Source organism: Terasakiella sediminum (assembly GCF_033100395.1).
In the GTDB taxonomy this organism is placed as follows: Bacteria; Pseudomonadota; Alphaproteobacteria; order Rhodospirillales; family Terasakiellaceae; genus Terasakiella.
Genome location: NZ_JAWLVJ010000004.1, coordinates 173015 through 228244 on the forward strand (window position 1 = coordinate 173015; position 55230 = coordinate 228244).

55 protein-coding genes (1 of these 55 running past the window's edge) are annotated in these 55230 nt (G+C 48.4%); 37 read left to right on the forward strand and 18 right to left on the reverse strand.

Going from position 1 to position 55230, the window contains the following annotated elements:
- From RYZ26_RS04540 to RYZ26_RS04550, 3 genes are all read left to right on the forward strand, one after another.
- On the forward strand, positions 1-1141 hold the 3' portion of the coding sequence (locus RYZ26_RS04540; RefSeq protein WP_317681969.1) for a ribonuclease J. The gene continues 527 nt to the left of window position 1, outside the view; 1141 of the gene's 1668 nt are visible here — the last part of the coding sequence; its start codon lies off the left edge, out of view; it ends in the stop codon at positions 1139-1141.
- A gap of 12 nt (positions 1142-1153) precedes the next feature.
- A complete protein-coding gene (gene mce / locus RYZ26_RS04545; RefSeq protein ID WP_317681970.1) occupies positions 1154-1558 on the forward strand; it encodes a methylmalonyl-CoA epimerase in 405 nt (134 codons plus the stop codon).
- A 77-nt stretch (positions 1559-1635) separates the two neighbouring features.
- Positions 1636-1875 carry a hypothetical protein gene (locus tag RYZ26_RS04550; protein ID WP_317681971.1) on the forward strand — a complete coding sequence of 80 codons (240 nt, stop codon included), beginning with the start codon at positions 1636-1638 and terminating at the stop codon, positions 1873-1875.
- Here the strand turns inward: RYZ26_RS04550 and RYZ26_RS04555 are convergent.
- On the reverse strand, positions 1866-2105 hold the full coding sequence (locus RYZ26_RS04555) for a hypothetical protein (RefSeq protein ID WP_317681972.1): 240 nt from the start codon (positions 2103-2105) through the stop codon (positions 1866-1868). The genes RYZ26_RS04550 and RYZ26_RS04555 overlap by 10 nt on opposite strands.
- Positions 2106-2192: 87 nt before the next feature.
- On the opposite strand from RYZ26_RS04555, the gene RYZ26_RS04560 reads away from it, so the two are divergent.
- The 4 genes from RYZ26_RS04560 (at position 2193) to RYZ26_RS04575 (ending at position 5979) form a co-directional block, all read left to right on the forward strand.
- Positions 2193-2597 (forward strand): hypothetical protein, encoded by a 405-nt coding sequence (locus tag RYZ26_RS04560; RefSeq protein WP_317681973.1) that lies wholly within the window; start codon positions 2193-2195, stop codon positions 2595-2597.
- 75 nt (positions 2598-2672) lie between these two features.
- Positions 2673-3983: a proline--tRNA ligase gene (gene proS / locus RYZ26_RS04565; protein ID WP_317681974.1), complete on the forward strand. Its 1311-nt coding sequence runs from the start codon at positions 2673-2675 to the stop codon at positions 3981-3983.
- A 99-nt stretch (positions 3984-4082) separates the two neighbouring features.
- Positions 4083-5306 (forward strand): lipoprotein-releasing ABC transporter permease subunit, encoded by a 1224-nt coding sequence (locus tag RYZ26_RS04570; protein WP_317682025.1) that lies wholly within the window; start codon positions 4083-4085, stop codon positions 5304-5306.
- On the forward strand, positions 5299-5979 hold the full coding sequence (locus RYZ26_RS04575; RefSeq protein ID WP_317681975.1) for an ABC transporter ATP-binding protein: 681 nt from the start codon (positions 5299-5301) through the stop codon (positions 5977-5979). The genes RYZ26_RS04570 and RYZ26_RS04575 overlap by 8 nt, the downstream gene beginning before the upstream one ends.
- A gap of 60 nt (positions 5980-6039) precedes the next feature.
- Here the strand turns inward: RYZ26_RS04575 and RYZ26_RS04580 are convergent, their stop codons facing one another.
- The 5 genes from RYZ26_RS04580 to RYZ26_RS04600 form a co-directional block, all read right to left on the reverse strand.
- Positions 6040-6441, reverse strand: a complete 402-nt coding sequence (locus RYZ26_RS04580) for a CBS domain-containing protein (protein WP_317681976.1) — start codon at positions 6439-6441, stop codon at positions 6040-6042.
- Complete coding sequence (locus RYZ26_RS04585; protein WP_317681977.1) at positions 6438-6788, reverse strand: P-II family nitrogen regulator; 351 nt, start codon at positions 6786-6788, stop codon at positions 6438-6440. Before RYZ26_RS04585 ends, RYZ26_RS04580 begins: the two co-directional genes overlap by 4 nt.
- Positions 6785-7585 carry a DUF1538 domain-containing protein gene (locus RYZ26_RS04590; protein WP_317681978.1) on the reverse strand — a complete coding sequence of 267 codons (801 nt, stop codon included), beginning with the start codon at positions 7583-7585 and terminating at the stop codon, positions 6785-6787. Before RYZ26_RS04590 ends, RYZ26_RS04585 begins: the two co-directional genes overlap by 4 nt.
- Positions 7582-8325: a DUF1538 family protein gene (locus tag RYZ26_RS04595; RefSeq protein ID WP_317681979.1), complete on the reverse strand. Its 744-nt coding sequence runs from the start codon at positions 8323-8325 to the stop codon at positions 7582-7584. The genes RYZ26_RS04590 and RYZ26_RS04595 overlap by 4 nt, the downstream gene beginning before the upstream one ends.
- Before the next feature lie 66 nt (positions 8326-8391).
- Entirely contained in the window at positions 8392-10230 is a 1839-nt protein-coding gene (locus RYZ26_RS04600) for an adenylate/guanylate cyclase domain-containing protein (RefSeq protein WP_317681980.1), read from the reverse strand.
- Between the two features lie 118 nt (positions 10231-10348).
- Between RYZ26_RS04600 and dnaE the strand changes: the two genes are divergently transcribed.
- The 18 genes from dnaE (at position 10349) to gloA (ending at position 29312) form a co-directional block, all read left to right on the forward strand.
- Positions 10349-13858, forward strand: a complete 3510-nt coding sequence (dnaE, locus tag RYZ26_RS04605) for a DNA polymerase III subunit alpha (RefSeq protein WP_317681981.1) — start codon at positions 10349-10351, stop codon at positions 13856-13858.
- Position 13859: 1 nt separating this feature from the next.
- Positions 13860-14438, forward strand: a complete 579-nt coding sequence (locus RYZ26_RS04610; RefSeq protein WP_317681982.1) for a hypothetical protein — start codon at positions 13860-13862, stop codon at positions 14436-14438.
- A 161-nt stretch (positions 14439-14599) separates the two neighbouring features.
- Positions 14600-15406 carry a 30S ribosomal protein S2 gene (gene rpsB / locus RYZ26_RS04615; RefSeq protein WP_317681983.1) on the forward strand — a complete coding sequence of 269 codons (807 nt, stop codon included), beginning with the start codon at positions 14600-14602 and terminating at the stop codon, positions 15404-15406.
- Between the two features lie 103 nt (positions 15407-15509).
- Positions 15510-16433 carry a translation elongation factor Ts gene (gene tsf / locus RYZ26_RS04620; RefSeq protein WP_317681984.1) on the forward strand — a complete coding sequence of 308 codons (924 nt, stop codon included), beginning with the start codon at positions 15510-15512 and terminating at the stop codon, positions 16431-16433.
- 165 nt (positions 16434-16598) lie between these two features.
- A complete protein-coding gene (gene pyrH, locus RYZ26_RS04625; RefSeq protein ID WP_317681985.1) occupies positions 16599-17318 on the forward strand; it encodes a UMP kinase in 720 nt (239 codons plus the stop codon).
- A gap of 63 nt (positions 17319-17381) precedes the next feature.
- Positions 17382-17903: a ribosome recycling factor gene (frr, locus tag RYZ26_RS04630; RefSeq protein ID WP_411576850.1), complete on the forward strand. Its 522-nt coding sequence runs from the start codon at positions 17382-17384 to the stop codon at positions 17901-17903.
- 5 nt (positions 17904-17908) lie between these two features.
- On the forward strand, positions 17909-18643 hold the full coding sequence (locus tag RYZ26_RS04635; RefSeq protein WP_317681987.1) for an isoprenyl transferase: 735 nt from the start codon (positions 17909-17911) through the stop codon (positions 18641-18643).
- Positions 18636-19448 carry a phosphatidate cytidylyltransferase gene (locus RYZ26_RS04640; protein ID WP_317681988.1) on the forward strand — a complete coding sequence of 271 codons (813 nt, stop codon included), beginning with the start codon at positions 18636-18638 and terminating at the stop codon, positions 19446-19448. The genes RYZ26_RS04635 and RYZ26_RS04640 overlap by 8 nt, the downstream gene beginning before the upstream one ends.
- Entirely contained in the window at positions 19439-20632 is a 1194-nt protein-coding gene (locus RYZ26_RS04645; RefSeq protein ID WP_317681989.1) for a 1-deoxy-D-xylulose-5-phosphate reductoisomerase, read from the forward strand. Before RYZ26_RS04640 ends, RYZ26_RS04645 begins: the two co-directional genes overlap by 10 nt.
- A gap of 41 nt (positions 20633-20673) precedes the next feature.
- Positions 20674-21801 carry an RIP metalloprotease RseP gene (gene rseP / locus RYZ26_RS04650; RefSeq protein ID WP_317681990.1) on the forward strand — a complete coding sequence of 376 codons (1128 nt, stop codon included), beginning with the start codon at positions 20674-20676 and terminating at the stop codon, positions 21799-21801.
- 27 nt (positions 21802-21828) lie between these two features.
- Positions 21829-24108: an outer membrane protein assembly factor BamA gene (bamA, locus tag RYZ26_RS04655; RefSeq protein ID WP_317681991.1), complete on the forward strand. Its 2280-nt coding sequence runs from the start codon at positions 21829-21831 to the stop codon at positions 24106-24108.
- A gap of 8 nt (positions 24109-24116) precedes the next feature.
- On the forward strand, positions 24117-24665 hold the full coding sequence (locus tag RYZ26_RS04660; RefSeq protein ID WP_317681992.1) for an OmpH/Skp family outer membrane protein: 549 nt from the start codon (positions 24117-24119) through the stop codon (positions 24663-24665).
- A 5-nt stretch (positions 24666-24670) separates the two neighbouring features.
- A complete protein-coding gene (gene lpxD / locus RYZ26_RS04665; RefSeq protein ID WP_317681993.1) occupies positions 24671-25684 on the forward strand; it encodes a UDP-3-O-(3-hydroxymyristoyl)glucosamine N-acyltransferase in 1014 nt (337 codons plus the stop codon).
- Between the two features lie 12 nt (positions 25685-25696).
- Entirely contained in the window at positions 25697-26155 is a 459-nt protein-coding gene (gene fabZ / locus RYZ26_RS04670; protein WP_317681994.1) for a 3-hydroxyacyl-ACP dehydratase FabZ, read from the forward strand.
- Positions 26152-26937, forward strand: a complete 786-nt coding sequence (gene lpxA / locus RYZ26_RS04675) for an acyl-ACP--UDP-N-acetylglucosamine O-acyltransferase (RefSeq protein WP_317681995.1) — start codon at positions 26152-26154, stop codon at positions 26935-26937. The genes fabZ and lpxA overlap by 4 nt, the downstream gene beginning before the upstream one ends.
- A 3-nt stretch (positions 26938-26940) precedes the next feature.
- On the forward strand, positions 26941-27756 hold the full coding sequence (locus RYZ26_RS04680) for an LpxI family protein (RefSeq protein ID WP_317681996.1): 816 nt from the start codon (positions 26941-26943) through the stop codon (positions 27754-27756).
- Positions 27753-28913 carry a lipid-A-disaccharide synthase gene (lpxB, locus tag RYZ26_RS04685; RefSeq protein WP_317681997.1) on the forward strand — a complete coding sequence of 387 codons (1161 nt, stop codon included), beginning with the start codon at positions 27753-27755 and terminating at the stop codon, positions 28911-28913. Before RYZ26_RS04680 ends, lpxB begins: the two co-directional genes overlap by 4 nt.
- 3 nt (positions 28914-28916) lie before the next feature.
- On the forward strand, positions 28917-29312 hold the full coding sequence (gloA, locus tag RYZ26_RS04690) for a lactoylglutathione lyase (RefSeq protein ID WP_317681998.1): 396 nt from the start codon (positions 28917-28919) through the stop codon (positions 29310-29312).
- 1 nt (position 29313) lies between these two features.
- Here the strand turns inward: gloA and RYZ26_RS04695 are convergent, their stop codons facing one another.
- Positions 29314-30207, reverse strand: a complete 894-nt coding sequence (locus RYZ26_RS04695) for a LysR family transcriptional regulator ArgP (protein WP_317681999.1) — start codon at positions 30205-30207, stop codon at positions 29314-29316.
- A 107-nt stretch (positions 30208-30314) separates the two neighbouring features.
- Here RYZ26_RS04695 and RYZ26_RS04700 point away from each other — a divergent pair, with 107 nt between their 5' ends.
- A complete protein-coding gene (locus tag RYZ26_RS04700) occupies positions 30315-30911 on the forward strand; it encodes a LysE/ArgO family amino acid transporter (protein ID WP_317682000.1) in 597 nt (198 codons plus the stop codon).
- Positions 30912-30940: 29 nt separating this feature from the next.
- Here RYZ26_RS04700 and tmpT read toward each other — a convergent pair whose 3' ends face one another.
- On the reverse strand, positions 30941-31576 hold the full coding sequence (tmpT, locus tag RYZ26_RS04705; RefSeq protein WP_317682001.1) for a thiopurine S-methyltransferase: 636 nt from the start codon (positions 31574-31576) through the stop codon (positions 30941-30943).
- Positions 31577-31656: 80 nt separating this feature from the next.
- On the opposite strand from tmpT, the gene RYZ26_RS04710 reads away from it, so the two are divergent.
- Positions 31657-32076, forward strand: coding sequence for a helix-turn-helix domain-containing protein (locus RYZ26_RS04710; protein ID WP_317682002.1), 420 nt, complete (start codon positions 31657-31659; stop codon positions 32074-32076).
- Between the two features lie 54 nt (positions 32077-32130).
- On the opposite strand, the gene gltA is transcribed toward RYZ26_RS04710, so the two are convergent.
- Both gltA and gltX read right to left on the reverse strand, forming a co-directional pair.
- On the reverse strand, positions 32131-33429 hold the full coding sequence (gene gltA / locus RYZ26_RS04715; RefSeq protein WP_317682003.1) for a citrate synthase: 1299 nt from the start codon (positions 33427-33429) through the stop codon (positions 32131-32133).
- Positions 33430-33540: 111 nt separating this feature from the next.
- Positions 33541-34953, reverse strand: a complete 1413-nt coding sequence (gene gltX, locus RYZ26_RS04720; protein ID WP_317682004.1) for a glutamate--tRNA ligase — start codon at positions 34951-34953, stop codon at positions 33541-33543.
- Positions 34954-35035: 82 nt separating this feature from the next.
- Here gltX and RYZ26_RS04725 point away from each other — a divergent pair, with 82 nt between their 5' ends.
- Entirely contained in the window at positions 35036-37111 is a 2076-nt protein-coding gene (locus RYZ26_RS04725) for a ComEC/Rec2 family competence protein (RefSeq protein ID WP_317682005.1), read from the forward strand.
- Positions 37112-37113: 2 nt separating this feature from the next.
- Here the strand turns inward: RYZ26_RS04725 and lexA are convergent, their stop codons facing one another.
- The 6 genes from lexA to RYZ26_RS04755 form a co-directional block, all read right to left on the reverse strand.
- Positions 37114-37839 carry a transcriptional repressor LexA gene (gene lexA, locus RYZ26_RS04730; protein ID WP_317682006.1) on the reverse strand — a complete coding sequence of 242 codons (726 nt, stop codon included), beginning with the start codon at positions 37837-37839 and terminating at the stop codon, positions 37114-37116.
- A gap of 88 nt (positions 37840-37927) precedes the next feature.
- On the reverse strand, positions 37928-39148 hold the full coding sequence (locus tag RYZ26_RS04735) for a molybdopterin molybdotransferase MoeA (RefSeq protein ID WP_317682007.1): 1221 nt from the start codon (positions 39146-39148) through the stop codon (positions 37928-37930).
- The gene (gene moaC, locus RYZ26_RS04740; RefSeq protein WP_317682008.1) at positions 39145-39624 is read right to left on the reverse strand and encodes a cyclic pyranopterin monophosphate synthase MoaC; all 480 of its coding nucleotides are present in this window, start codon (positions 39622-39624) and stop codon (positions 39145-39147) included. The genes RYZ26_RS04735 and moaC overlap by 4 nt, the downstream gene beginning before the upstream one ends.
- Positions 39625-39641: 17 nt before the next feature.
- The gene (gene trpC / locus RYZ26_RS04745; RefSeq protein ID WP_317682009.1) at positions 39642-40433 is read right to left on the reverse strand and encodes an indole-3-glycerol phosphate synthase TrpC; all 792 of its coding nucleotides are present in this window, start codon (positions 40431-40433) and stop codon (positions 39642-39644) included.
- 4 nt (positions 40434-40437) lie between these two features.
- Entirely contained in the window at positions 40438-41457 is a 1020-nt protein-coding gene (trpD, locus tag RYZ26_RS04750; protein ID WP_317682010.1) for an anthranilate phosphoribosyltransferase, read from the reverse strand.
- A 5-nt stretch (positions 41458-41462) separates the two neighbouring features.
- Positions 41463-42041 (reverse strand): anthranilate synthase component II, encoded by a 579-nt coding sequence (locus RYZ26_RS04755; protein WP_317682011.1) that lies wholly within the window; start codon positions 42039-42041, stop codon positions 41463-41465.
- A gap of 177 nt (positions 42042-42218) precedes the next feature.
- Between RYZ26_RS04755 and RYZ26_RS04760 the strand changes: the two genes are divergently transcribed.
- From RYZ26_RS04760 to RYZ26_RS04775, 4 genes are read left to right on the forward strand one after another with little or no spacing between them, the layout of a single operon-like run.
- Entirely contained in the window at positions 42219-44333 is a 2115-nt protein-coding gene (locus RYZ26_RS04760; RefSeq protein ID WP_317682012.1) for a heavy metal translocating P-type ATPase, read from the forward strand.
- Positions 44330-44740, forward strand: a complete 411-nt coding sequence (cueR, locus tag RYZ26_RS04765; protein ID WP_317682013.1) for a Cu(I)-responsive transcriptional regulator — start codon at positions 44330-44332, stop codon at positions 44738-44740. Before RYZ26_RS04760 ends, cueR begins: the two co-directional genes overlap by 4 nt.
- On the forward strand, positions 44727-45938 hold the full coding sequence (locus RYZ26_RS04770) for a divergent polysaccharide deacetylase family protein (RefSeq protein WP_317682014.1): 1212 nt from the start codon (positions 44727-44729) through the stop codon (positions 45936-45938). Before cueR ends, RYZ26_RS04770 begins: the two co-directional genes overlap by 14 nt.
- A gap of 10 nt (positions 45939-45948) precedes the next feature.
- Positions 45949-46152 (forward strand): heavy-metal-associated domain-containing protein, encoded by a 204-nt coding sequence (locus tag RYZ26_RS04775; RefSeq protein WP_317682015.1) that lies wholly within the window; start codon positions 45949-45951, stop codon positions 46150-46152.
- Positions 46153-46187: 35 nt separating this feature from the next.
- Here the strand turns inward: RYZ26_RS04775 and trpE are convergent, their stop codons facing one another.
- Positions 46188-47708, reverse strand: coding sequence for an anthranilate synthase component I (trpE, locus tag RYZ26_RS04780; RefSeq protein ID WP_317682016.1), 1521 nt, complete (start codon positions 47706-47708; stop codon positions 46188-46190).
- Between the two features lie 3 nt (positions 47709-47711).
- Positions 47712-49586, reverse strand: coding sequence for a SurA N-terminal domain-containing protein (locus RYZ26_RS04785; RefSeq protein ID WP_317682017.1), 1875 nt, complete (start codon positions 49584-49586; stop codon positions 47712-47714).
- Positions 49587-49777: 191 nt separating this feature from the next.
- Here RYZ26_RS04785 and tpiA point away from each other — a divergent pair, with 191 nt between their 5' ends.
- The 5 genes from tpiA to eno all read left to right on the forward strand — a co-directional run bounded on the left by tpiA (position 49778) and on the right by eno (position 55082).
- On the forward strand, positions 49778-50542 hold the full coding sequence (tpiA, locus tag RYZ26_RS04790) for a triose-phosphate isomerase (protein ID WP_317682018.1): 765 nt from the start codon (positions 49778-49780) through the stop codon (positions 50540-50542).
- Positions 50543-50608: 66 nt separating this feature from the next.
- Positions 50609-50953 (forward strand): preprotein translocase subunit SecG, encoded by a 345-nt coding sequence (gene secG, locus RYZ26_RS04795; RefSeq protein ID WP_317682019.1) that lies wholly within the window; start codon positions 50609-50611, stop codon positions 50951-50953.
- Between the two features lie 108 nt (positions 50954-51061).
- Positions 51062-52693 (forward strand): CTP synthase, encoded by a 1632-nt coding sequence (locus tag RYZ26_RS04800; RefSeq protein ID WP_317682020.1) that lies wholly within the window; start codon positions 51062-51064, stop codon positions 52691-52693.
- Positions 52694-52695: 2 nt separating this feature from the next.
- Entirely contained in the window at positions 52696-53559 is an 864-nt protein-coding gene (kdsA, locus tag RYZ26_RS04805) for a 3-deoxy-8-phosphooctulonate synthase (RefSeq protein ID WP_317682021.1), read from the forward strand.
- A gap of 248 nt (positions 53560-53807) precedes the next feature.
- A complete protein-coding gene (gene eno / locus RYZ26_RS04810; RefSeq protein WP_317682022.1) occupies positions 53808-55082 on the forward strand; it encodes a phosphopyruvate hydratase in 1275 nt (424 codons plus the stop codon).
- The last annotated feature ends 148 nt before the right edge of the window (positions 55083-55230 follow it).

Below are 55230 nucleotides of genomic sequence, written 5' to 3' on the forward strand. Positions count from 1 at the left end.
ACGTACTACTGATGTGGACCGTTTGAGCCAGATCGGCAAAGATGGCGTCCTGGCCCTTATCTGTGATTCCACCAACGTCTTTTCCGAAGGTAAGACCGGGTCGGAAGAAGACCTGGAAGCCAGCCTGATCGACCTGATTGGGGAACATAAAGAAGGCAAGGTGGTTGTGACCTGCTTTGCTTCCAACCTTGCACGCCTCCATACCATTGCCGTTGCAGCCAAAGCCAATGGCCGTCAGATCGTTGTGTCCGGTCGATCATTCGCAAAAATGATGGATGCGGCACAATCCAATGGCTATATGCTGGATACACCTGAATTCCTGCCAGAAGATCGCGCCCCACACATCCCCAATGATGAATTGCTTGTCATCTGTACAGGGTCTCAAGGGGAACCGCGCGCGGCACTGGCCCGTATTGCCAGCGGTAATCACAAGAATATCTCACTTGGTGATGGCGATACCGTGATCTTTTCGTCACGGACCATCCCGGGCAATGAACGTTCCATCTATCGCATCCAGAATGAACTGGCGCGAAAAGGCTGTAAGATCATCACCTCCCAAGACCATTTCGTCCATGTCTCCGGTCATCCGGCACGTGATGAATTGCGCGAACTTTTCCGCCGTGTACGCCCTGAAATCGCTGTCCCCGTCCATGGGGAATTTCGCCATCTGCAGGAACATGCAGCCCTGGCTGAAGAATGCGGTGTACAGAAAACATTCGTTATTGAAAACGGCAATGTCGTCAAACTTGAAAGCGACATGCCATGTATCATTGATGAAGTTGAAACAGGTCGCCTCGCCTGGGAAGGCCGCCGTGCAGTCCCGATGAAATCAGAAGTCGTTCAAAGCCGCAAACGTGCGCTATTTAACGGTTCTGCCGTCGCATCCATTGTTGTAGATAAAGACGGCCAGATGCTGTCTGATCCGATTGTGACCACCGAAGGTCTGTTGGACCCGGAAGGCGACGACGACTTGTGGGACGATCTGTTTGATATTATCTATAACACGGTTGAAACAATGCCCAAGCGGGATCGTAAAGACGATGCTGTTTTGGAAGAAACCCTGCGACTGAATGTGCGTCGCTGGTTTAGAAGTTCGTTTGGCAAACGTGCCATTACCCATATCCACCTGATCCGCGTATAGGAGTTCTTAGACATGATCGGACGTTTAAATCACATCGCCATTGCTGTGCCAGACCTGGAAGCAGCCTCTAAAACTTATGCTCAAACACTGGGTGCAAAAGTAAACCCACCGCAGGATGAGCCTGATCACGGTGTGACCGTTGTTTTTGTTGAACTGCCAAACACCAAGGTTGAGCTGCTCTACCCGCTGGGCGAAAACTCCCCGATCCAAGGCTTCCTGGACAAAAACCCGGCTGGCGGCATCCACCACATCTGTTACGAAGTTGATGACATCATCGAAGCACGTGACAAACTGAAAGCTGAAGGTGCGCGCGTTCTGGGTTCTGGTGAACCTAAGATCGGTGCCCACGGCAATCCTGTTCTCTTCCTGCACCCAAAAGATTTCAACGGTGCCTTGGTTGAACTGGAACAAGCTTAATCATCAAGCAATGTGTCCCGGCAAAGGCCGGGACCTTTCGGTCAGGAGATTTGCGGCCTTCGCCGGAAAACAGACATATGAGTTTTGGTCAGACAGAGAGCATTCTGCTTGTTGCGTTCGCCGCATTATGGTGGCTGTTTTACTTCGCCGTCAAAATGCGGGCTGACCAAAAATATATGAAAAGCGACCAGAATGAAGACATGCGCCCCTGTATGGGGTGCATGGTCACTCAATCGGCTATGATGGCCGCCGCCACATTGGCAATCCTGTTTGGCATCTATGCCATGGAACTGGTTAGCTTTAACCGTCAGCCCTGAGTTTTGCCATAAATCCGTTTCATCACTTCTGATGAACTTTCTGCATGGGATATAATTTGTTCCATCAGCCCCAGAATATACATGTTGTTGGTAATGACTTCCTGCACTTCCGGGCGAGGGTCAGAATGCATTTCATTGACGCGGGTGATGATATCGCCGCGGATCATGCGAAACACATCTTCAAGTGTATGACCGTCCGGGTTTTCTTTTGAAACAAGTAGTTTTGTCATCTTTTTCTCCCTGATTATGTTGGTTTTATTGTATATTTAATATCGACAATGTACATCCAAATTCCAACAACCCGATATGGGGGCCACATGCGCGTTCTTCTATTTGGTCTTTTTACTTTTCTCATTGCCCCGGCTCAGGCAGATGAAATTGAAAATGCTGTTTCCATCACTGAAAAAGAATGCCGCAAGCTCATTCGGCTAAATAGCATCAATGGGGCGGAATATGTCCCCGGCGTAGACGCCTATGGGCGCAAGGTTGTTGGGGCTGATTTACATGGCGGGCATAAAATCAAAATCCCAAAAGAGATTACCTTCGACCTTGGAATCGATCTGGCTGAAAAATATAATCTGGGCGACGGCTTTTATGGCAAAGCCAACTTGGGCAACGTCACCGTTAAGGGCAGAAATGTCTATTGGAACGGCAAAAAACTGGGCCAGAATGAAAATGACGCCGCCCTTGAAGCCTGTCTTGCACAATATGGTCAAAAATAACAACGATTTCGTTGCGTTTAGCCATGGCTTTAACTAAAGTCTGGATCAACTAATTTCATTGATCTGAGTATTGTCATGCGTCTTTCAAAATATTTCCTTCCGACCCTCAAAGAAAACCCTTCAGAAGCCCAAATCGTCTCGCATCGCCTGATGCTGCGCGCCGGTATGATCCGCCAATCTTCGGCTGGTATCTATTCCTGGCTTCCCATGGGTCTGCGCGTGCTGCGTAACATCGAAAAAATCGTCCGTGAAGAACAGGACCGCGCAGGCTGTCAGGAACTGTTGATGCCGACAATTCAGCCCGCTGAACTGTGGCAGGCCTCAGGTCGTTATGACGATTACGGCAAAGAAATGCTGCGTATCGAAGACCGTCATGGCCGTGACATGCTTTATGGCCCAACCAACGAAGAACAGATCACTGAGATCGTGAAGATGGAATGTCAGTCTTACAAAGACATGCCAAAGATGCTCTATCACATTCAGTGGAAATTCCGCGACGAAGTTCGTCCACGCTTCGGCATCATGCGTGGCCGTGAATTCCTGATGAAAGACAGCTATTCCTTTGATCTGGATTACGAATCTTCAAAACGCGCCTACAACAAAATGTTTGTTGCCTACCTGCGCACCTTCGACCGCCTCGGCCTGAAAGGTATCCCGATGCGCGCCGATACAGGTCCAATCGGTGGTGATCTGTCTCACGAATTCCTGGTGCTGGCAGAAACAGGCGAGTCCGGCGTTTTCGTTCATAAAGACGTGCTGGAATTTGACATTCCGGGTGATGATGTGGATTACGAAGGTGACCTGCAGCCGATCGTTGATAAATGGACGTCACTTTACGCCGCCACAGACGAAAAACACGAAGAAGGCGTAGAATCTGAACTGGGTGACAAGCTGCTGAGTGCGCGTGGCATCGAAGTTGGTCATATCTTCCACTTCGGCACCAAATATTCTGAACCCATGGGTGCCAAAGTGACCAACCAGGACGGTGAAGAAATCGCCCTGCAAATGGGTTCTTACGGCATTGGTGTTTCCCGCCTGATCGGTGCGATCATCGAAGCCAGCCATGACGATAACGGCATCATCTGGCCGGAATCTGTTGCGCCTTACAAAGTTGGCCTGATCAATCTGAAAACAGGTAATGAAGAATGTGATGCGGTTTGTGACACGCTTTATAAAGAGCTGAACGCAAAAGGCTGTGACACCCTTTATGACGACACAAAAGGCGGTGCGGGTGCCAAATTCAACAATATGGACCTGATTGGTCTGCCTTGGCAGGTTGTGATCGGTCCACGTGGTCTGAAAAACGGTGTAGCCGAAGTTAAAAACCGCGCCACAGGTGAAAAAGAAGAAGTCGCCATCGACGATCTGATTGCGAAATTCTGCTAAGGTGTGTCCCGGCGAAGGCCGGGACCTCTTTCCAACAAGATTCCGGCCTTCGCCGGAATACATAAAAGGGAAACCAACGTGTTCAAAGCATTTGAATGGATGATGGCCGCGCGCTACCTCCGGGCAAGACGACGTGAGGGCTTCGTGTCCGTCATCGCCTGGTTTTCCCTTCTTGGGATTGCCTTGGGTGTGGCAACGCTGATCATCGTCATGTCGGTCATGAATGGCTTTCGTGAAGAACTTCTAAGCCGTATTCTGGGCATCAACGGCCATATCAACGTTTATGGCCAGACCCAGACCATCCCTGATTACCCGCAACTGGCCGCCAAGCTTAAAGAAGTCGATGGCGTTGTCACTGTCACCCCCATGATCGAAGGTCAGGTGATGGCAACGGGGAAGGGTGCATCCAGCGGGGCCATGGTCCGTGGTTTAACAGCTGATGACTTTATGAAACGTGATTTGCTGTCCAAAAGCGTCAAATCAGGTTCTCTCAACCTCTTTGAACAGGGCGAAGGCGTTATTGTTGGTTCCCGCCTTGCGTCCAAACTCGGGCTTTGGGTTGGTGATAAAATCACGCTGATTTCGCCTAAGGGCAATGTCACCGCCTTTGGCACCGTGCCACGCATGCGCGCATATACCATTGCGGCAACATTTGATATCGGCATGTATGAGTATGATTCATCCTTTGTTTTCATGCCGTTAAAATCTGCGCAGAATTATTTCCGCGTCAATGGTGTAAACTATCTCGAAGTCATGACACCTTCTGCAACAAGCGCTGATGACGTCACTTATGATATCCGTCGTGAAATGGGTCGCTTTGGCATGCGTCCTGTGGATTGGAAACGCACAAACGCCAGCTTCTTTAACGCACTTCAGGTGGAACGCAATGTGATGTTCATGATCCTGACGTTGATAATCATTGTAGCGGCCTTTAACATCATTTCCGGCCTGATCATGCTGGTTAAAGACAAAGGCAAAGACATCGCCATCCTGCGTACCATGGGCGCAAGCAGGGGCAGTATCATGCGGATATTCTTTATTTCCGGGGCCAGTGTCGGCGTTTTCGGAACCTTTGGCGGCTTTATCCTGGGCTTGGCATTTTCTGAAAATATCGAAACCATCCGCCGCTGGATTGAATCTTTAAGCGGAACGGAGCTGTTTGCGGCAGAAATTTACTTCCTGTCCCAACTTCCGGCAATCGTGGATTATCGCGAAGTCGGTCTGGTGGTTGCCATGGGCTTGGGCTTGTCATTCCTGGCAACCCTTTATCCGTCCTGGCGGGCCGCCCGTCTAGATCCGGTGGAGGCACTCCGCTATGAGTAATCCTGTTCTTAAACTGGAAAACCTGACCCGCAGCTTCAAGCAGGGCGCAGAAGAACTCCATATCCTGAAAGCTGCCAATCTGACCATCAATCCGGGAGAGATTGTCGCCCTTGTTGGCCCCAGCGGGGCAGGGAAATCTACCCTGCTGCAAACCGCAGGATTGCTGGAAAAACCTGATAGCGGCCAGATTTATCTGGATGGCAATGAAGCCAGTGCCTTAAAAGATGATGCCAAAACAAAATTGCGCCGCCATCATCTGGGCTTTGTTTATCAATATCACCATCTGCTACCGGAATTTTCAGCCGTTGAAAATATCGTCATCCCGCAGATGATTACGGGTAAATCCAGGTCCGATGCCCGCATGCGCGCCAATGAACTTCTGGATGCTGTCTCCCTATCCAAACGCGGCGAACACCGCCCGGCTGAACTTTCAGGTGGAGAACAGCAACGCGTTGCAATTGCCCGCGCGCTTGCCAATAAACCAAAGCTATTGCTGGCGGACGAGCCCACGGGAAACCTGGACCCTGCCACATCTGACCATGTTTTCGGCCTGCTACTGAATGAGGTCAGGAAAGAGGGGCTGGCCGCACTCATCGCAACCCACAACCCGACACTGGCTTCCAAGATGGATCGCATCATCAAACTGGAAGACGGTCATCTGATCGAACAATAAAAAACAGCCCCTGCATCAGGATAGGGGCTGTTTTCTTCTGATCAGCATTTTTAAACGGTCTTAGCTTTCCTCGTACCCAAGAACCATGTCGCGCAGCGTCACGATCCCGACCGGGTTGCGATCATGGTCAATAACGACGGCGCGTGACACACTGTAACGTACCAGAAGACGAACAGCATATTTGATGTTCATTTCCGCAGGCACGGTCAGAACAGGCTTTGTCATAATTTCATAAACGCCTGTGCGTTCTGCAGACTTATCCGTTGCCACAACTTCGCGGGCAATATCGCGGATGGTCAGCATGCCAAATTCGTCGCTTTCATCTTTTCTTTCCACAACGAGAGAGGCAACCTTCGCGGTTTTAATCATCTCAATCGCTTCTGCGACTGTGGCAATCCGCCCGATTGTCTTTACATCCGGCGTCATTACGTCGCTTACGCGCACAAAAGATTTCTCAGTCATACATCACCTGCTATTTCTTCCATAATTTTTGGCAATTGGGTTTTAAGCCCGACGGCGTCTTCAATGTCTATTTGAAAGGCAAGACCTGCGCCTTGCTCTTCGTCAAAATTTCCGGCCTTGCAAATGGTTTCCAGAATTTTACGCCCATATGTACCTGCGACCAAAAACAGGATCACATCACGGTTAGAGCTCAATTCCAGGCCCATAAAGCCTTTTTCTGGCGTCATACCCTCACCACGGACCGAACTGATGGTCGTGGCCCCTGTAGCACCTGCTTCACGCGCGGCTTCGATCACCTCGTCCGTTTTGCTGGTATCCACCATTGCGACGATTAATTTTAAGTTCATGCTTCACTCCCTGATGACGAAGCGTCTGCTTTTACTTTGGCACGTTTTGCCCGCCATTCGGCCAGCAACGCATATGCCAGTACAGACATAATTGGAAAGACACTTGCAAAGGCAATCAGCCCGAAACCGTCCAGCAAAGGACTGCGCCCCGGTACTGTTGATGCCAAGCCAAGACCAAGGGCGGCCACAACCGGAACAGTCACGGTTGATGTCGTCACCCCGCCACTGTCATAGGCCAGCGGAATAATGGTCTTTGCTGCAAAGAATGTTTGAACAATAACGACGACATAGCCAACCATAATATAGATCGGCAGCGGCGTCCCTGTAACGATACGAAAGGCCCCGAGCGATACGCCAATGGCAACCCCGATGGCAACAGCTGCACGCAAGCCCCAGGCGCTGATATTTCCGCCTGAAATTTCTTCTGCTTTAATTGCAACGGCAATAAGCGAGGGTTCTGCCACCGTTGTTGAAAACCCGATGGCAGCTGCGAAAATATAGACCCAGTAATAATCTGTCCAGGTCAGCGTGGTCGCATCACCACCTGCACCAAGAAATTTCGGGTCAGACAACTGGGTTGCCATGGTTTCACCCAGCGGGAACAAGGCCTGTTCCAGCCCTACAAGAAACAGCGTCAGGCCCAAAAGCACATAGACAAACCCGATGATGATCTTTTTGAAGTTCGGGATTTTCTTTCGAATGACAATAAACTGAAACCCCAACAGGATCGCGATGATCGGTAAAACATCACGGCCCGTTGAAACGGCAGCATTAAAGATATCTACAATCCAGTTCATTTCATCACCATCCCAAACAACAGGACAAAGATCATCGGCGTCAAACTGGCAAAGGCGATCAAACCGAAACCATCAATCATGGGGTTACGCCCCCGAATGGTATGGGCCAGTCCCACCCCCAGTGCGGTCACCAGTGGTACGGTCACTGTCGATGTGGTTACGCCCCCACTATCATACGCGATTCCAACGATTTCGGCTGGTGCAAAATTTGTAATAATGATCACAAGTATGTAACCGCCAATGATAAAATACTGGATCGGCCAGCCTTTAAGAATACGGAACACGCCAAGGACAATGGCAAAACCGACCGAAAGCGCCACAACCATACGCAATTCCAAGGCATATTTGGCCTGCGCAGCCTCGGTTAAGGCAATATGTCCACCCTTAGCAGCAATCTCTGCAGCCTCAGCCGCCACCGCGATCAGGGCAGGTTCTGCAACCGTTGTCCCGAACCCGAGACAGAAAGCGAAAGAGAGTAGGGCGACAAGGCTGCCTTTTCTGGCAAAAGCATTCGCCATACTTTCCCCAAGCGGAAAAAGACCCATCTCAAGCCCTTGAATAAACAGAGTCAGCCCTAAAACCACCAGAAACAGGCCGGGAATCACGCGATCAAGATTGGGGAATGGTTGTTGCAAGACAACGATCTGGAAGAAGGCGATCACAAGTATGATCGGCGCCAAATCCCGCAATGCCCCTAAAAAAAGGGTAAGGAATTGCTTAATGCCTGCATTCATACTCATCTATCAACCATGCCTTTAGTATTCTTAATTACACAGTGTCATACTGTATGTTAGCACTTAGCACAATTACTCATTTATTACAAATAGATGTACATGTGCGCTGCGACCACGGACTTCGGTTGATCCAATACTCTTCAACTCCACATGTTTAATTAGTTTTGCCGTATCTTCGGAGATCAAAATACAGGTACCAAACTTCTTATTCAGACTTTCAATGCGTGCAGCCAAATTCACCGCATCGCCATGAACCGTGTAGTTCAAACGACCCTTGGCCCCGACAGCCCCGGCAACCACGGTACCAGTATTCAAACCAATCCGGCTTTTAAGCGACACCCCATCAAATTCCTGATGACAGAGCAGTTCTTTAATCTCCATCGCCGCGTTCAGGGCGTTCTGGGCGTGGTTTTCATCCTCAATCGGCACATTGAAAGTCGCCAGCACCGCATCGCCCTGAAACTGCGTGACAACCCCGCCATGACGTTCCAGAACGTCCACAACAGTACTGAAATAGGAATTCAGGATACCGACAATCCGTTCCGGCCCGACTTTTTCCGTCAGCTGGGTAAAACCTTCGATATCAGAAAACAGAATGGTGGCCTCGGTCTGAATCGGTTTCAGTTCACCATTTTCATGCATCAGGGACGCCGCGATAGATTCCGGGACATAACGACCAAAGACTTCGCGGATCAAATCACGTTCGCGCAAGCCCTCGATCATATCATTAAAGGCAAGGGCTGCCTGATCCAGTTCTTTCAGACGGCTGCGTGGCAATTGCTGGATTGGGTTGGTGACACCTTTACGGATCATACGTGCCGTATCGGCCAGACGCACTATGGGTCGCGCGATCTTTCTGCCGACCTTGATGGATAGAACCACCGAAATAAACAGCACCACAATCCCGGCACCTGCCATTTCAAACAGCTGCATGACCACCGTGCGGTCAGATTTTTCTGCATTAATGTAAACGCCCGTAATCCAAGGCTTTTTACCAAAGCGCAAAAGATCACGGGTTGCCACAATATGCATATCGTCATCAATACGTGCACCTTTTACGACCACATCATTGATGGGCGTAATCAAGCGGGCAGGGGCCACATCTGAACTACGCAGTCGGATCAGCTTGGGGTCATGGAACTCCTTTAGTTTCGGCAGCGGAACTTCCCCTTTACCTTCTACCCAATCTGTTTTATCGCTTTGTTCCGGCGTAATCGTACTGCCAGTCGTCAACAATGGGTGGGCAAGAATATGATCTTCACCATAAAGGATAAAAGGGGTGAGGAACTGATCTGTCGATGCCGCCAAAATGGTCTTGGACAGTTCTGCAACAGTCACCGCGATAAACAGGACACCTTTTAATTCCCCATCCTGATAAAGCGGCGTGCGAATATCCACCAGGGTCTGCCCCAGATCATCAAAGAAAAATAATTCCCCCCAATGGCTGGTGGTATGTTGTGCCATAACTTTGAAAAGACGGGCGTTATCTTCTGCTGTTGTTGTTTCCTGATCTACAACCCATCTGTTCTCAGATCGCAGAACATAGCGCGTAATACCGTCTGGGTACTGGATGCCTGCGCCGGTCACATTCGGTGTCGCGCCCAAAATACCACGCAGGAAAGTCTCCACTTTGCCAAAATCATCGACCCGCAGATCATTTGATTTGACCTGATCGCTAATCCAGAGGGCCTGATTCTCGACAGGAAGAAGCAGATTTTCCACTTCCTTCTGCATTTTATCCAAAGCCGTTTCAATCAGCATATGATGGTAGTCTTTTGTCAGCTTAGTGGTTGCGTTCAATCCGAGATACAAAACCACCGCGACAGCCAGGAGAATCAGCCCGCCAAATCCAACAAATAAAACATTTTGGATCGGCTGACGGGTAAAAGTTATTTTTCTCCATAAATTCATAGAGTTAGGCTAACACATACAGAAAAGATCGTTAAAACAAACTGCTTCCAAGAAACTGAAAACACGATTAGGATGAGAGTCTGCACATAAAGTTCGCCTCTTAACAAGAAAATCTGAAATGTCTCACGCTGATTTCGTTCATCTTCGTCTTCATACTGCCTATTCCCTGTCCGAAGGCGCTATCCGTATCAAGGAACTACCCAAATGGGTAAGTTCGGAACGTATGCCAGCCATCGCCATGACCGATACCAACAATATGTTTGGCGGTCTGGAATTTTCACAAACCATGTCGAAAGAGGGCATCCAGCCCATCATCGGCTGTCAGATTTCGATCAAGGCACAAGAAAGCGGCGATGCGAACAAGGGGATGAAAAGCAAACAGGTTGGCCTGCCGGAACCGGATCAGATCGTCCTACTTGCCCAAAATGATACGGGCTATCGCAACCTGATGAAACTGGTCAGCCGTGCTTTTCTGAATTCCGAAGAAGGGGCTGATCCCCAAATCCCGCTAGATGATGTGCTGGATTATAACGAAGGTTTGATCCTGCTGACAGGCGGTCACAAGGGTCCCATCGGTCATTTACTTCTGGATGGCGAAAAAGAAAAGGCTGAATCACTTTTATCTCGTATTAACAGCGCATTAAAAGGCAGAGTGTATGTTGAACTTCAACGCCACAACATGCCAGAGCAGGATCAAATCGAAGGTGATTTCATTGATCTCGCCTATAAACTGGACATTCCGCTGGTGGCCACAAACGAAGCCTTCTTCCCGACCAAGGATATGTATCAGGCGCACGACGCCCTGATCTGTATTGCCGCTGGATCTTACGTCGATCAAACGGATCGGCGCAAGCTGACAGACGAACATTATCTGAAATCTGCAGAAGAAATGCGCGAACTGTTTAAGGATATCCCTGAAGCCTGTGACAACACACTGGTCATCGCCAAACGCTGCGCCATCAAGGTCGAAAATATTGATCCCATTCTGCCCCCCTTTGACTGCGGGGAAGGACGAAATGAGGAAGACGAACTTCGCAAAATGTCGGAAGACGGCCTCAAACGGCGCCTTGAAACCGATGAATTTAAAGAGGGTATGACCGCAGAAGAACGTGATGCCATCGCAAAACCTTACTGGGAACGTCTGGATTACGAACTGGGCATCATCAATCAGATGGGGTTCCCCGGTTACTTCCTGATCGTTGCGGACTTTATCCAGTGGGGCAAGGAACATGATATCCCGGTTGGCCCGGGTCGTGGTTCCGGTGCGGGCTCCCTTGTCGCTTATGCCCTGACCATTACCGACCTTGATCCACTGAAATACGCGCTGCTGTTCGAACGTTTCTTGAACCCGGAACGTGTATCCATGCCTGACTTCGATATTGATTTCTGTCAGGACCGCCGCGAAGAGGTAATCAAATACGTGCAGGATAAATACGGTTACGATCACGTGGCCCAAATCATTACGTTTGGTAAGCTGCAGGCCCGTGCGGTTCTGCGCGACACAGGCCGAGTTCTGCAGATGCCCTTCGGTCAGGTGGATCGGATTTGTAAATACGTTCCAAACGATCCGGGCAAGGCCATGACAGTTTCTGAAGCTCTGGAAGCTATCCCGGAATTCAAGCGTGAAGTTGAAGATGACGAAACCGTCAAGCGCATGGTGGGCATCGCAAAACAGCTGGAAGGTCTGTTTCGTCACGCCTCCACACACGCGGCAGGTGTTGTGATTGGCGACAGACCGTTGGATAAGCTGGTCCCACTGTACCGAGACCCGAAATCCGACATGCCTGTGACCCAGTTCAACATGAAATTCGTTGAACAGGCTGGCCTTGTTAAGTTCGACTTTTTGGGCCTTAAGACGCTTACGGTAATTTCAACAGCGCTTAAATTCATCAATGCGAACCGAGAGACACCGCTGGATATCTCTCAAATCCCGCTGGATGACAAACCCACATACGAAATGCTGGGCCGTGGCGAAGGGGGCGGGGTCTTCCAGCTGGAATCCGAGGGGATGCGTGGTGTTCTGCGCTCCATGAAACCAAACAGACTTGAAGACTTGATCGCGGTTGTGGCCCTTTATCGTCCGGGCCCAATGGATAACATTCCCAGCTACATTAAGCGGAAACACGGTCAGGAAGAACCGGATTACTTGTACCCAACGATTGAGCCCATCCTGAAAGAAACCTACGGGATTATGATCTATCAGGAACAGGTTATGCAGATCGCGCAGGTCATGGCGGGCTATAGCCTGGGTGGTGCGGATTTGCTGCGTCGTGCGATGGGTAAAAAAATCGCTGAGGAGATGGAAAAGCAACGAAAAATGTTCGTTGAAGGATCCGTTGAGCGCGGTGTTCCGGAAAAGAAAGCCGACGAAATTTTCGACATCATGGCGAAGTTTGCCTCATACGGTTTCAACAAATCCCACGCGGCTGCCTATGCTTACGTTGCTTATCAAACAGCTTATCTAAAAGCCAACTATCCTGCCGAATTTATGGCAGGCATCATGTCGCTTGATTTGAACAACACGGATAAGCTCAACATGTTCAGGCAGGAACTGGACAAGATGAAAATCCCGTTGCTGCAACCGGACATCAACAAATCCAACGTTATTTTCAGCGTTGAAGAAATCCCACACCCGAACGAGGAAGTTGGCGGCACCATCAAGGCTGTGCGCTATGCTCTATCCGCAGTCAGAAACGTAGGCGATGCAGCCATGGCATCTTTGGTCGCTGAACGTGAAGCAAACGGTCCCTTTAAAGACCCGTTTGAATTTGCCAACCGGGTTGACAGCAAAAGCGTCAACAAGCGTATTTTGGAAAACCTGGTGCGTGGTGGTGCCTTTGACAGCATCAATTCCAACCGTCGCCAGGTCTTCGATGGCATTGAAACCCTGATCAAACATTCCAACCTGGCCGCAGAAGAAAGAAATTCCGATCAGATGGGCATGTTTGGCTCTGATGACACAGCCGTTAAAAAAGCCGCACAACTGCCCAACGTGCCCGATTGGCCGCTGATGGATCGCCTGCGCGAAGAGGCTTCTGCCATTGGTTTTTACCTGTCTGCGCACCCCTTGGATGCTTATAAAACCACGCTTAAACGCCTGAAAGTCAAATCCCATAACGAGATTTTGCACGCAGGCATGTCCGGACCGGTCAATCTGGCTGGGACCGTGATCAGTAAGCGGGAAATGATTTCCAAAAAGAACAACAACCGCTTTGCCTTTATTCAGCTTTCAGATGCCTCCGCCGCCTTTGAAGTCGCAGTCTGGGCGGAAGCCTATTCCGTTTCGCGCGATATGTGGGAAGTGGGAACATCTGTCTTTATCAAAGCCTCTGCACAGTTTGAAGAAGATAACGTCAGATATGCGGCCAGCCACGTTGACTTGCTTGATGTCAAGGCAGCACGTGCAACAGCCGGTTTAAAAATATATATTGAAGATCAAAGCGCCGTGTCTCTCATGAAAGAGTTGCTCGAACGAGAAGGCAAAGGAAGAGGCAGCGTAATGATCATGGCCCGAGTAGATGCGACAACGGAAGCCGAAGTCCACCTTGATGGTGGCTATCGTATCACGCCCGGGCTTTTACAAGCGGTGAAAGCCGTCCCGGGAATAGCTGACGTACAAGAAATTTAACATGACCCATTTTACATATCCGCGCTTCATTGATTTTGAAGCCAGTGGCCTGAGCGAAGACTCCTATCCCATCGAAGTTGCCTGGAATGGGGAAGGGGGATCAGTTGAATCCTATCTGATCAAGGTACAGGATATCGAAGAATGGACCCATTGGGACCCCCATGCTGAAACCGATGCGCACCAGATTTCACTGGAAAGCCTTGATGCCCTTGGCGATCCGCCCGCCGTCGTCGCAAAACGCATGAACGAGGCCTTGAAAGGCGAAACCCTCTATTCAGATGCCATCCAGTTTGATCAGTTCTGGCTGAACCGCCTGTTTGAGGCTGTGAATATGGAACCAACGTTCACATTGGCCTCAGCCATTGAAGTCTTTGATCAAATTATTGCAAACGAACATAAAACCAACGGCACGTCCGAATTCGTTCAGCTCGAACGATTTGACATTGTCGTTGATACCTATGGCCTGCAAGCCTGGAAGAACATTGAATTACGGCCACATAGATCGAATCATGATGTGCTTCATCTCATGGAAACGTATCGGTTATTAAAAGAAGCGGGCGGTAAATTACAGAATGGTTGATTTAACCCTTGCATTTCAGCCCAAAAAGGCATATTAAGCGCGCCTTAACTTCACACGTAGGGATTTACGGGTGTATGGGGAGACATCCCATAAACTCGATCCGGTGTTCTTAAATGAACTCACACACCCTGCGGAGGATCAACCGGAAAAGGATTTATGAAATGGCACTGCCAACCTTTACTATGCGCCAGCTCCTGGAAGCTGGTGTCCACTTCGGACACAACACTCGTCGCTGGAACCCAAAAATGGATCAATTCCTCTTTGGTGTTCGCAATGGCATTCACATCATCGACCTGCAACAAACTGTTCCACTGCTGCACCAGGCAATGGTTCAAATCCGTGACAAAGTTGCTGGCGGCGGTCGTGTACTGTTCGTTGGTACAAAGCGTCAGGCTTCTGAAGTTGTAGCTGAAGCTGCTGGCAAATGTGGCCAGTACTACGTGAACCACCGTTGGCTCGGCGGCATGCTGACAAACTGGAAAACTGTTTCCGGTTCTATCAAGCGCCTAAAAACTCTCGAAGCGCAACTGGCTGGCGACATGGCTGGTCTGACGAAGAAAGAACAACTGAACCTGACACGTGAGTGCGAAAAACTTGAGCGCACACTCGGCGGGATCAAAGAAATGGGCGGCCTACCTGACGTCATGGTCGTTTTCGATACACAGAAAGAAGCTATCGCAATCAACGAAGCGAAAAACCTGGGCATTCCAGTCATCGCTATTCTCGATTCCAACAGCAGCCCACTGAACATTACACACCCAGTACCAGGCAACGATGACTCCATCCGCGCACTGAAACTGTACTGTGACCTGTTTGCTGGTTCCGTTCTTGACGGCATCCAAAGCCAGATGTCTGCAGCTGGTATCGATGTTGGTGCACAAGAAGAAGCACCTGCTGAAAACCTGCCAGAAGCTGAAGCTGCTGCTCCAGCGGCTGAAGAAGCACCGGCAGCTGCTGCCGAAGCTTAAGTATTTAGCGACAGTGGAGAATTGATTTCTCCACTGTCATTGCTTTGACATAAAAAACATGTAAAAGCGTTTAGGTTTATTTTCTAGAGAATATGAGGATCCTATGGCCCAGATTACTGCTGCGCTCGTAAAGGAACTGCGCGACACATCCGGCGCAGGCATGATGGACTGCAAAAAAGCATTGAGCGAAACTGATGGCGACATCCAAGCTGCACAAGACTGGCTGCGTCAAAAAGGTTTGGCAAAAGCTGCTAAGAAATCAGACCGTATTGCTGCTGAAGGTCTTGTAGCAGTTGCTTCAAACGGCACAACTGCTGCTGTCATCGAAGTTAACTCTGAAACTGACTTCGTTGCGAAAAACGACCAGTTCCAGGCTTTCGTTAAAAACGCTGCTTCTGTTGCCCTTGAAGTTGCTGACTTCGACGCCCTGAAAGCCGCTACTTACCCAGGTGGTGAAAAGTCTTGCGAAGACACACTGACAGAGCTGGTTGGCACAATCGGTGAGAACATGAACCTGCGTCGTATGGACAAACTGTCCGTATCCAATGGTGTTGTTGCTTCTTACATCCACAACGCTGCGGGTGAAGGCCTTGGTAAAATCGGTGTTCTGGTTGCTATGGAATCAGAAGGCGATGCAGACCAGCTGAACGCACTTGGCAAACAGATCGCTATGCACGTTGCTGCGACTAACCCACTGTCTCTGGACCGTGACTCTGTAAACCCAGAAGACGTTGAGCGTGAGCGCACTGTTCTGATCGAACAAGCTAAAGAAGCTGGCAAGCCTGAAGAAATCGCCATCAAGATGGTTGAAGGCCGTATGCGCAAGTTCTACGAAGAGAACTGCCTGCTGGAGCAAGCTTTCGTTATTGATCCTGACAACTCTGTTACTAAAGCCGTTGAAAATCTGGCTAAAGAACTGGGTTCTGACATCAAGGTTACTGGCTACGTTCGCGTTGAACTGGGTGCTGGTATCGAGAAAAAAGAAGAAGATTTTGCTGCAGAAGTTGCAGCAGCTGCAGGCGCATAAGCCACAGTCTGATCTTACTTTTTTGTAAAAATGAACGGCGATGTCGGTTAAATCCGCATCGCCGTTTGTTTTTTTGGCATTCCGGGTGAAACAGCCGTTGATTAATCCAAGCGGGCAGGGTATTTCTAGCACTCCATAAAAACATGGTGAGAGCGGCCCATACTCATGTCAGATACCCCTGTCTATAAGCGCGTCCTGTTGAAGCTTTCCGGTGAAGGCCTCATGGGGAAAAAGCAATTCGGTCTGGATACAGAATATGTCGACCAAATCGCAAGCGAAGTTAAAAAAGTCCACGATCTTGGCGGACAAGTTTGCCTGGTGATTGGTGGCGGTAATATTTTCCGTGGTATCTCAGATGCAGCAGCCGGAATTGATCGCACAAGTGCCGATCACATGGGCATGCTGGCAACAGTCATGAACGCACTTGCCATGCAAAGTGCACTGGAACGTCAAGGCGTTCAAACCCGCGTTCAATCTGCAATCCCGATGCAAAGCGTATGCGAACCATACATTCGCCGCCGTGCCATCCGTCATATGGAAAAAGGTCGCATCGTGATCTTTGCTGCTGGTACAGGTAACCCATTCTTCACAACCGACACAGCCGCCGCCCTGCGCGCGGTTGAAATGAGCTGTGATGCCATCCTGAAAGGGACACAGGTTGACGGCGTTTATTCCGCTGATCCGAAGAAAGATCCGGATGCAAAACGTTATGATACGCTGACCTATAAAGAAGTTCTCACCAACGATTTGAAAGTCATGGACGCCGCAGCCATTACACTGGCGCGCGAAAATGATCTGCCGATCGTTGTATTTTCCATGCATAAACCCGATTCATTTGCCAATGTCATTTCAGGGCAGGGGCTTTATACGGTAATTAAAGATTAATAGAGGGGAAGACACGTGTCTGACGTTAATTTCAATGCCATTAAAAAAGACCTCCACAGCAAAATGGATAAAGCTGTAGACGTTCTTCACAACGACTTCGCTGGCCTGCGTACAGGTCGTGCATCCACAAGCCTGCTCGACCCGGTTATGGTTGACGTCTACGGTGCAAAAATGCCGATTAACCAGGTTGGTACCGTTGGTGTGCCTGAACCCCGTATGCTGTCTGTTCAGGTTTGGGACAAAAGCAACGTCAAAATGGTTGAAAAAGCCATTCGCGACTCTGGTCTGGGGCTGAACCCGCAGGCTGACGGCACCTTGGTTCGTATTCCAATTCCACCACTGAACGAAGAACGTCGTAAAGAGCTGGTAAAAATCGCCAGCAAATATGCCGAAGACACACGTATTGCCATCCGCAACGTTCGTCGTCACGGCAATGACGAGTTGAAAAAACTGGAAAAAGACGGTTCTATCACTGAAGATCAGCACCGTGATTACGCCAAAGAGATTCAGGACGAAACCGATGCGGCCATCAAAAAAGTTGATGAGACTTTGGCCCATAAAGAAGAAGAAATTATGCAAGTCTAACTCGCATGAACCAGGTTTCAACAAACGATCAATCCCCGATATCGCCGCTGCATGTTGCCATCATTATGGATGGCAACGGCCGCTGGGCGAAAAAACGCTTTTTACCGCGCACAGCTGGTCATAAAAAAGGCGCTGATGCCGTGCGCCGTACGATTGAAGCGGCGGTGGAGCTTGGCGTTACACATTTGACTCTCTTCGGATTTTCCTCTGAAAACTGGAAACGCCCGCAAGCAGAAGTCAATGACTTGATGGGATTGCTTCGCTTTTATCTGAAAAATGAAGTCAAACGTCTTCATCAGGAAAGTGTCCGCATTCGCTTTATCGGTGATCGTGACAAATTATCCGACGACATCGTTGCGGATATCATTGCCTGTGAAAAGCTGACAGCTGACAACACCAAACTTCACCTGACCATTGCGCTGAGCTACGGTGGCCGCGCAGAGATCGTTGAAGCAACGCGAAAAATTGCCAAGAAAATCAAAGAAGGCTCTATCGATCCGGCTGAAATCAATGAAGATTTGATGACCAAATCGCTCTTCACCGATGGTTTGCCTGATCCAGATCTTTTGATCCGTACCAGTGGCGAACAACGCGTCAGTAATTTCCTTCTGTGGCAATTGGCTTATACAGAATTCGTCTTCATGGATGTCCTGTGGCCGGATTTCGGCAAAGAACATCTGACACAAGCCCTGCAGGAACTTTCCAACCGCGACAGAAGATATGGAATGATCAGTGTCTAGTTCAAAAACTAACGGGCTGGTGCTCCGTTTCATTTCAGCGCTTATTATCGCAGGTCCGGCAATTGCCGCCATCTACTATGGCGCGCCTTATTACAACATCATGATCTCTTTACTGGGTGTTTTGATGGCTTGGGAATGGTCAAAGCTCTGCCTTGGCGACTTCAAGTTACCCGGCATTCTTTTGGCTGCCTTTGCAGGTTTTATTCCCGCACTACAATTCTTTGATCTCGCCCTGCTTGAAGCCTTACTGATTGCACCTGTTATTTTCGCTCTACTTTTTGCTCTTTCCCTTAGTTCAAAAGGAAGACTCTGGTTTGCAATCGGTGCCATTTACCTGGCCATCCCGATCTGTGCCTTTATTTTCCTTCGATCTGCCGAAGAGATCGGCGTCGGTGTTGTCTTCTGGATCGCCTTTATGGTGGCAGCCACAGACACAGGCGGATATGCCTTTGGCCTGACAATTGGTGGCCCAAAGCTCGCCCCGCGTATCAGCCCCAAGAAAACATGGGCCGGATTGCTTGGCGGGATGCTTGGCGCGTTTGTTACAGGGTTTATTTTTTCGCAGATTTTCGACTGGTCAAGCCCCTGGGCGGTTTCGATCCTCAGCGCTGGGTTGGCTGTGATCGCACAGATGGGTGATCTCTTTGAATCTCACGTCAAACGCCGCTTTGATGTAAAAGATTCCAGCCAGATTATCCCTGGTCACGGTGGCGTTCTTGACCGTTTAGATGGTATGCTGGCCGCAGCCGCTGCGATGGCAGGGCTAATTCTGGTGACAGATGGACAAATCCTGACATGGTTCTAAGTGCGCAGCCCATAACTGAGACACAACCAAAATCTATTAGTATTCTGGGCTCCACAGGGTCTATCGGTACCAGTACAGTTGACCTGCTGCTGAGAGAACCCGAAAAGTTCAATGTCACCGCCTTAAGTGGCAATTCCAATGTCGAATTGCTAGCTGAACAAGCCAAGAAACTTAACGCGCAATTTGCCTGTGTCGCAAATCCAGACAATTATGCTGCCTTGAAAGAGGCGCTCGCGGGAACAAACATTGAGGTCGGGGCAGGGGAACAGGCTGTCCTTCAGGCTGCGCAAATGGATGCAGACTGGGTCATGGCATCTATCGTCGGATCTGCAGGCCTTGCCCCCACACTGGAAGCCGTTAAACGCGGTGCGACCGTTGGGTTGGCCAACAAAGAAAGCCTGGTTTGCGCTGGCGAATTGATGATGGACTATGTCAGTCATCATGGCGCAACACTATTGCCCGTAGATTCAGAACATAACGCCATTTTTCAGGTTCTGGATTTTGATCGCCCCGAAGGCATCGACAAAATCACCCTGACTGCTTCCGGCGGTCCGTTTCGGACCTTTTCTCTGGATGAGATGCAGAATGTAACGCCGAAACAGGCCGTTGCTCATCCGAACTGGAGCATGGGGGCGAAAATCTCCATCGATTCAGCCAGTATGATGAATAAGGGCTTGGAACTGATTGAGGCCTATCACCTCTTTCCCGTAGGCGAAGATCAAATCGACGTTTTGGTGCATCCGCAATCGGTCATTCATTCCATGGTTTCTTATATTGACGGATCTGTTCTTGCGCAACTGGGGTCTCCTGATATGCGCACACCGATCGCCTATGCACTGGCCTGGCCGGAACGTATGGCCGCACCGTCTCCAAAACTTGATTTAGCAAAAATTGCACAGCTGAACTTTGAAGCACCAGACCTTCAGCGTTTCCCGGCCCTGCGACTGGCACGTGAAGCCCTGCAACTTGGGAAATCAGCGCCGTGTGTTCTGAATGCTGCAAACGAAATCGCGGTAAGCGCTTTTCTGAATGAACGAATTGGTTTCCTTCATATCCCGGCAATTGTTGAAGAGGTTCTGTCGCTTTACCAGCATGAAAATATGAATTCGATTGATGACGTCATCGAAACAGACAAAAAAGCGCGTCAATTGACACTTCAATCCATTGAAAAAAAATTCCAATAGCCTTACCTTACGCACACCTCAAACTCTATCGGTTTTAATTTATGTACGATCTGCTTTTCGCAAACCCTATTGTTGCTTTTATCTTTGCACTTAGTGTTTTGGTTTTCTTCCACGAACTTGGCCATTATTGGGTGGCCCGTCGCAATGGCGTAAAAGTAGAAGTTTTCTCCATCGGCTTTGGCCCGGAACTGTTCGGCTGGAACGACAAGGCTGAAACGCGCTGGAAAGTGTGCCTAATGCCATTTGGTGGCTATGTTAAAATGTTTGGGGATGCGGATGCTGCAAGCGCTGGTGTAGACGAAGGCGAACGCCCGTTTACCGAAGGAGAAAAAGCTGTTTCTTTCTATTATAAATCCTTGCCTGCACGCGCAGCCATCGTGGCAGCCGGCCCAGTTGCAAACTTCATTCTGGCAGCCGTCTTGTTCGCCATCCTCTATATGGCGGTCGGCGTCCCTGAAAAATTCCATGCAGGTATCGGCGAAGTGGTTGCCGAAAGTGCCGCTGACCAAGCAGGCCTCATCAAAGGAGACCGCGTTTTAAGTCTGAACGGCCAGACAACCGATACGTTTGACGACCTGCGCACCATTGTTATGGCAAGCCCGGATAAAGAACTGGCAGCTATTGTTTTGCGTGAAGGTTCTGAAATAGCTCTGACGATTACGCCAAAAGCCAAGGTAGATGGTGATAAAACCATCGGCTTACTTGGTGTACGCCCTGACCCTGATCAGGCAGAATACAAAAAATACAATCCAGCTGTCGCCATGTGGAAAGGGGTCGAGAGAACCTATGACCTTTCCGCACAAATCCTTTCCCACTTAGGTAAGTTGATTACAGGCAACGGCAGTGTTCAGGACCTTGGGGGCCCTCTTCGTATCGCACAGGTATCAGGGGATGCAGCGAAATCAGGCTTTGATACGCTTATTTCTTTGATGGCGGTACTTTCTGTTAACCTTGGTCTGATAAACTTGTTTCCAATTCCGATGCTGGATGGTGGACATCTGGTATTCTATGCGGCAGAAGCCATTCGCGGTAAGCCTTTAAGTGAAAAGGTGCAAGAATATGGTTTCCGAGTTGGCCTAACTCTGGTATTGGGTTTAATGGTCTTTGCAACATGGAATGACCTTGTCCAGTTGAAGGTATTCGATTTTGTTATTCAGCTCTTCACCTGAGCATAAAACCAATTACGGGGGACTAGGGTGAAACATCGTCAGCGCATAGCATCATTTGGGGCAGCCATTGCTCTTGGTGTCGCAACAACAATGACAAGCACAGCTGCTTTAAGCGCCGGGCTTATTGAACAAATCACCATTGTCGGTTCACAACGTGTTGAACCGGACACCATCCGCACCTACCTGACAGTGCAGGAAGGCGATGAATTTAGTTCCCGCCAGATAAACCGTTCCCTGAAAAAACTGTTTGCCACGGGCTTGTTCGCTGATGTGACCTTCAAACAGGAAGGCAGCAATCTTGTTCTCAACGTCGTTGAAAACCCAGTTATCAACCGTATCGCTTTTGAAGGTAACAGAAAACTTGATGACGAAACGCTTGAATCAGAAGTAACGCTGCGTCCCCGTGTTATTTATACACGGACCCGTGTTCAGCAGGATGTGGAACGTCTGTTAACGCTGTATCGCAGAAGTGGCCGTTTTGCAGCAACGATTGAACCTAAAGTTATCCAACTAGACCAAAACCGTGTTGATCTTGCCTTTGAAATTAAAGAGGGCGAGCAAACGGGTGTTGAAAAAATCCGTTTTGTTGGCAACAAAGAATATAGCGACGGAAAATTAAGTGAGGTTGTTAGAACACGCGAAACGCGCTGGTACAATATCTTTACTGCTGATGACAACTATGACCCGGATCGTCTGAATTACGATAAAGAACTTCTGCGTCGTTTCTATCTGGCACGTGGCTATGCAGATTTCAAAGTTACATCTGCAGTCGCTGAATTAAGCCCATCGCGTGAAGAATTCTTCATCACCTATACAATTGATGAAGGCCCACGCTACGAAATTCGCGACATTGTTCTGAATAACTCCCTCAATGGCTTGAACGAAGAAGGGATTAAAGATGTTGTTACCCTTGAACAGGGGGATTGGTATAACGCGGATGAAGTAGACACATCTGTTGAAGATCTGGTCGATACAATCGGTTACCAGGGCTTTCCATTCGTCAAAGTTTCACCTGATGTAGTACGTGATACTGAAGAACTCAAAATTGACCTGACCTTCAATATCGAAGAAGGTCCGCGTGTCTTCGTGGAGCGTATTAACATTCACGGAAACTTCAGAACGTTGGACGAAGTTGTTCGACGTGAATTTCAGCTTGTTGAAGGGGATGCGCTTAACACAGCAAAACTGAAACGCAGCCGTAAACGTATCAATAATCTGAACTTTTTTGAAAAAGTTGATTTCAAGCAGTCCCCTGGCAATGCACCTGACCAGACCGTTATTGACGTCACTGTGGAAGAAAAATCGACAGGTTCACTTTCTGTCGGTGCTGGTTACTCCACCAACTCTGGTGCAATTGGTGAATTCAGCATTTCTGAAGCAAACCTTTTAGGTAAAGGACAAAACCTGGGCTTCAAAGCAAGTGTTGCATCTGAAAAAACCAAATTTGATATCAGTTTCACAGAGCCTTACTTCCTGGATCGGGAATTGGCTGCAGGTTTCGACTTGTACAAAATCACAGAAGACCTTCAAGACACAAGTTCTTACGATATTGATCGCTTAGGCCTTGTGCTTCGAGCAAGTTATCCTTTCTCTGATTATATGACACAGTCCTGGAGCTACAGACTGGACCAGACGGACATTCAAAATGTGCAGTCCGATGCCTCAAACTTGATTAAAGCCCAAGAAGGTGAAGAAATCACATCTGCGATCACTCATGGCCTGACTTATGACAAACGTGACAGCCGCATCTTCCCAACCGAAGGATATAAACTGGGTGTCTCTAATACGGTTGCGGGTCTTGCTGGGACCGTTGCCTACCTGCAAAACCAGGTGAACGGTTCCTATTATTATCCACTTGAAGATCAATGGATTTTGAGTGCACGGGGTCGTTTAGGCCATATTGTTGGGCTTGGAGAAGACGTCAAACTTCAAAACCGTTACTTCTTGGGCGGAGACTCATTACGTGGTTTTGAAACAAGTGGTGTAGGACCACGCGACAGTTCCTCATCTGACGCTCTTGGTGGCGAATATGTCATGAATGCCACGTTTGACCTTCGCTTCCCACTTGGGTTACCAAATGAATATCAAATTTCAGGAGTTGTATTCTCTGACGTCGGTACTGTAACCGAAGTAAATCCAAGTGACTCAAACGTGCAGGATGCCAGTTCGATCAGAAGCTCACTCGGATTTGGTATTTCCTGGGTATCCCCAATGGGACCAATTGGTATTGACTGGGCATTCCCGATCACCAAAGAAGATTACGACAAAACCGAATCATTCCGCTTTACTTTAGGTACAAGTTTCTAGGACCCACTATGCGCATATCACGTATTCTGCCCGTTGTTGGCATTGTATTTTCAATTTTCTGCTTCACAACTGGATCAGCTTACTCACAAGACGTTCCTCTTAAAGTGGCGGTTGTGAACTTCCAAAAAGTAATGGCAGTTGCGGCTGCCCCCAAAGGTATCCGTGAGCAAGTAAAAACTATTCGCGACAAATATCGTGAAGAAGTACAAAAAGAAGATGCTGCCCTTCAAACAGCACAACAGGCGCTTGCTCAAAAACAAGCCATCCTGAGCCCAGATGCATTCAAAGAAGAACGTCGCAAATTCGACCAGCAGCTTCGCGATGTACAAAAAAGAGTTCAACAGAAAAAATTGAACCTGCAAAAAGCACAAAATGAAGCACTTGAAAAAGTGAACAGTGCTTTACGTGACGTTATTCTCGCCTATTCAGCCGAGCAGGGCTATACGCTTGTTCTACGTCGCGTGAACACGGTCGTGGTTGCTGACAAATATGACATTTCAGACGCGATTATCAAACGTTTGAATGAAAAAGTCCCAAGTGTAAAAGTATTTAAGTAAGTTAAATGGCTGATACACGTTTCTTTACCTGCAATGGTCCATTTAGCGCAGAAAAGCTGGCTGAAGTCTCACAATCCGAACTGATTGGCGACAAGACAGCCGAATATGCCGACGTGGCCTCGCTCGCTGATGCAACAAAATCGGACGTCTCTTTCCTGGATAACCGAAAGTATTTAAGCGACTTTCTATCCAGTGAAGCAGGTCTTTGCATCGTACATCCAGATTTCGCGGACAAAGCCCCAGAAGGCATGAACCTTTTGCTAACACCGCAGCCCTATATGGCTTATGCAAAGATCGCAAACCTGTTTTATCCTGCTGAAAGTTTTGAAGGGTCAATTTCTGATCAGGCGTCCGTTGACCCCACGGCAAAGCTGGCCGAAGGGGTTTGTGTAGAGGCAGGAGCCTTTATTGGAAAAGACGTTGAAATTGGAAAGAACACCTGGATCAAAGCCAATGCTGTGATCCGTGATCGCGTCACAATTGGTGCCAACTGCGTGATTTCTTCCAATGTCACGATTTCACATAGCCTGATTGGGCACGCGGTTACCATTCATCCTGGCACGCAAATTGGACAAGACGGTTTTGGCTTTGCCAGCGGTCGAGAAGGCCATGTGCGCATTCCTCAATTGGGTCGTGTCATTATTGAAGATCATGTCAATATTGGTTCCAACACCACAATTGACCGTGGCGCAGGCCCTGATACAAAGATTGGGGCAGGGACACAAATAGACAATCTGGTGCAGATTGGTCACAATGTGCAACTCGGCATGGGATGTGTCGTCGTGTCACAGGTTGGTATTTCGGGAAGTACCAAAATTGGAAACTTCTGTGTCTTTGGTGGTCAGGCAGGTGTCGCCGGTCATCTGACAATTGGTGATGGGGTCACCACTGCAGCAAAAGCCGGTATCATGAAAAACATTGATGCAGGCCAAACAGTTGGCGGTTTTCCTGCTATTCCACAAAAACAGTGGTTGAAGAACCAGGCTGCCATCAACAAAATGATAAAAAATAGAAAGTAAAAGGACGCAATTATGTCTGAACAAGAAACAGCATCTGTCGATATCATGCGGATCATGGAAATGATCCCTCATCGCTACCCATTCCTTTTGGTGGACCGCGTTGAAGATATCGTTTCCGGTGAAAGTGCAACGGGTATCAAGAATGTTACGATTAACGAACCCTTCTTCCCCGGTCACTTCCCAGCAAAACCTGTTATGCCAGGGGTTCTGATTGTCGAAGCAATGGCCCAAACCGCAGCTGTTCTTGTGGTACATACAGAAGGTGAAGAAATCGAAGGCAAACTGGTTTACTTCATGTCTATCGAAGGCTGTCGTTTCAGAAAACCGGTTGGCCCAGGTGATACCCTTCACATCAAAGTTAAAAAAGAACGCCAGCGTGGCAATATCTGGAAATTCAAAGGGGAAGCCTATTGTGAAGGTAACCTGATGTCTGAAGCCGTTATCACAGCAATGATCGTGAATGAATCATGAGCAATATTCATCCAAGTGCCGTCGTTGATGAAAATGCAGAAATTGCGGACGATGTAAAAATCGGCCCCTTCTGTATTGTCGGCCCCCATGTAAAACTTGGCGAAGGCGTGGAACTGATTTCTCACGTTGTTGTCGAAGGCCGCACTACAATTGGTAAAAACAACAAGATTTTCCCATTTGCATCTATCGGTCATTGCCCACAGGATTTGAAATACAATGGCGAACCTTCACGCCTTGAAATTGGTGACAACAACACAATCCGTGAGCATGTAACCATCAACCCGGGTACAGAAGGTGGCGGGATGCTGACAAAAATCGGCAGCAACTGCCTGATTATGGTTGGTGCACATGTTGGTCACGATTGCCAAATCGGTGATCACGTTATCCTGGTAAATAACGCAACACTTGCCGGACATGTGATTGTTGAAGAATGGGCGATTATCGGTGGTTTGTCTGCCGTTCACCAATTCTGCCGCATTGGACGTCATGCCATGATCGGTGGTATGTCGGGTATCGAAAATGATGTCATTCCTTATGGTTCTGTGACAGGCAACCGTGCACGTCTTGCTGGCCTTAATATCGTTGGTCTGAAGCGTCGCAACTTTGACCGTGATGTGATCCATTCCATGCGCACAGCATATCGCTTGTTGTTTGCGCAGGAAGGCACCATGGCTGAACGTGTTGAAGACGTCCATGAGATGTTTAAAGACGTGGAACCTGTCATGGAAATTCTTAAATTCATCAGACAAGAATCCAGCAGGGGCGTTTGTACGCCAAAATAACACATGGCTGAAAAAATCGGACTCTTGGCCGGACAAGGCGATCTTCCCAAGCGCATTATTGATCAATGCGTAAAAGAAGGTCGCCCTTTTCATATTATCGCCTTTAAAAATCAGACAGAACCCGAACTTGTAGAAGGCCACCCCCATACATGGGTGCGTTTGGGTGCGGCTGGAAAAACCATTTCAATTTTGAAAGAAGAACAAGCCACAACCTTGCTGATGGCCGGGCGCATTCAGCGTCCTTCCATGCTGTCTGTTCGACCTGATACGTGGGGATTAAAATTCCTGGCCAAAACCGGGGCAGGGGCTTTTGGAGATGACGGTTTACTTTCCCGTATCATCACAGCGCTGGAGGAAGAGGGTTTCAAAGTAATTGGCGCCCATGAAATTTTGGATGACCTGTTAGCCCCACAAGGGATTTTAGGCAACGTGACACCTGATGTGCAGGCCCAAAAGGATGTCGAAAAAGGCATGGAAATCGCCCATCAAATCGGTGCGTTGGATATCGGGCAAGCCGTTGTTGTTCAGGATGGTCTGGTCATAGCAGTTGAGGCCATTGAAGGCACCGACAATATGCTACTGCGCTGTAAAGAACATGCGCGCGAAGGGCTGGGTGGCGTTCTGGTGAAAGCGAAAAAGCCTGATCAGGAAAAACGTGCTGACCTCCCGACCATCGGCATCAAAACAATCCACAATGCCAAGGCTGCTGGCCTGCGTGGAATTGCCGTTGAAGCCAACGGATCCATCATCGTAGATCGGGAAAATGTGATTAAAGAAGCTGACAAGCTTGGTTTGTTCATCCTTGGGGTGAAACCATGAGCGATCCTAAGCGGATATATCTGATTGCCGGGGAACCTTCCGGTGATCTGCTTGGCGCACGCCTGATGAAGGCCTTAAAAGAACAAACACAGGGTGCTGTAGAATTCATCGGTATCGGCGGCCCCAATATGGAAGCCGAAGGCCTGAAAAGCCTTTTTCCCATGAAAGAACTCAGCATCATGGGGCTGGCAGAAATCATTCCCCATATTCCCAAAATCCTAAAACGCATAAAACAAACAGTTGGTGATATTGAAAATCAAAAACCTGATTGTCTGATCACCATTGATGCGCCGGGCTTTACCTTTCGTGTTGCCAAGCAGCTGAAAGGAAAAGGGATTCCACTTATCCACTATGTCGCACCAACCGTTTGGGCATGGAAGCCAAAGCGCGCGAAAAAAATTGCCAAATTCCTGGATCATCTGATGGTTTTGCTACCATTCGAGCCGCCATACTTTGAAAAAGAGGGTTTGGCGACCACATTTGTCGGACATAGCGTCATTGAAAGTAAGATGGATAGTATCGATGCTGACGCCTTTAAAGAACGTCATGGCATCCCCGCTGACGTGCCCATGCTTTGCGTGCTGCCCGGAAGTCGCCAAAGTGAGACATCGCAGCTGCTGCCTGTCTTTAAAGACGTTATTCAGGATGTCAGGAAACAACATCCAAACTTAAGGATTGTTCTGCCGACTGTTTCCACGGTTTCTCAGATTGTAAAAGAAACAACGATGGAGTGGGGTATTCCAATCCTGGTGGTTGAAGGCGATGAAGAAAAATTCGGCGCTTTCAAAGCGGCAGATGCTGCGCTGGCAGCTTCCGGGACCGTTAGTCTGGAACTTGCGCTGGCAAAAACCCCTACGGTCATTACCTATCGCATCAAAAAGATGACGCACTGGATTGCCAAACGACTGATTAAAATTCGTTTTGTCAGTATCGTCAACCTGCTCCATGACCGTGAAGTCATGCCAGAACTTATTCAGGATGATTGCACCCCTGAAAAAATCACCGAACAAGTCCTGAAACTCTTGCAGAAAAACCAGGACAACCAAAATCAGATTGATGATCTGGAAAGTGCAATGGCAATGTTGGGCAAAGGTGCTGATCACTTGCCAAGCCAACGTGCTGCCCAGTGTGTTTTATCTGTTATTTCAAAGGACTAAGTCATGTCGAACTTTCAATTTCTCCATACCATGATCCGTGTATTTGATCTGGAAAAATCCATTTCCTTTTACACAGATATTCTGGGCATGAAAGTTCTGCGTCGCTCTGAGTATCCAGATGGTAAATTTACCAATGTTTTTATCGGTTATGGTGATGAAAGCGAAAATACGGTCATTGAGCTGACCTACAACTGGGACCCGAAAGAACGTTACGACCTGGGAACAGGCTTTGGCCACCTTGCCCTTGGCGTGCCAGATATCTATAAAACCTGTGATGAACTTCGCGCACAAGGCGCCACCATCAGTCGGGAGCCGGGCCCCATGAAACACGGCAAAACCGTCATCGCCTTTATCGAAGACCCGGATGGCTATAAAATTGAATTAATTGAGAAAAAGTAATCTACTTGATCTTCACCAGTTCCATCTGCGCAATTGCTTTTGTCATTTCCACAACAGATTTCAGCAAGGTGCTGTCAATGTTGTGAGAATGTAGGTAAAGCGGTCGGATGAACTCTTTATCACAAATTTTCACAAGTTCGCCGTCTTCCAGATAAGAACGCACCTGATTCTCTGCAACCAACGCATAGGCCATGCCTGTACGAGCCACATTTACAAACCCTTCTGATGACGGAACAACATGGCAGGGGAATTCACCCGATGCAATCCGGTAATTCTGCTTCAGGAACTTCTCATGCATATCATCATCGCGACCAAAGATCACGGCGGGCGCTTTTCGTAAAGCTGCAGGCGTCACCCCATCAGGGAAATATCGGGAAATAAAATCAAGACGCGCCACAGGCACATAACGCATCGCCCCAAGTGGGGCCACCTTACAGCCCTGAATCCGTTTATCTTGCGTACTGACAGCCCCCATAACGGTGCCTTGCTTTAACAGATCCAATGTCTTGTTTTCATCAGCGGTCGAAATATCAACCAACATATTATAATCAAGGAAAAGAACTTCTGCGACACGCACAAACCACGTTGCCAGACTATCGGCATTCACCGCCAGAGATACCCGTTTAAAACTGTCCTCGCTCACTTCCGGCAGATCACTCAGGATTTCCTGTTCAAGCATATTTACATGCTGGAAATGACGATAAAGACGCGCGCCTGCATCCGTCGCCTTGATCGGTTTGGAACGAACGACCAATGGCTGGGCCACGCGTTCTTCCAGCAGCTTGATGCGTTGGGAAATTGCCGACTGCGTCATCCCCAATTCCTGCGCTGCTTTTTCAAATGACCCTAAACGAATAACGGCAGAAACCGCTTCGACCAACTTATAATCCAGCATTCTATTAATTTTCCTTATTTGACTTAAGGACTATTCAGTTCCCTTTATTCATGATCTTTAGCATAATCCCCCCACATTTCCAGAGAAAACTGAGGGATATAGAAAAGATGAGTGCATTTTTAAGCGGCATGGGTCTTGGGGCCAGCCTCATTATTGCCATTGGCGCCCAAAACGCTTTTGTTCTGGGGCAGGGGCTGCGTAAAAACTACCCGCTAAGCATTGCGCTGGTCTGTGCCGTCTGTGATGCCATCCTGATTGTTCTGGGTGTTGCTGGTCTCGGCTCCCTTATTGCGTCCAGCCCACTATGGACAAACATCATGGCCTGGGGTGGTGCCGCCTTTCTCTTTTGGTATGGTCTCAGAAGCTTCCAAAGCCTGTTTTCTGATCACAGCCTGAAACAAGACAGAGGGGAGGGCAAAAGCCGCAAGGAAATCTTGTTGATCACCCTTGCCATCACCTTGCTGAACCCTCATGTCTATCTCGATACGGTCGTCCTGCTTGGCGGCATCGCCTCCCAATATGAGGACACAGCCCGTCCATACTTCGCATTGGGCGCTGTGATCGCAAGCTTCCTCTGGTTCCTGACCATCTCCCTCGGCGCTGCCTGGGCATCCCCCTATCTGGCACGCCCCATCACCTGGAAGGTGATTGATGCTGTGACCGGATGTGTCATGTGGCTGGTCGCTGTGACGCTCGTGTTATAAAGGTCCCGGCCTTAGCCGGGACACATAGTCTATTGGGTCAGATGCCAAACAACTTCTCGAGCTGCGCGATTGCCCTTCAACTTCTCAGTCATCAATTCATTCGATATTTGCCGCAAGTGATAATGTTCTTGATAATGTTCCCTGACTTCATCTGGAAGAATTGCAAAAGGTGGACCTGCCATAACGGATTGATCATATTCAAAAACAATAAGTAATTGCGGCGCATTATTTGTTAACTTACACAATAGCTTCGTATAACTGCATCGCATTTCAATTGGCAGGGCCACCAAAGCAGCACGGTCATAAATTGCATCAACAGGACCTAAGAGTTCGGCGGACAAATTAAATATGTCACCCACAAATACATCAATACTTTCAGCATGATATCTCCTGAAACCGTCGATATCTAGGACAGAAGGCGTCAATTCCAGATCACTGAACAACTCTTTAATCGCAAGTTCGCTCAATTCTGCACCAACGACCTTATAGCCTTGTGATAACAACCACTTAATGTCATGCGTTTTGCCACACAACGGGATAAATACGCGATTTTCTTTCGCTAATTTCAAAATAGCGATATTCTTTTTCAAGTACTGATTACCTTCTGCCTCGTGAAAGCCCAGCTCTTTCTTTTTCCACTTATCGTGCCAAAAGTCTGCTTGCATTTTGTACTCCTTTGCAACTTGATTTTTTCTAAACTGACCACAAGTTACAAGTTCAAGTTAACTTGAGGTCAAGGTAGAAAATGCACATCGGAAAAAATATTGATATCAGTGAAGTTTCGAAACTTTCAGGGCTTCCCGCATCGACCCTTCGATATTATGAAGAAAAAGGACTTATAAAATCAGTTGGACGACAAGGATTACGTCGCCTTTTCCATGATACCGTATTGGAACAGCTTAACTTTATATCACTCGCCAGCAGAGCAAATTTTTCACTTACAGAAATTCAAGAAATGTTTTCAATTGATGGGCAAATTAACATTGATCGAGACAAGCTTGTTCAAAAAGCAGACGTTATTGATCAGCACATCAAAGAATTACAGGCTGTAAGCGAGGGATTAAGGCATGCCGCCGTCTGTTCTGCTCCAAGCCATTTTGAATGCCCCACATTTCAAAAGTTCATGCGAGTTGCCGGCAAATCCAACGCGAAAAAGAGAAAATAAAAAAAAGCCGCCCGAATAATACGAGCGGCTCTTTTATCGAATAGTTCGAAGGTCTTAGCGACGGTGCAGCGGTACGAACTTACGATCAACTTCACCAGTGTAAAGCTGACGTGGACGACCGATACGCTGGCTTGGGTCTTCGATCATTTCGTTCCACTGTGCAATCCAGCCGGTTGTACGGGCCAGAGCAAACAGTACAGTGAACATAGAAGTCGGGATACCCATCGCTTTCAGGATGATACCTGAATAGAAGTCAACGTTTGGATAGAGTTTCTTCTCAATGAAGTATTCATCTTCCAGAGCGATCTTTTCAAGCTGCATCGCGATGTCCAGAAGTGGCTCATCTTTAATGCCCAGCTCGCCCAGAACTTCGTGACAGGTTTTCTGCATGATCTTCGCACGTGGGTCGAAGTTTTTGTAAACACGGTGACCAAAGCCCATCAGACGGAACGGATCGTTCTTGTCTTTCGCTTTCGCAACGAATTCACCCACACGATCAGGTGTGCCGATTTCCTGCAGCATGTTCAATACCGCTTCGTTCGCACCACCATGGGCAGGACCCCACAGACAAGCGATACCAGCAGCGATACAAGCAAATGGATTTGCACCAGAAGAACCAGCCAGACGAACTGTAGACGTCGAAGCGTTCTGTTCGTGGTCAGCATGCAAAATCAGGATACGGTCCATAGCTTTCGCCAGTACCGGGTTCACTTTATATTCTTCACAAGGAACAGCAAACATCATGTGCAGGAAGTCTTCCGCGTAACGCAGGTCGTTACGTGGGTACATGAACGGCTGACCCTGAGAATATTTGTAAGCCCAAGCTGCCAGCGTAGGCATCTTGGCGATCAAACGATAAGAGGCAACCATGCGCTGGTGCGGATCGTTGATATCCAGAGAGTCATGGTAGAATGCAGAAAGCGCGCCAACAACACCACACATGATCGCCATTGGGTGCGCATCACGACGGAAACCGTCGAAGAATTTGTGGATTTGCTCATGCACCATTGTATGCATTGTGATGTCATTTTCGAACTTGGCTTTTTCTTCCATGTTCGGCAGCTCGCCTTTAAGCAACAGGTAAGCAACTTCCATAAAGTCACAGTTGTCGGCCAGATCTTCGATTGAATAGCCGCGGTGTTGCAGAATACCTTTATCCCCATCAATGAAAGAGATTTTGGATTCACAGGAACCAGTAGACGTATAGCCTGGGTCAAAAGTGAAGTGATCGGTTTCAGCGTAAAATTTACGTACGTCGACAACAGATGGTCCAACAGATGGGTCCAGAACAGGCAATTCGTAAGTTTTGCCAGACTGGTTATCCGTAAGCGTAAAGGACTTCTTAGAACTCATAGAGACATCCCCTTAAATAAGCGCATCAGACTGAATTGCCTGATGCAGGTGAACTGACTTAACATTTATTTTCTTTATGCAGACAATACTGCTTGTTAGCCAAAAAAACAATTATTCTCCTTGATTTGCAGGCTCGCTCGTTAACCTTTTAAGTGTTTCTGCCTGCCCTAAGACAGCCATAACCTCGAACACAGAAGGTGAAACAGTTGAACCTGTTAAAGCAACACGTACAGGCTGAGCGATTTTGCCCAGACCAACTTCTTCAGCTTCTGCCAAAGATTTTGCTGCTTCTTCAAGGTTTTCCTGCGTCCAAGCAGACACAGTTTCAAGACGTGCGACAAACTTTTGCAACAGTTCCTTCGCATTGCCTTTATTGATGAGTTTCAAAGCTTTGTCGTTATAGGTAAAGGGCAGGGCGCGTACATAAAACGCAGCACTTTCTGCCAGTTCCAACAAAGTTTTGGCACGTTCTTTCAAACCAGGCATGCCGGCAACCAGCCAATCCACACCCTCTTTATTCAGCTCATCGCCCAAATCTTTTTCAAGCAGCGGCAGAACAAGGTCTGCGAGATGCTTATCATCAGACTGGCGAATATATTCAAAATTCAAAGCGGTTAATTTAACCGTATCAAAGCGCGCTGGCGATTTACCAATGCCATCCAGGTCAAACCATTCAATCGCTTTGTCCGTCGGGATAAATTCATCATCCCCATGGCCCCAACCCAGACGCAGCAGATAATTGCGCATTGCTTCAGGCAGGAAACCGTCATCACGATAGCTATCGGCCGCCAAAGCCCCATGACGTTTCGAAAGCTTCTTCCCGTCAGAGCCATGGATCAATGGGATATGTGCGAACTGAGGTGTTTCCCAACCCATCGCATCATAAATAACTTTCTGGCGAAAAGCGTTAGTCAGATGGTCATCCCCACGGATTGCATGGGTTACGCCCATATCATGGTCATCAACCACAACAGCCAACATATATGTTGGTGTTCCATCGCCACGCATCAAGACCATATCATCAATATTGTCGTTTGCGATGGTGACTTCACCCTGAACCGCATCCTGAATAACCGTAGCGCCTTCAAGCGGAGCTTTCAGGCGGATCACAGGTTTCACACCTGCAGGCGGTGTGGCGTCACTATCGCGCCAGCGACGATCATAGGCAACTGTACGGCCTTCTGCGCGTGCTTTCTCGCGCATTTCCGTCAATTCTTCCGGCGTACAATAACAATAGTATGCTTTACCTTCATCTAACAGCTGCCTGGCGACCTCAGCGTGACGTTCCACGCGGCCAAATTGCGAGATGGCATCGCCATCCCAATCAAGGCCCAGCCAGTTTAAGCCGTCATAAATTTTCTGAACCGCATCGTCGTTTGAACGTTCACGGTCAGTATCTTCGATACGCAGAAGAAATTTACCACCATGGTGGCGGGCAAAAAGCCAGTTAAACAGGGCAGTACGGGCTCCGCCAATGTGGAGGTAGCCGGTCGGAGAAGGTGCAAATCGTGTTACGACAGTCATATAGCCAAAATCTTAGTTAGTTATTTAGTTGGCGGTTGTGTACCATATAAAAATAGAATGTGCATTAGTTGGTTTGCAAAAAATGTTGTCAAAAAACCGACATAAATCATTAAGCCATTACAAACAAAAGCTTTTTGATGAATCCCGAACCCAAGAAAAAGATCATTTTTTCTTGGCAATTCCGCTTCTACTTGGTGCAGGGATTGCTGTTTATTTTGGTATGACCACAGAACCACCTGTTTGGACAGGTTTAACTTTGCTATTTATAAGTGGTGTGACCACGTATTATTTAAGAAATTATTACATTGTTTTCTTAAGTACTTTAGCACTGACCATAGTATTCGCAGGTTTTAGTTCAGCACAATTACGAACAACCTATTTAAGCACCATTATCCTGCCGAATTCCTTTGGTCCCGCAGGAATTCAGGGACGAATCGTAAGCGTCACCCCCACCCAGAAGGGGACTAAAATTCTTCTGGAAGACTTGCAGATATCAAGATTACGGGCAGATCACGTTCCAACTCGGCTGCGATTACATGTTAACAGCCTTCAAACCCAAGTAAATGAAGGGCAATGGATCGAAACGCGCGGTATGTTGAAACCACCGCCGCAGCCAGCATATCCCGGCGCCTTTGATTTTCAGCGCCACGCCTATTTTCAGCAAATTGGCGCTGTTGGATTTGCCTATGGAGATATCAAAATTATCTCAGCAACAGACAGCGACCGCCTGACTTTTTTCGGCAATCTCCGCCAGACCATTCAAGCACGCATCGAAAAAACATTTAATCAAGCAGGTCAAGACGATCAACGCACACTCGCCATCGCCTTCCTCACCGGAAACAAACAGGTTATTAACGAAGCAACCCATGAGACAGTCCGTGCAGCCGGTTTGGCACATCTTCTAGCCATCTCAGGGCTTCATATCGGCCTGGTTTCGGCCATTGCTTTTCTGAGCATCCGGTCATTTTTAAGCCTCATCCCTGCAATTGCCCTAAATTACCCCATCAAAAAGATCGCTGCTTTTCTCGCCATATTTGCCGCCTTGTTCTTCACTTTATTGACAGGCGGAAGCACGCCGACCATTCGCGCTTTTGTCATGACCTCAATCGTCTTGGTCGGCATTTTACTGGATAGGAAAGCCATGTCATTAAGGACGGTCTCCTGGGCTGCCATTCTCATCCTGGTTTCTTTTCCGGAAAGTCTGTTAAGTGCAAGTTTTCAGCTTTCTTTCGCAGCCGTAACAGCACTGGTTGCCTTTTATGAGAAAAAACAAACGGACTTCAGTCAACCCAACCCCATTCGATATCTAAAAGACGTTTTCAAATCCAGCCTGATTGCCTCTTTAGCAACCACACCTTTTGCTGCCTTTCACTTTAACCGAATTGCTTTGTACGGTATCGGATCTAATCTTTTGGCAATCCCCATCACTGTCTTCTGGATCATGCCCTTTGGCCTTTTATCCCTGGCCTTGATGCCTTTGGGATTGGAATTTTTAAGCCTGAGCGTTATGGGGTGGGGGATTGAAAGCTTGCTTTGGGTGGCAAAAACCACCGCAGACATCCCTTTTTCACAAATCTCCGTTCCCCGCATGGGAACGAACGCCCTGATTTTCATAACAATTGGCGGATTAATCACCAGCATTTACCCCGGTTACATCAGAAAATTTGGCATCTGCATCATCGGGGTAGGGGTGATCAACGCATCTATGATCCCTAAACCGGATGTACTGATCAATTCAAACGGCAAATTAACCGCAATCAAGTCTGAAACAGGTGAAACTTTCATTTCAGATGTAAGATATGCAGCTTATACCAGAGAAAGCTGGCAAAGAAGCTGGGGCCAGGAAGAAAAACAGCTCTCGCCCTTCAAAACAAACTTGCCCTGTGACAAAGCAGGATGCCAGTACGTCCATCAATCCGGCTATAGTGTCAGCGTGAATCAGAACTCTCTGGCATTGAATGAAGACTGCCAAAAAGCAGATATACTGATTACAACATTCAACAGCCCAAGTATCTGCAAACGCCCCCTTCACATCATTGATGCACATGCATTAAAACAACAAGGCGCACATGCCATTTATATCAACAGCGATGAAATAAAAATCGAAACAGTCAAAGGCGTAAGAGGCACTCGCCCCTGGGCAAATTACGGCCAATAATCCTAATATTTACGGATCAAACCAACAAGGCGCCCCTGAATATTCACACGCTCTGGCGGGAAAATCCGCGTTTCATAAGCGGCATTTGCAGGTTCCAGCGCAACAGAACCGCCTTTGCGGCGCAGTTTTTTAAGTGTCGCTTCTTCTTTATCCACCAAAGCAACAACAATTGCGCCATTTTCCGCCGTCGTGCAGCGTTGAATAATAACGGTATCACCATCATTGATACCTGCTTCGATCATGGAATCTCCATCAACTTCCAGCGCATAGTGTTCGCCAAGTCCCAGAATGCTTGCAGGTACATCCACATGTGCAGAATTATCACGCAAAGCTTCAATCGGTGTGCCTGCTGCAATACGGCCAAACATCGGAAGTTCCACAGCTTCTGAATCAGGAAGAACATCCGTATTCGCACCAGCATTACCGGCGGTCCCACCGATTTGATTGCCAATGACTTTAGGATCATCAACCCTTGTGTTGTCTGAACTTAGGGGCGCGTCCAGCTGATCCTGATTTTCAGGAACACGTAAAACTTCAACAGCGCGCGCCCGATGGGGCAGGCGACGAATAAAACCGCGCTCTTCCAGGCCCGTAATCAATCGATGAATGCCGGATTTGGATTTCAAATCCAGCGCTTCTTTCATTTCGTCATAGGAAGGGGAAACACCCGTTTCTTTTAAGCGTTTTTCCAAAAACAAAAGCAAATCATACTGTTTTTTCGTCAGCATGTTCTCAACCTCCCGAGACAGAACAAATGTAAAACACTACCAATGTTCTACTTTAGTTCCTAAAACAGGTCAAGAACAAACTAATCGATCAGACACTCAAGGATGAGTCCGTAACAAAGATTGCATCGGTTTCCTCACCCGCCTTTAATTCTGGCGCCTGAACAGGACGAATAATAAACCCTTCGCAATGGGCCAGATTGGCAAGCATAGAACTATCCTGCTTATCATAAGGTGTCGCAACCAAACGCCCATCGTTGTCACGAGAGAACACAGCTCGCATATATTCTTGCCGTATTGTATTTTTTGGAACATCGGCCCCAAGGATCACGCGAACAGGTTTATCTTGCTCGAATGTACCACCTTGCATTTTACGAAGGGCAGGGCGCAGGAACAAAAAAGCCGTGACATAAGATGATACGGGATTCCCCGGCAGCCCCATTGCTGGCTTTCCAGCTATATGGCCGAACATGAAAGGTTTCCCTGGTTTCATAGCAATGCGCCAAAAATCGATATCCAGACCTTCTTCCCCAAGTACATTTCTGACAAGGTCATATTCTCCGACAGAAACACCACCAGATGTAATCAACAAGTCTGCACCTTCCAGACCCCGCAGAGTTTCACGCAAGGACTCTTCTGTATCCCCGGCAATGCCAAGGTTGATCGGAATACCGCCCATGGCCGTCACCATCGCTGCAACCATCAAAGAGTTGGAGCTGACAATCTGGCTTTCACGAACCGCTTCGCCGGGCATCACAAGTTCATCACCTGTTGCCAAAATCGCAACACGGGGTTTGCGGTAAACTTTGACCCAGGGCACATTCATAGCGCACAGCAAGCCAATGTCACGCGCACTCAGCAGTTGGCCTTTTTTTAGCAGAATATCACCTTCAGAAAAATCAAGCCCGGCACGACGAACGAATTTTCCTTCATAGGCGACTTCTTTCAACGTGACCTGATTGCCCGCAACATCCGTATCTTCCTGCATTATGACGGCATCTGCGCCCGCAGGCATTGGCGCACCAGTGAAGATACGCACACACTGGCCTGGACTAACTGTCCCTTCAAACGGACCACCCGCCTGTGATTCGCCAACACGTTCAACAATAACGGGTTGCGTCTGAACGTCTGCTGAGCGAACCGCATAACCATCCATGGACGAAACTGCAGAAGGCGGTTGCGTCAAACGTGCAGCAACATCTTCAGCCAACACACGACCCAAGGCCTCAGCAACAGAAATCTGTTCTGCCGTTAAGGTCTTTATGCCTTCTGCAACTTTGGCAAAGGCGTCATCAAGAGGAAGTAAGCTCATGAGGCAACAAACTTTCCTGACTTACCGCCATCCTTATAGGTCAAGCGGACGTCCGTAATCGTCATGGCTTTATCAATGGCCTTACACATATCGTACACAGTCAACGCCGCGATTGTTACCGCACTCAACGCCTCCATTTCGACCCCGGTACGACCCCTCAATTTACAGGTCCCCGAGATATCAACGGCATTACGGTCCGGATCACAGGTCAGTTCAACCTTAACAGATGTCAGCGCAAGCGGATGACATAGCGGGATTAGGTCAGGCGTTTTCTTTGCTCCCATAATCCCTGCAAGCTGGGCCGCCCCCAGAACATCGCCTTTCTTTAGAGTGCCCGCCATGATGCGCTCCAGTGTCGCTGGCTCCATTATGACACTGGCTTTTGCTGTTGCTGTACGTTCTGTGATGTCTTTTTCAGACACATCTACCATCACAGCATTGCCGTCTTTATCGATATGCGTAAATTCGTTGCCCATAAGGTCCTCGTATTAAATCAACGTGCGAGAAGGGCTTTTGTTGCCGCTTCCACATCTTCCTGACGCATCAATGATTCCCCAACCAAAAAACAATTGGCATTGACTTTGGACATTCTAGACAAATCTTCGGGCGTGAATATCCCACTTTCGCATACCATCACCTTGTCATCAGGAACCATGGTCGAAAGTCGTTCTGTCGTCGTCAGACTGATATCCATGGTTTTCAGGTTACGGTTATTCACCCCAATTAAAGAAGATTTAAGCTTCAATGCACGTTCCATTTCTTCTTCATCATGGACTTCAATCAGACAATCCATGCCGTAAGAAAGGGCAGCATCTTCGATTTCCCGGGCTTCGTCATCATTCAAGGCTGCCATAATGATCAGAATACAATCAGCCCCCAACGCACGGGCTTCTGTCACCTGATAGGTATCCACCATAAAGTCTTTGCGCAGAACGGGCAGGGACACAGCACTACGCGCAATAACCAGATACTCATCCGCCCCCTGGAAATAAGGCTGATCTGTCAGAACCGACATACAGGCCGCACCACCTGCTTCATAAGCCTTGGCAATTGATACCGGATCAAAATCAGCCCGGATCAACCCTTTGGAAGGCGACGCTTTTTTAACTTCCGCAATCAGACCATATTGCCCCTGATCCACTTTCGCCCTCAAGGCATCAATAAACCCACGGGTGGCAGACGCCTGCTGTGCTGCGGCTTCCAAAATCTTGATGTCTTTGCGTTTTTTGCAATGTGCGACATATTCACGTTTGTCATCACAAATTTTTGCCAGAATATCGCTCACGTTCTTAGGCTCCGTTTGTGATTTCAATTAATTTAGCAAGGGCTGCTTTGGCTTTGCCACTGTCAATTGCACCAGCTGCCATTTCCATACCTTCTTGAAGGCTGCTGACTTTATCTGCCACCATCAATGAGGCAGCTGCATTCAACAATACAACATCACGGTACGGACCTGTTTCACCATCCAGCAAACGTTCGATTGCTTTGGCATTATAAGCCCCATCGCCGCCTTTAAGATCATCTTCTTGCGCTAAGGATAAACCAAGATCCGTTGGTGAGATTTCAAACTCACGAACCGCGCCGTCAACATATTCGGCCACAAAAGATGGCCCTGTTGTTGTCAATTCATCCATCCCGTCAGAACCATGAACGACCCAGACTTTCTCACTGCCCAGACGCCCCAGTACTTCTGCCAGTGGACGCACCCATTCTTTTGCAAAGACGCCTGTCATCTGGCGTTTTACACCAGCCGGGTTTGAAATTGGGCCCAGCAGGTTAAAGATCGTGCGGGTGCCCATTTCTGTGCGCGCAGGCCCGACAAAGCGCATGGCTGAATGATAAAGCGGCGCCATCATGAAACCAATACCGGCATTTTCAATTGCATCTTCAACAACCGGAATACCAGCAGACATATTCACACCAAGACTGGTCAGAACGTCAGCTGCACCTGATTTCGAAGAAAGTGCTTTGTTACCGTGCTTGGCAATACTCACGCCACATCCAGCCACAACAATCGCTGTTGCCGTTGAAATATTCAGCGTTCCTTTAGCGTCCCCACCTGTACCCACGATATCAATCGCATCGGCAGGGGCTTTCACAGGGGACATTTTCTCACGCATGATGGTTGCAGCCCCCGTGATTTCATCAACGGTTTCACCGCGCACCCGCAAAGCCATAAGGAAAGCGCCGATTTGCGCGTCGCTCGCATTGCCAGACATGATCGTATCAAAAGCCAGCTTGGCATCATCCACAGACAAACTTTTACCGTCTGCGACGGTGGCGATAATCGGTTTCATTTCATCGCTCATATCTTTTATCCTTGTTCTTTTGCGAGGGTGAGGAAATTTTCAAGCATTTTATGCCCATGTTCAGAAGCAATGCTTTCCGGGTGGAACTGAACCCCATGAATTGGCAGTTCCTTATGCTGAACCCCCATAATAACGCCATCTTCTGACTGTGATGTAACTTCCAGACAATCCGGCAGACTGTCTGGGTCAATGGTCAAAGAATGATAACGGGTCACTTTCAGCGGAGAAGGGATATCCTTAAACACACCTCTATTGGTATGTGTGATCGGACTGACCTTGCCATGCATTGGGGCAGGGGCGCGAACGATCTTGCCGCCAAACGCCTGGCCAATGGATTGATGCCCCAGACACACGCCGAAAATTGGATGCGTCCCTGCGGCCTTTTCGATCAATTCAAGACAGATCCCCGCCTGGTCTGGATCACAGGGACCAGGGGATAAAATAATTCCATCCGGGTTCTTTGCCAGGGCCTCGTCAGCCGTTAACACATCGTTACGAACAACTTCGATATCCGCGCCCAATTCACCAAAATAATGAACCAGGTTGTAAGTAAAGCTATCGTAATTATCAATTAATAGAAACATATCAAAATCTTACAAGCTACTTTAAAAGTAAATTCTCAAACACTTTAACTTTCGATAAAGGTCCAATTTACGGCAGAATGCAAGGACAGGCGCGCAAGGTCAAGGTCGTTTTTTCCCCTTGACCTTGCCCCCACTGGAAGGACCATATAACATTCCAGTGAACTGGAAGATTTTACAATGACTGAATATAAGCTTCAAATTACCGGCATGCATTGTGCCGCATGTTCGACACGGATCGAAAAAGTCCTGAATAGAATGGGGGCTGTGGCCGAAGCCAATGTGAATTTGGCAACGGAACAGGCGTTTGTTCAAGTAAGCGACCCATCCCTCAGTGAAGAAGAAATCATTGGCAAAATTGAAAAGGCTGGATTTGGTGCCTCACGCCTTCCAGAAGATGCGCCTCTGCAAGAGGAACCGAGTGATAACTCAGAACTCTATATCCTCGCGCTATGTATCACCCTTACGCTTCCCCTTATTGCCCCGATGGTCCTGATGCTTGCTGGAAAAACATGGCATTTGGACGGATACATCCAGTTCATTCTGGCAACCCCCGTTCAAATCATCGCAATTCATCGGTTTTACAAGTCCGCCTGGGGGGCGTTAAAGGGCCTTACAGGCAACATGGACCTTCTCGTGGCCTTGGGCACCACTGCCGCCTACGGATTAAGTTTGCACCTGCTTATAAGCCCTTCTGGCGACATTCCCATGCTGTATTTTGAAGCCTCCGCAGCCGTCACCACACTTGTTCTTTTAGGGAAATGGCTGGAAAATCGGGCAAAAAAAGGGGTCACACAGGCTATTCGCGCCCTGATGAAGCTGCGACCTGAAACAGCAAGACGCCTGAAAGACGGCACCCTAGAAGAGATTGCGATCAATGAAGTGCGCCTAGGGGATCATATCCTTGTAAAACCAGGCGAAAACATCCCCGTGGATGGCATTCTCATTGACGGTCAAACTGATGTTGACGAGTCCATGCTGACGGGGGAAAGCATGCCTGTTACAAAAAGCATTGGTGATGCTGTCACAGGTGGCTCAATCAACGCAGCTGGTCTGATCACCATTGAAACCACAGCCATTGGAAAAGCGACAACACTGGCAAAGATCATCGAAATGATCCAAGGTGCACAAGCCAGTAAAGCTCCCGTTCAAAAACTGGCCGATCAAATCGCCGCTGTTTTTGTCCCTATTGTTTGCGCGATCTCTGTCTTCACATTTTTAGGGTGGCATTTGTTTGGTGAGATTAACACGGATCAAGCCCTCATCAATGCAATCACAGTTCTTGTTATCGCATGCCCGTGTGCACTGGGCCTTGCCACCCCGACAGCCATTATGGCGGGAACCGGGGTAGGGGCCCGACATGGCATCCTGATCAAAGATGCGCAATCACTTGAGCTTGCCCATAAAATCGACACGGTTGTCTTTGATAAAACAGGAACTTTGACCGAAGGCAAACCGCAGATCATCAAACAATCCGGTGATTACCTTGATATTGCCGCCAGTCTGCAACAAGGTAGCGAACACCCTTTGGCTAAAGCTTTCAAGACGGACCATCCTAAAACTGTCACGCAGTTCATAGCAAGCCCAGGCAAGGGGATTGAAGGCGTCATTGATGGCACTTCCTATCGCCTTGGAAACCGCAGCCACATGAAACAGGACACATCCTCCCTTGAGGCACAGGCCGTAGAATATGAGAAATCCGGGATGACAGTTGTCTGGCTTGAAAATGATACAGAAGTTTTATCGATTTTCGGGCTGGCTGATAAAGTCAAACTCAACAGCCCGAAATCTATTAAAGCTTTAAAAAATAAAAATATTTCATCAGTGATGCTAAGCGGTGACAATCAACAAACCGCCCAAACGGTTGGCCATTCCATTGGGATTGACAAGGTCATTGCCGAAGTTCTTCCTGACGAAAAAGCCAGCCACATCACGCAATTGAAAAATTCAGGAAACACAGTTGCCATGGTCGGAGACGGTGCAAATGATGCCCCAGCCCTGGCAACAGCAGATGTCAGCTTTGCAATGGGAACAGGATCAGATGTCGCTATCCATAGCGCAGGGATCACCCTAATGCGATCTGATCCCATGCTCGTCCCACAAGCCATTGAAATTTCAAAAGCGACCTATCGCAAAATTCAACAAAACCTGTTTTGGGCCTTTATTTACAACGTTATTGCACTGCCCGCAGCAGCGCTTGGCCTATTAAATCCGGTGATTGCAGGGGCCGCTATGGCGCTGAGCAGCGTAAGTGTCGTGAGCAATTCCCTGTTATTGAAGAGGTGGAAACCATGAACATCAGTGCCGTTTCAAAACTTACAGGCGTAACCGCAAAAACCATTCGATATTACGAAAGCATCGATCTGATGCCCGAACCCAGGCGGGCCGAAAACGGGTATCGCGACTATTCGGATAAAGACGTTGAAATTCTTAAGTTTATTCAAAGTGCACGCAAGATGGGTTTTCCTCTAAAAGACGTCGCAAACCTCCTGGAACTCTGGCAGGATCGAAATAGGGCAAGCCGTGACGTGCGAGAACTGGCGGAAAGTCATATTCAGGAAGTAGAAAACCGCATTGCCGAGCTTCAAAACATTCGCGACACGCTGAAAAACCTTGTAGATTGCTGCCACGGTGACGATCGCCCGGATTGTCCCATCCTGAACAGCTTCGTTAAGAAAGAAGAAGATTGTGGCTGCGACTAAGAACAAACAGAAGAAGAAAAAGTCAAATTCCAACCTTTATATTCTGCTTGCACTCGTCCTGAGTCTGCTTGCCTATGGTGCTGTTTACTTTCAGGACAAAATATTTAAACCAGCACCGCCCAAACAAACGTCGGCAGCCAAACCCTGGTACAAAGAACACACCCAAGTCCCTGAAATGATCCGCCTGCCGGATGCCCCACTAATCCTGGCATCTAAAGACGCTGAAATTGACGAGACCATTCAGGAACTGGTACCCAAAAAACCGCTTAAGAAGAAAGCGAAGCCAGCCCCAAAACCACGACTAAACAATGTTGAGGTCGCTGCCAAACCAACACCGCCGAAACAGGTCGTATTTTACGAAGAAGCCTTGCCTAATGACGTCTACACGCCTGTTATCACCGTCAGTAAACCGAAACAAAACAAGGTGTTAAATACAACACCGCGACCTTCTATTGTTCAAACACCAGAGTTAAAACCGCGCTGGCTGCAACATGCCCTCAAGATAAGCGTTCCTAATAATAAACCGATGATTGCGCTTGTTATTGATGATTTGGGACTAGATCGGAAACGTACAAAACGCACCCTGGATTTGCCGGGCCCCATGACCATGGCCTTTATCCCTTATTCCAAAAAGCTGAAAGAACAGGCAGATATGGCCACCCAAAAAGGGCATGAGCTTCTGCTTCACCTGCCGATGGAGCCCCTGAACGATAAAATCGATGCGGGCCCCAATCATCTGAACACACACCTTGCAAAAGAAGATCTTTTGGACCGCATTCATTGGAATCTGGAACGTTTTGACGGCTATGTGGGCGTAAACAACCATATGGGCAGCCGTGCAACAACGGATGAAACCGTTATGGGTGCATTGATGGCCGAATTGCGCAACCGAGAAATGTTATTTCTGGATTCACGCACCAACGCCAAATCAGTTGGCGCCAAAATGGCAAACCTCGAAGGTGTGCCTTATGCGGAAAGAAACGTCTTCCTGGATAATGTGAATGAGAAGGGCGCTGTGCTCAAACAATTAAGCTTACTTGAAAAAGTTTCCAAAAGATCTGGCTTTGCAGTCGGTATCGGTCATCCACGTGATGGCACCATTGCCGCCTTGAAAGAATGGCTGCCAACCGCAGAAGGCAAAGGGTTTGTTCTCGTCCCAATCTCTCAAATCGTTATGAAAAAACAAGGCCTCAGTTAAGGAGAAATAAATGTCCACCACCTATATCGTTGACGGCATGACCTGCTCTCATTGTTCCCAAGCAGTAACAAATGCGCTTAAATCTATTGATGATGATGCTGAAATCTCAATTGACCTGACCACGAAAAAAGTAACCATCAATGGATTGGACAATGAAGACCAAATCAAAGAAGCGATTGAAGATGCGGGTTTTGATTTTATGGGAAAAGCCTGACAAGAAAAGAGCCCCTGCAAAACAGGAGCTCTTTCTTAATTGCTGACTTTTTGATCAGAAGCAAATTTATATGCTTCTTCCGCTGCCCTTACAAGGGCACGGGCCTTGTTGATACTTTCCTGATACTCCCCCTCGGGCGAGCTATCAGCAACCACACCACCACCGGCTTGAACATACATCTTGCCATCTTTCAGCAAGGCTGTACGCAGCGCAATGGCCGTATCCATATCACCATTGGCACCGAAGTAGCCGATACAGCCCGCATAGAAGCTGCGACGTTCCGGTTCCAGCTCATCAATAATTTCCATGGCACGCACCTTTGGCGCCCCGGAAACCGTCCCGGCCGGAAACCCGCCGATCAAGGCATCCATATTGTCAAAGCGATCTGTATCCAGCTGCCCGACAACGTTTGAAACGATATGCATGACATGGGAATAAAGCTCGACAATAAACTTGTCTGTCACTTCAACTGTCCCAATTTTGGCAACACGGCCGACGTCATTGCGCCCCAAATCCAGAAGCATCAGATGTTCTGCCAACTCTTTGGGATCAGATAACAGATCTTCTTTCAAAGCCTGATCTTCTGCCGCATCCGCACCACGCTTTCGCGTGCCCGCAATCGGGCGGATGGTAACCTCACCATCACGTTGACGCACCAGAATTTCAGGACTGGACCCCACCAATGTAAATTCCCCAAAATTCAGGAAGAACAAAAAGGGTGACGGGTTCAAACGACGCAAAGATCGATAGAGTGCGAAGTGCGGCAATTCAAAGGGCAGGGTGAAACGTTGCGAAAGCACCGCCTGGAAAATATCGCCTGCCAGAATGTAGTCCTGCGCCTTATGCACCATATTGTGAAAATCTTCACGGGTCATATTGCTTTCAGGTTCCGGCAACTTGCCAATATCCGCGTTGAAATCGCGCGAGACATGAAGGCTGGTTTGCAGGTCATCAACAATTTCCTGCAAACGATCCAAGGCACTGTCATAAGCATCCTTGGCAGACATGCCGTCTTTGGCACGCACAGGCGTCACAATCGTCACAACATCTTCGATCGTATCAAACGCGGCAATGATGGTCGGGCGCATAAAGACGCCATCAGGAATGCCCAACGGATCAGGATTGCTGTCCGGCAATTTTTCCATCAAACGAACAGTATCATAGCCCATATACCCCACCAGGCCAGCGGCCATCGGTGGCAAATGGTCAGGCAGGTCAATCGCACTTTCATCAATCAGGCTGCGCAAGGAATCCAGTGACGGTTTATCGCAGGGTTCAAAAGCGTCGCGTTCCAGATCAGCAATGCGATTGATTTCTGCTTTCTCGCCAAAACAACGCCATGTCAGATCAGGCTTAAGCCCAAGGAAGGAATAGCGGCCACGGTTTGCACCACCTTCGACAGATTCAAGCAGGAAACTATCCGGCTTGCCATCCGCCATTTTCATCATGGCAGAAACAGGTGTTTCCAGATCAGCAACCAGCTTGGTCCATACGACTTGAGAGTCACCTCCGGCATAGATGTCACTAAAGGCGTTAAATTCAGGATATGCTTTCATCTACTATTGCTCTTGCATAAAGAGGCGATTAACCATCGCACGATCAATTGAAACATTATACTGGCCGCGCAAGGCGTTTACAAACTGACCTTGCAGGTCATTTGAAATGCCATTTGCCATTTCACGACGCAGCGCATTGATCGCCGCCTGATCTTCAGCGCCTTCAACAGATTTGATCTCGCTTAAAACCGCAACCACATGGCCTGCTGTTGTGGCACCACTGGCAACATCACCAATCTTACCGTCAAACAGCTGTGTCATCACCTCATCAGGCAAGACCCGTTCTGCACGGGTAAAGCCGTCAGCAGATGTCATCACAAGATTTGCTTCTTTCGCCGCATCACCAAGTGTCGAACCGCCTTTGACTTTTTCCAGCAAAGCGTCTGCTTTTTCTTTCGCAGCCGTCTGTTTTTTCTGATCTGCCACACGGTCTTTGGCGATTACTTTGACAGTTTCGAACTCGCGAGGTTTGCTAACGACCACATTGTCAACACGCACCATGTAATATCCGCCTTCGCCATCGTCTTTCATGGATGGTTCGGCATCAATTTCCAATGCAAAGATATCATCAAGAATCACTTGCTTACCGGCAAGGTCGGTATCTTTACCTTCCTTGTCTTTACCCTGCTTGTCGGTCAGTTGCACTGTTTTCAGACTAAACCCAACCGATTGGGCTGCTTCTTCAATAGTTGCACCGCCACCGAGTTGATCTTCAACATCATTTGAAATACCGAACACTTCTTCCAAAGCCATTTCAATGGCAACCGTTTCACGAAGGTCATCTTTCACTTCATCAAAGGTCGGGTTTACTTCCTCTGTCGCCGCAGTTACGCGCACCAGGTGCCACCCCAGCATGGATTGGATCGGGGCGCTGATACCATCCTTGCCCAAAGCAAAGACGGCTTCCTGCAGTTCTTCCGGCAAATCGGCCTTTGTCACATCACCAAAGAGAAGGGCATCTTGTTCCATCCCCAAAACATCCTTGGCGACAGCTGCAAAATCTTTACCGCCAGCAATTTCAGCTGCGGCAGATTTGGCTTCTTCTTCTGTGCTGAAAACCATTTGTTCGACCGTGCGGCGACCGGGTTTCACCAATTCAGCCTGTCGTGCAGAAAAGGCGTCTTCGATTTTTTCCAATGGCACGTCAATGTTATCAACCAGATCAGCTGGTGTAATATGCAGCATGGTCACCGAACGATATTCTGGGGCCATAAATTCTGAAACATTGTCATCGTAATATTTACGAATTTCTTCGTCAGTTGCTTCAGCAACATCACCTATGCTGTCTTTATTGATACGAACGATCTGCGCAGAACGTTTTTCCTGCAAGTGCTTATAGAGATCTTTCGCAACAACTTCCGGCATTGTCGTACCACTGATCAAGGTGCTCAGCACCTGTTGAACAGCCAATTCGTCACGAACCAATTCGATATATTCATCTTCATTCAACTGATTGGAAAACAAAACCTGTTCAAAACGGGGACGGCTAAACTGGCCTGCATCCTGGAACATTTCAGTCTTGTGGATCGTCTGGCGGACCAGGGCGTCACTAATCGCCACATCCATGTCGTTTGAGCTGACCTCCAAAAGCGTACGGCTGACCGCGCGATCAATCACGCCTTGACCAACAAAGCCACGCATTTGTTCATTCAGCGGCTGGCCGCCTGTCAGTTGACGCATTTGGTTCATCTGGCGTTGGAAGTCGTTATAAACTTCCTGCACAGAAATTTCTTCACCATCAACTGTAGCGACACTGCTACCTGTCGCGGCAGGTTGCAACATATCACCAACCCCCCAGGCTGCGAAGCTGATGATCAAAAGAACCAAAAGAATTTTGACTACAAAATTACTTGTTTTTTTGCGTATGCCGTCGGTCATGGTGAGAATGTTCCAAGATAAATGTTATTAAAAGCGGTGCGCATCATAAAAGGCGAAGCACAACCTCGCAACAGCTTTAACAGGCTAAATGAAGCAAGAATATGACAAAGTGAACAAATGGGTGGCGCTAAAAGTCAGATTTGTGTAAAAACGGCCCAACTCCCCAAACGAATACACAAAGGACTTACTCTATGTCTCGTCGTCCCTTAATCGCAGGTAACTGGAAAATGAACGGCCTGCGCGCTGATGCACAAAAACTGGCTGGCGAAATTGCCGACCTTAACAAATCTCAGGGTGAAACAGCTTTCGACCTGCTCGTCTGCCCCCCTTATACAGTGATGGAAACCGTTGGCACTGCCTTAGAAGACTCCGGCGTTTTCTTTGGTGCACAAACATGCCACACGGCTGCAAGCGGCGCACATACAGGTGACATCAGCCCAGTCATGTTAAAAGATGCAGGCTGCACACACGTTATTGTCGGCCACTCAGAACGTCGCACAGATCACAACGAAACGGATGCTGACATTCAGGCACAAGCCATCGCAGCAAACGAGCAGGACTTAATCGCCATTATCTGCGTTGGGGAAACAGAAGCTGAACGCGAAAGCGGTAAGGCACTGGACGTCGTGCGCGAACAAATCCTGGGGGCTGTGCCTGCAAATGCAACGGTTGAAAACACTGTTATTGCTTATGAACCTGTCTGGGCCATTGGCACCGGTAAAGTTGCGACTCCTGACGATGTGCAGGAAATTCATGCAGATATCCGCAAAACACTGGCCGATAAACTGGGTCAGGACCGTGCAGATGGCATCCGTGTTTTGTATGGCGGGTCCATGAAACCCGGAAATGCCCCTGAATTACTGGCTTTGGCCGACGTTGATGGCGGATTAATTGGTGGTGCATCCCTAAAATCAGAAGATTTTTGGGCAATTGCGCAAAGTTGTCCTAGCAATTAATTTTTCTTCGCGTTAAAAGAAGCCCCAAGTTTCTGGAAATTTGAATTTAAGGATGGAAGAGCAGCGATGACAAACGTTCTTCTCGTAATACATTTGGTTTTGTGCCTGGGCCTGATTATTCTGGTCTTGATCCAACGTTCCGAAGGCGGGGCTTTAAGTGGCCTTGGTGGCGGCGGCGGCGGTGGCGGCATGGGCGGTCTGATGACCGGTCGTTCTGCATCTAACCTGCTGACACGTGCAACAGCTTTGCTAGCTGCGGGCTTTATGGTGACTAGCCTGATTTTGTCTTTGCTGGCAAATGCCGATCGTAACAGTGGTTCTATTCTCGATGATGACTCGCTGACACCGATCACACAGGAAGCACCTGCTGCACCAAAACCAACTGAGCCAGGCGCGCCTCTGGCCAAATAAGTTTCGCTTTCACTTTTTTGAAAAGCGCACTTGAAATTACATCGAAGAGGCGGTCAAATGACCGCCTCTTCTTCTTTGAATAAAAAAGTAGTCGTTTAGGTTATAAACATGACAGCACGTTATATTTTCATCACTGGTGGTGTGGTCTCTTCCCTTGGGAAAGGCTTGGGTTCTGCGGCTTTGGGCGCTTGTTTGCAAGCACGTGGCTTTAAAGTCCGCCTGCGTAAACTGGATCCATATCTAAACGTTGATCCGGGCACAATGAGCCCTTATCAACATGGTGAAGTCTTCGTAACTGATGACGGTGCTGAAACTGACCTTGACCTTGGCCACTATGAACGCTTCACTTCTGTAAGCGCGATGCAAAGCGACAACGTCACGTCCGGTCGTATTTATTCAAGCGTGATCCAGAAAGAACGTGCTGGTGAATATCTGGGTGCGACAGTACAAGTTATTCCGCATGTCACTGAAGCGATTAAAAATTTCACCAAAGACAATGTCACTGATGAAGATTTCATCCTTGTTGAAATCGGCGGGACTGTTGGTGATATCGAATCCCTGCCATTCCTGGAAGCCATCCGTCAGATGGGCAACGAACTGGGCCGTGGTCGCGCCATGTATCTGCACACCACACTTGTTCCTTACATTCCAGCAGCGGGCGAGCTAAAAACAAAACCAACACAGCACTCTGTTAAAGAACTGCTGGGTCTGGGGATCAGCCCGGATGCACTGTTGTGTCGTTGTGACCGCGAAATTCCGGCAAGTGAACGTCGCAAGATCGCCCTATTCTGTAATGTTGCCGAAGATGCTGTTATCCCGGCACTGGACGTTGACACAATCTACCGTGTGCCGCTGTCTTATCACGCAGAAGGTCTGGACACTGTTGTTCTCAAACACTTCGGTATGGCCGCCCCAGAACCTGATCTTTCCAAATGGGAAGAAATTGTTCATCGCGTACTGGAACCGGAAGGCGAAGTCAATGTCGCCATCGTTGGTAAATATGTTGAACTGCTTGAAGCCTACAAATCTCTGGGCGAAGCCCTGACACATGGCGGCATTGCCAACAACGTTAAAGTCAATCAGCACTGGATTGATGCTTCCACACTTCTGGAAGAAGACGGTCTGAAACAGCTGGAAGACAAGGATGCCATCCTCGTCCCAGGTGGTTTTGGTGAACGTGGTGCCGAAGGTAAAATTGCGGCAGTTAAATATGCCCGCGAAGAAAAAGTACCTTACTTTGGGATTTGTCTGGGGATGCAAATGGCTGTTGTTGAAACAGCACGTAACCTGGCTGGTATTGAAGGGGCAGGGTCTTCTGAATTTGGCAACTGCAAAACCCCAATTGTTGGTCTGATGACCGAATGGGAAAAAGACGGCGCCAAAGAAACCCGGGCACAAGATGGCGATCTTGGCGGCACCATGCGCCTGGGCGCTTATCCATGTAAAATGGTTGAAGGCACATTGGCTTACGACATTTATGATGGCGCAAAAGAAATTTCCGAACGTCACCGTCACCGCTATGAAGTCAACGTTGAATTTAAAGAAAAGCTGGAAGCAGCTGGGATGAAATTCTCCGGTCTGTCACCAGATGGCGTTCTGCCAGAAATCGTTGAATTGCCGGATCACCCGTTCTTCATCGGCGTTCAGTTCCACCCTGAACTGAAATCACGCCCAACAGATCCGCACCCGATTTTCAAAGCCTTCATTAAAGCCGCAATTGCGCAAAACAGACTGGTATAATCATGGTTGCACAAAAACATGTTCAAGTTGGCAATGTTACCTTCGGGAACGACCTGCCATTCTGTTTAATCGCAGGTCCATGTTCTATGGAAGGGCGTAACCATGCCCTAGAAATGGCGCATGCACTGACTGAAATGTGTGGTGAATTGGGCATTGGCCTGATTTATAAATCATCTTTCGACAAAGCCAATCGCACAAGTGTCGAAGGTAACCGTGGCATTGGCATTATGCCTGCCATGTCGATCTTCCAGGAAGTCAAAGACACCTATGGCTGCCCGGTTATTACGGATGTACATTCCGAAGGCCAATGCGCCGTTGTTGGTGAAGTTTGTGATATGATGCAAATCCCGGCATTCCTGTGCCGCCAAACCGACCTTCTGCTAGCGGCTGGTCAGACTGGCAAAGCCGTCAACGTCAAAAAAGGTCAGTTCCTGGCCCCTTGGGATATGCCGAATGTGGTTAAAAAAGTGGCTTCCACAGGTAATGACAACATCCTGATTACGGAACGCGGATCAAGCTTTGGCTATAACACGCTGGTAACAGATATGCGCGGCCTGCCTCAAATGGCACATGACACGGGGTACCCCGTGATCATTGACTGCACCCATTCCGTCCAGCAACCGGGCGGGCAGGGGAATTCCTCTGGTGGTCGCCGCGAACTGGCGCCAGTCATTGCACGTTCGGCTATCGCACTTGGTATTGCAGGCGTGTTTGCTGAAACACATGATGACCCGGACAAAGCCATTTCAGATGGGCCAAACATGATCCCGGTGCATAAGTTGAAAGGGGTCTTGCAAACCTTAAAGGCTCTGGATGAAGTTGCAAAAGAAAACCCTGTCGATTTGATTGGTATGGCAACTTACTAAAACGTCAGATTACCTCATTAAACTCGTCTCCTTTCTGTATTTCTTCTGATTGAGATATTCTTTTACTAAAAAGATGAGGAGCGAGTTTTGAGGCCTAGCCAATCCGGCAAATTCAGAAAATACTTCTAAACTCAAGTTCAGTCTTTCCTTGATTTTTCACCCCTAACGCAGTATTGAATTGGCCGTTAGGGTGCCGGACCCTATCTTCACAATCTGTATTCATATATCTCTGAAAGAGAGCATCTTAAATGAGCGCTATTATTGATATTCACGGTCGCGAAATCCTCGACAGCCGTGGTAACCCTACTGTTGAAGTTGACGTATTGTTGGAAAGCGGCGCGTTTGGTCGTGCAGCTGTTCCGTCCGGTGCCTCCACTGGCGTACACGAAGCTGTTGAATTGCGTGATGGCGACAAAGGTCGCTATCTCGGCAAAGGCGTCGAAAAAGCTGTTGAAGCTGTAAACAGCGAAATCTTTGACGCGTTGGTTGGCATGGAAGCCGACGAACAGCTTCTGATCGACCAAACCATGATCGACCTTGACGGCACTGAAAACAAAGGCCGCTTGGGCGCAAACGCTATGTTGGGCGTTTCCATGGCCGTTGCGCGTGCTGCTGCTGAAGAAGCAGGCCTGCCACTTTACAAATACCTGGGCGGTGTATTTGCCCGTGAACTGCCGGTTCCATTGATGAACATCATCAACGGTGGTGCGCACGCTGATAACCCCGTTGATATCCAGGAATTCATGATCATGCCTGTTGGCGCTTCCAGCATTCGCGAAGCCATCCGTATGGGCGCAGAAGTCTTCCACGCATTGAAAGCTGCGTTGAAAGCTGCTGGTCACAACACGAACGTCGGCGATGAAGGTGGTTTCGCCCCAGGTGTTGCTTCTTCTGAAGAAGCTCTGAGCTTCATCATGACAGCGATCGAAAACGCGGGCTACAAAGCTGGTGACGACATCGTTCTGGCTCTGGACGTTGCGTCTTCTGAATTCTACAAAGACGGCAAATACGAACTTGCAGGCGAAGGCAAGTCCCTTTCTTCTGTAGAAATGGCTGACTACCTAGCTGACCTGGTTGAGAAATTCCCAATCGTTTCCATCGAAGACGGCATGGACGAAGATGACTGGGACGGCTGGAAAGCACTGACAGACAAAATCGGTGACAAATGCCAGCTGGTCGGTGATGACCTGTTCGTAACCAACCCGAAACGTCTGGCAGACGGCATCGAAAAGGGGGTTGCAAACTCCATCCTGGTGAAAGTGAACCAGATCGGTACGCTTTCTGAAACGCTGGAAGCTGTAGAAATGGCACAGAAAGCTGAATACACAGCTGTGATTTCTCACCGTTCCGGTGAAACAGAAGATTCAACAATTTCCGATATCGCTGTTGCAACAAACGCAGGTCAAATCAAAACAGGTTCCCTGAGCCGTTCTGACCGTATGGCAAAATACAACCAACTGATCCGTATCGAAGAAGAACTCGGTTCAAGCGCTGTATATGCTGGTCGTAAAGTTCTGCGTTAATACCGCATAAGACTTAGTGAAAAGGCCGCTCACATGTGGGCGGCCTTTTTTTATGCTTATGACCCGTCCTGAAATAAGTTGACAGATTGGAGACTTATTATGGGAAACAAAGAAAACAAGCGGGTTAAGCGCACACAGCGTGATTATC

Coding starts and splice junctions, on each gene's coding strand:
- RYZ26_RS04760 (WP_317682012.1), top strand. CDS start 42,219: ATGACTGAATATAAGCTTCAAATTACCGGCATGCATTGTGCCGCATGT.
- lpxD (WP_317681993.1), top strand. CDS start 24,671: ATGGCTGATACACGTTTCTTTACCTGCAATGGTCCATTTAGCGCAGAA.
- eno (WP_317682022.1), top strand. CDS start 53,808: ATGAGCGCTATTATTGATATTCACGGTCGCGAAATCCTCGACAGCCGT.
- RYZ26_RS04700 (WP_317682000.1), top strand. CDS start 30,315: ATGAGTGCATTTTTAAGCGGCATGGGTCTTGGGGCCAGCCTCATTATT.
- RYZ26_RS04595 (WP_317681979.1), bottom strand. CDS start 8,325: ATGAGTATGAATGCAGGCATTAAGCAATTCCTTACCCTTTTTTTAGGG.
- gltX (WP_317682004.1), bottom strand. CDS start 34,953: ATGACTGTCGTAACACGATTTGCACCTTCTCCGACCGGCTACCTCCAC.
- RYZ26_RS04725 (WP_317682005.1), top strand. CDS start 35,036: ATGTTGTCAAAAAACCGACATAAATCATTAAGCCATTACAAACAAAAG.
- RYZ26_RS04590 (WP_317681978.1), bottom strand. CDS start 7,585: ATGAACTGGATTGTAGATATCTTTAATGCTGCCGTTTCAACGGGCCGT.
- RYZ26_RS04735 (WP_317682007.1), bottom strand. CDS start 39,148: ATGAGCTTACTTCCTCTTGATGACGCCTTTGCCAAAGTTGCAGAAGGC.
- RYZ26_RS04560 (WP_317681973.1), top strand. CDS start 2,193: ATGCGCGTTCTTCTATTTGGTCTTTTTACTTTTCTCATTGCCCCGGCT.
- RYZ26_RS04580 (WP_317681976.1), bottom strand. CDS start 6,441: ATGACTGAGAAATCTTTTGTGCGCGTAAGCGACGTAATGACGCCGGAT.
- RYZ26_RS04610 (WP_317681982.1), top strand. CDS start 13,860: ATGACCCATTTTACATATCCGCGCTTCATTGATTTTGAAGCCAGTGGC.
- tsf (WP_317681984.1), top strand. CDS start 15,510: ATGGCCCAGATTACTGCTGCGCTCGTAAAGGAACTGCGCGACACATCC.
- RYZ26_RS04645 (WP_317681989.1), top strand. CDS start 19,439: ATGGTTCTAAGTGCGCAGCCCATAACTGAGACACAACCAAAATCTATT.
- RYZ26_RS04695 (WP_317681999.1), bottom strand. CDS start 30,207: ATGCTGGATTATAAGTTGGTCGAAGCGGTTTCTGCCGTTATTCGTTTA.
- RYZ26_RS04635 (WP_317681987.1), top strand. CDS start 17,909: ATGAACCAGGTTTCAACAAACGATCAATCCCCGATATCGCCGCTGCAT.
- RYZ26_RS04575 (WP_317681975.1), top strand. CDS start 5,299: ATGAGTAATCCTGTTCTTAAACTGGAAAACCTGACCCGCAGCTTCAAG.
- RYZ26_RS04785 (WP_317682017.1), bottom strand. CDS start 49,586: ATGACCGACGGCATACGCAAAAAAACAAGTAATTTTGTAGTCAAAATT.
- moaC (WP_317682008.1), bottom strand. CDS start 39,624: ATGGGCAACGAATTTACGCATATCGATAAAGACGGCAATGCTGTGATG.
- frr (WP_411576850.1), top strand. CDS start 17,382: ATGGATAAAGCTGTAGACGTTCTTCACAACGACTTCGCTGGCCTGCGT.
- RYZ26_RS04555 (WP_317681972.1), bottom strand. CDS start 2,105: ATGACAAAACTACTTGTTTCAAAAGAAAACCCGGACGGTCATACACTT.
- lpxB (WP_317681997.1), top strand. CDS start 27,753: ATGAGCGATCCTAAGCGGATATATCTGATTGCCGGGGAACCTTCCGGT.
- dnaE (WP_317681981.1), top strand. CDS start 10,349: ATGTCTCACGCTGATTTCGTTCATCTTCGTCTTCATACTGCCTATTCC.
- RYZ26_RS04660 (WP_317681992.1), top strand. CDS start 24,117: ATGCGCATATCACGTATTCTGCCCGTTGTTGGCATTGTATTTTCAATT.
- tpiA (WP_317682018.1), top strand. CDS start 49,778: ATGTCTCGTCGTCCCTTAATCGCAGGTAACTGGAAAATGAACGGCCTG.
- secG (WP_317682019.1), top strand. CDS start 50,609: ATGACAAACGTTCTTCTCGTAATACATTTGGTTTTGTGCCTGGGCCTG.
- RYZ26_RS04550 (WP_317681971.1), top strand. CDS start 1,636: ATGAGTTTTGGTCAGACAGAGAGCATTCTGCTTGTTGCGTTCGCCGCA.
- pyrH (WP_317681985.1), top strand. CDS start 16,599: ATGTCAGATACCCCTGTCTATAAGCGCGTCCTGTTGAAGCTTTCCGGT.
- RYZ26_RS04600 (WP_317681980.1), bottom strand. CDS start 10,230: ATGAATTTATGGAGAAAAATAACTTTTACCCGTCAGCCGATCCAAAAT.
- lexA (WP_317682006.1), bottom strand. CDS start 37,839: ATGCTGACGAAAAAACAGTATGATTTGCTTTTGTTTTTGGAAAAACGC.
- tmpT (WP_317682001.1), bottom strand. CDS start 31,576: ATGCAAGCAGACTTTTGGCACGATAAGTGGAAAAAGAAAGAGCTGGGC.
- mce (WP_317681970.1), top strand. CDS start 1,154: ATGATCGGACGTTTAAATCACATCGCCATTGCTGTGCCAGACCTGGAA.
- cueR (WP_317682013.1), top strand. CDS start 44,330: ATGAACATCAGTGCCGTTTCAAAACTTACAGGCGTAACCGCAAAAACC.
- RYZ26_RS04570 (WP_317682025.1), top strand. CDS start 4,083: ATGATGGCCGCGCGCTACCTCCGGGCAAGACGACGTGAGGGCTTCGTG.
- fabZ (WP_317681994.1), top strand. CDS start 25,697: ATGTCTGAACAAGAAACAGCATCTGTCGATATCATGCGGATCATGGAA.
- RYZ26_RS04710 (WP_317682002.1), top strand. CDS start 31,657: ATGCACATCGGAAAAAATATTGATATCAGTGAAGTTTCGAAACTTTCA.
- RYZ26_RS04755 (WP_317682011.1), bottom strand. CDS start 42,041: ATGTTTCTATTAATTGATAATTACGATAGCTTTACTTACAACCTGGTT.
- RYZ26_RS04775 (WP_317682015.1), top strand. CDS start 45,949: ATGTCCACCACCTATATCGTTGACGGCATGACCTGCTCTCATTGTTCC.
- gloA (WP_317681998.1), top strand. CDS start 28,917: ATGTCGAACTTTCAATTTCTCCATACCATGATCCGTGTATTTGATCTG.
- gltA (WP_317682003.1), bottom strand. CDS start 33,429: ATGAGTTCTAAGAAGTCCTTTACGCTTACGGATAACCAGTCTGGCAAA.
- lpxA (WP_317681995.1), top strand. CDS start 26,152: ATGAGCAATATTCATCCAAGTGCCGTCGTTGATGAAAATGCAGAAATT.
- RYZ26_RS04800 (WP_317682020.1), top strand. CDS start 51,062: ATGACAGCACGTTATATTTTCATCACTGGTGGTGTGGTCTCTTCCCTT.
- RYZ26_RS04585 (WP_317681977.1), bottom strand. CDS start 6,788: ATGAACTTAAAATTAATCGTCGCAATGGTGGATACCAGCAAAACGGAC.
- RYZ26_RS04680 (WP_317681996.1), top strand. CDS start 26,941: ATGGCTGAAAAAATCGGACTCTTGGCCGGACAAGGCGATCTTCCCAAG.
- trpD (WP_317682010.1), bottom strand. CDS start 41,457: ATGAGCGATGAAATGAAACCGATTATCGCCACCGTCGCAGACGGTAAA.
- kdsA (WP_317682021.1), top strand. CDS start 52,696: ATGGTTGCACAAAAACATGTTCAAGTTGGCAATGTTACCTTCGGGAAC.
- trpE (WP_317682016.1), bottom strand. CDS start 47,708: ATGAAAGCATATCCTGAATTTAACGCCTTTAGTGACATCTATGCCGGA.
- rseP (WP_317681990.1), top strand. CDS start 20,674: ATGTACGATCTGCTTTTCGCAAACCCTATTGTTGCTTTTATCTTTGCA.
- proS (WP_317681974.1), top strand. CDS start 2,673: ATGCGTCTTTCAAAATATTTCCTTCCGACCCTCAAAGAAAACCCTTCA.
- rpsB (WP_317681983.1), top strand. CDS start 14,600: ATGGCACTGCCAACCTTTACTATGCGCCAGCTCCTGGAAGCTGGTGTC.